Consider the following 57,671-nt stretch of genomic DNA (forward strand, 5'->3'; position numbering starts at 1 on the left):
AGGGCGTCGCGGGTGGGGTTGCGCACGCGGGCGTAGTCGAAGCCCTTGTTCTGGCCCAGGCCCTCCTGCACGTAAGTGCTGGTGAAGAAGACCGGCGTCATGATGGCGCCGCTGGTGGGATCCGGGCTCTGGCCGGCGTGGATGCAGCGGGTGTCGAAACGGCCTTGGGGATTCATGGGACCATCCTTCCTGGTCCACCAGTGTGAAGGTGAGCGTCCATGAGGAAAAGCATCGCTTTGGTTTCTATGCTGGCGATCCTCCTGGCTTGTCGATCCGACAAGCCCGAGGACCGGATCCGGAAGGCCTTCGAATCCTGCCGCGCCGCCCTGGAGGACGGGGACGCGGCGGCGGCCGTGGGGCCCCTGGACGCGGCCTTTCGCGGACCCGAAGGCATGGACAAGGGCGGCGCCCGGCTGTTCCTCCTGGGCCTCCTGAGGCAGGACAAGGTGGGGGTGACCGTGCTGCGCAACGACCTCACCGTTCGGGGGAACGAGGCCTTCCAGGAGGTGGACCTCCTCATCACGGGCCGCCAAGGCGGCCTCCTGCCCCGGGACGCCACGCGCCGCTCCTTCGGCCTGCGCTGGCGGAAGGCCGGCGACGACTGGCGGATCCTGGAGATCCAGGAGCGCTAGGGACGTCAGGAGCGCTAGGAACGTCAAGAACGCTGGGAGCGCTAATCCCCCAGGTAGGCCATGAACTCCTGATGCAGCTCCAGGGGGAGGTGGCAGGTGGCGGCCTCCTCATCCACGAGCTGGGCGCAGCGGGGGACCGCCTTCAGGAGCGGGGCCGGGATGCCGCCATCCCGGGCGTGGCGCAGGCTCTGCATCATCGCCTCCCCCCAGCCCAGGCGATAGAGCGTGACCAGCAGCATCGCGTGGGCCTTCGCGTTGCCCGGGTCGATGGCGAGGGCCTGGAGCAGTTGGCGCCGCGTGGTTTCCAGGACGTCCTTCCGGACTTCCGCCTGGCCCGCGGGACGCTTCTCGCGTGGAACCTCCTCCTCGTGGTCCGGAGCCGGCGCGGTCCCTCCGGCCCCGGCGGCCCGCCGGGGCCCCGAAGCCGGGGACGGGAGCCTCGCGGAGGGCGTGTCCCGGGGGCGCCCAGGGCTGGCGGGTGAGGCGGCGGCGGAGGCGGGGAGCTCCCTCGGCGCCGTGGCCTCCTGGGCTTTCACGGGCCGAGGCCCGGGAGCCGCTGGGAACGGGGCCGGAGCCACTCGGGGAGGCAGGGGACCGGCGTGGAGGTATTCCGGGCTCCAGCGCCAGTTCGGATCCTTGGCGGCTCTCAGGGCCGCCGCCAGGGCCTCGGCGCTCTGGAACCGGTGCGCCGGGTCCTTGGCCAAGGCGCCGCTCAGGAGGTTCTGGACGTCGCGGCTGATGCCGTGGGAGGCCGTGGGCAGCAGCGGGGGCGGAGGCTCGTGCAGCAGGCGGTAGATCACGGCGCCGGGATTGGGCCCGTCGAAGGGCGGGATGCCCGTCAGCGTCTCGTAGAGGACCACCCCCACGGCGAACAGGTCGCTGCGGGCGTCCGGGCGGCCACCCTGGAGGTACTCCGGGGCCATGTAGGTGACGGTGCCGAAGACGATGCCCTCATCCGTGGTGTCGGTGTTGAAGATCTTGGCCACCCCGAAATCCAGGACCTTGGCCTGGAGGGCCTTCCCGTCCCACACCACCCGGATGTTGGACGGCTTGATGTCCCGGTGCAGCACCTGGTGCTGGTGGGCCACCGCCAGGCCATCGCATACCTGGGCCAGCACCTCGAGGGTGTCCCGCGGCGAGAGGGTGCCCGCCCGGATGAGCGTGGCCAGGTCCTCGCCCTTCACCAGCTCCATGGCGAGGTAGAGCACCCCCTGCTCCTCCCCCATCTCATGGATGGTCACAATGTTCGGATGGTTCAGCGCCCCGGCGGCCCGGGCCTCCCGGGCGAACCGCTCGCGCGCCTCGGGCCCCGCGGCCGCCGAGGCCTGGATGACCTTGATGGCCACCTCCCGGCCGATGATGGGATCGCGGCCCACGTAGACATCGCCCATGCTTCCTTGAGCCAGCAGGCGGAGGATGTCGAACTTGCCGAGGCGCGTGAGCACGGAGCTTTCCAGGTGCAGGCCTAGATCATGGGATGGGGCCGGATCACCCGTCCAGGGCTTTGTCGGCCCCCTGCCCCAGCAGCCAGCCCTCGTCCCGCACGGGAATGCCCAGGGCCTCGGCCTTGGCCAGCTTGGAGCCGGCCTTCTCCCCGGCCACCAGCACCGTGGTCTTGGCGCTGACGCTGCCCGTGACCTTCGCGCCCAGGCGCTTCAGCAGCGCCTCGGCCTCCTCCCGGGAGAGCGTGGGCAGGGTGCCGGTGACCACGGCCACCTCTCCTGCGAGGGGCAGGCCGCTCCGGTCGCGGGCCTCCGGCGGGGCGGGATGGATGCCCAGGGCGGACAGCCGCGCGGGCAGGTCCGGATGCAGGGCAGCGAAGGCGCGTAGGGCGGCGGCCACCTTGGGGCCCACCTCCTCAACGGCCTGGAGGCGCGCCTCCTCGGCCCCCCACAGCGCCTCCAGCGAGTGATAGGCCTCGGCCAGCAGCTCCGCGGTGCGGGCGCCCACCATGGGAATGCCCAGGGCGTGGAGCCACCGGGACAGGGGCTTCGTGCGGACCGCCGCCAGGGCGTCCATGAGGTTCTGGGCGGATTTCTCCGCCATGCGCTCCAGGTTCGAGAGGTAGGCCAGGCCCTGCATGGGCTCGCCCAGCAGGGTGAAGATCTCCCAGGGCTGCTCGAAGCGGCCCGAGGTTACCAGTTGTTCCACCAGGGCCTCGCCCAGCCCCTCGATGTCCAGGGCGGCGCGCCCGCCGAAGTGGAGCATCCGGGCCACCAGCTTGGCGGGGCACTCGGGGTTGAGGCAGCGGATGGCCACCTCCGCGTCGTCGGCCTTTCCTACCTCGCCGCCGCACACGGGGCAGACGGAAGGGATCTCCGGCGCAGGCAGGTCGCGGTCCTCCTCGCCGGGCACCAGGGCCACCACCTTGGGGATGACCTCCCCGCCCTTCTCGATGAACACATGGTGGCCCACGCGCAGGCCCAGGCGGGCCAGCTCGTCGGCGTTGTGGAGCGTGGCCCGGCGCACGGTGGAGCCCGCCACCTCCACGGCCTCCAGCTCGGCGACAGGGGTGAGCTTGCCCGTGCGGCCCACCTGCCAGGTAATGCCCAGCACCGTGGTGGTCACCTGCGTGGCGGGGTACTTGAAGGCGATGGCCCAGCGCGGTACGCGATCTGTGGCCCCCAGCCGCTGCTGGAGATCCACATCGAGCACCTTGATCACCACCCCATCCGTGTCGAACGGCAGCTTCAGGCGGGCCTCGGCCTGGGTGGAGATGAAGGCCAGCATGGCCTCCAGGTCCCCGGTGGCGTGGGCGGGCATGACCCCGAAGCCCCAGGCTCCGAGGTGGACCATGGACCGGGCGTGGTCTTCCGCCGGGCCGCCATCCCATAGCGCCTGCCAAGGCAGGAAGGACAGCCCGCGACCGGCCACTTCCCGGCTGTCCAGCAGCTTCATGGTGCCGCTGGCGGCGTTGCGGGGGTTGGCGAAGCGGGCCTCGCCCCGGGCGTCCCGCTGGCGGTTCAGCTCCTCCCAGCGTTTGCGCGACAGGAACACCTCGCCGCGTACGGTGAGCGTGTCCGGAGCGTCCTCGGGCAGCCGCATGGGGATGTCGGCGATGGTCCGCGCGTTCTCCGTCACCAGCTCGCCGGTCTCGCCATCGCCGCGGGTGAGGGCCTCCACCAGCTCGCGGCGCTCGTAGCGCAGGGAGAGCGACAGACCATCCACCTTCAGTTCCGCGGCGTAGCGGGGCTCGGCCTCCGGGGCGAGCCTCCGCCACTTGGCCTCCCACTCCCGCAGCTCCGCCTCGGAATACGCATTGTCCAGGCTCAGCATGGGCACGGCGTGGCGGCGCTTCTGGAAGGCGTCGATGGGCGGCGCCCCCACGCGCAGGGTGGGGCTGTTGGGATCGGCCAGCTCCGGGTGGGCCGCCTCCAGGCCGCGCAGCTCCCGCTCCAGGGCGTCGTACTCCGCGTCGGAGACGGTGGGCTGATCCAGCACGTAGTACCGGTGGCGGTGCAGGCGCACCTGGTCGGCCAGCTGCTTCATGCGGGTCCGGAGATCCATCACTTCACCTTCGACCGGTACAGGATGCCCATGATGAGCCCCAGGGCGAGGAAGAAGCTGAGAGTGCTGCTGCCCCCAGCGCTGAAGAAGGGCAATACCATGCCCTTGTTCGGCAGGGCCCCCGCCACCATGCCCACGTTCACCAGCAGGTGCAGGGCGAAGATGCCCGCCGCCCCGGCGCAGAAGTAGGCCTCGGCCGTGGTGTGGGCCGCCTTGGCGGCGTCGAGGATCCGGCTGAGCAGGAGGCCGAAGAGGCCCAGGGCCAGCAGCACGCCGAGGAAGCCCCGCTCCTCCGCCCACACGCTGAAGGCGAAGTCCGTGGTCTTCACGGGGAGGAAGTTCAGCTGGGTCTGGGATCCGCTGGTGAAGCCCTTCCCGATGAGGCCGCCCGCGCCGATGGCGATGCGGCTCTGGTTCACCTGGTAGCCCTTGCCCTGGAGGTCGCTGGAGGGATCCAGGAAGATCATCACCCGCTGCTTCTGGTAGGGCTTGAGGGCGAACTTCCAGGCGCCGAAGCCGCCCACAGTGACGAGCAGGAGCAGCGCCACCACCCATCGCGCCCGGAGGCCCTTCATCAGGGGGATGATCAGTAGGATGGGCAGGAAGCTCAAGGCCATGCCGAGGTCGGGCTGGCGCTGGACGAGCAGCATGGGGAAGGCCACGAGACCCACGGCCCCCAGCACCTCCCAGCGTCCGACGTTGCCGGCGGGTCGGGTTCCCAGGCGCTGGGACACGTAGAGCAGGGTCACCCACTTCATGAGCTCCGAGGGCTGGAAGGTCTGGCCGGCCACCACGAACCAGCGGGTGGCCCCGCCGATCTTTTTGCCCACCACCAGCACCGCCATCAGGGCCGCGAGGCCCAGCAGGTAGGCGGGGAAGCTGTAGCGGAGGACGCGGCGGGGATTCGTGTTCGCCAGCAGGAGCATCAGCGCCAGCCCCATGAGGTTCCAGACGGTCTGCTTGAGCCAGATGGTGGCCTGGGGGGTGTTCCGGCCCGCGGAATAGAGGGTCAGCGTGCCCAGGGCCATGAGGGCGAGGATGACCCACAGCAGCCGGGAATCCAGGGCGCGGACGCGATCCTTCATTCCGCCGCCTCCGCCGGAGGCGCGAAGGGATCCACCATGCGGCCCCTGGGCGGCGGAATGGGGTTCTTCACGCGGTCCACGAACCAGTACTTCACGAGCTTGGCCGCGATGGGCGCGGCGGCGGTGGAGCCGAAGCCCGCGTTCTCCACCACCACGGCGAAGGCGATCTGCGGCTTGTCGTGGGGCGCGTAGCCCGCGAAGAGGGCATGGTCCTTCAGGTGCTTGGCCTGGCGGGCGTAGTGGCTCTTGTCCACGAAGGTGGCCACCTGGGCCGTGCCGGTCTTGCCGACGAAGGGGGCTTCCCGCGCCATCTCCCGGATGAAGGGGTTGGCCGCGGCCGTTCCGCTTTGGACCACCTCGTACAGGCCCTCGTCCAGCACCGCCCATAGCTTCGGATCGAGGGGCGTCTCCTTGGTACCCGGAGGGGGCGCGGGCTCCAGCTGATTGGTCTGGTCGCTGCGGAAGCCGTAGAACAGGTGGGGCGTGAGCACCTTCCCCCGCGTGGCCAGCGTGGCGTAGAACCGCGCCAGGCCGATGGGCGTGACGCCCACGGCCCCCTGGCCGATGCCCACGCTGATGGTCTCGCCCGCGTACCACTTGGGATCCTTGGGCACGGCCTTGCGCTTCCAGGCCCGGCTGGGGATGCGGGTGCGCTTCTCCCGGGGCAGGTCGATGCCCGTGCGCTCGGTCAGGCCGTACTTCTCGGCCGTGGCGTAGATGTCGTCCACATCCAGCCGGGAGGCCACCTCGTAGAAGTAGACGTCGCAGCTCTGGGCGATGGCCTGCACCAGGTTCAGGCCCCCGTGGCCCGTGGGCTTGTCGCAGCGGAAGTCGCGGCCGTAGAAGTTCTTCTTCCCGGCGCAGTAGATGACGGTCTGGGGGGTGATGACGCCCTTCTCCAGGCCCGCCAGAGCCACCAGCAGCTTGAAGGTGGAGCCCGGCGCGTAGATGCCCTGGATGGCCCGATTGATCATGGGGCGCGCGGGGTTGTTCAGGTAGCGGTCCACCATCTCCTGGCTGAGGCGGTTGAGGAAGAGGTTCGGATCGTACGAGGGGCTGGAGTACATGGCCAGGATGCCGCCGTCGCGGAGGTCGAGCACCACGGCCGCGCCGGCCTCCTCGCCGTAGGCGTCCTGCATGACCTTCTGGAGACCCGCGTCCAGGGTGAGGTAGAGGCTGCGGCCCGCGATGGCGTCGGTCTGGCCGAAGTGGGCGACTTCCGTGCCGAGCTGGTCCACGAGGATGCGCCGCTGGCCGTCCACCCCCTTGAGCTTGTCGTTGCCGCTGGCCTCGAAGCCCTCCTTGCCGATGGTCTCGCCCAGCCGGAAGACATCGGGATTGGCCTTCATCATCGGCTCGTCCACCTCGCCCACATAGCCCAGCACGTGACCCGCCAGCTCGTCGCCGAGATACACGCGCCGCGGCGCCACGTCCACACTGAGGAAGGGGAAGCGGGCCCGAACCCGCTCCGCCTGGGCGATGCCCGCATCGTCCAGGTTCTCCTTCAGCACCAGGGGGCGGCCCTTCCCGGCCAGGCGGTAGCTCTGGATCTTCCGCATCAGCCCCGCCGGATCCAGCTCCAGGGCCTGGGCCAGGCTCTGCACCACCTCCGCACGCGCGGGGAGATCCTCCCGCTGGATGACGAGATGCAGCGCGCGGCGGTTGTCCACGAGTCGGTAGCCGTTGCGGTCCAGCACCAGGCCCCGCGGCGCGGCGATGGGGCGGATCTTCACGGCCTGCTGCATGGCCAGCTGCTTGAACTCACCGTGCCGGACGATCTGGAGCCACGCGTAGATCAGCACCAGCAGGGCCACCAGGCTCCAGGCCAGGCCCTTGAACACCCCGAGGCGGCGGTGGAGGAGGGGGCGCTGCCGGGGATCCATCAGCCCAGCCGGGGAGAAGGCCCGGAGTACAGCAGGCGCCAGGTCGCCCAGCCCCAGAGGGGCAGGCTGAGCAGGGCCCAGAACCACCCGGGACCCCAGGCGTGCGGGCCCGCGGCCAGGCGGACGGCCGCGTGGACCAGCAGGGTGTGCGCGACGACCAGGCACGCCAGCCGCGCCAGCCAGCCCTTCAGGCCCTCCAGCGGCCAGCGGCCCGCCATCCAACCGGCCGCCAGGGTCAGGGTCATGTCCGCCCAGGCCGTCCCGCCCAGGTGCGGATAGAGCCGCAGGGACCCCTCGAAGGCCCAGCCGGCGGCCGCGGCCCAGAGCACGCCCGTCAGCGGAGAGCCCGCCCGGGGCGCTAGGGCCAGCACCAGCAGGACATGCACCACGGCCTGGAGCCGCGGGAAGGGGGCGCAGAGGAACACCAGGCCCAGGGCGGCCGCGCACAGGAGGTTCTGCCGCATGGCGGAGGGAGCCGGGATCCTCATGGCGTCCCCCGCTTGCGCTGCGGCTTCTGTTCCGGCGCCACGAAGGGCGGCTGCACTTCCAGCGGCGGCTGGGCGGGCAGCAGCAGCACCGTGGAAATCCGGTCCAGGGGCGCCGACAGGTTCACCTGCACCTTCAGCTCCAGGTCGCCGGGCGCCACCTCGGCCACGTAGCCCACCAGGAGGCCCCGGGGGAACACGCGGTCCAGGCCCGACGTGAGAACGGCTTCGCCCACCTGCACCACCTCCTGGTTGCTGATGTAGCGGATCAGGGCGCGCCCGGAGCCCAGGCCCTGGAGCACCCCGGTCGCACGACTGCGCATGAGCATGACGGCCACGGAGGCGTTCGGCGCGTCCGCCGGCAGGATCTTCGACTGGGTGGGCCCCACGGACCAGAGGCGGCCCACGATGCCTTCGGGCACCAGCACGCCCTGGTCGGGCACCAGCCCGAGATCCTGGCCACGGTCGAGAATGAGGCCTCCGAAGGCGGCAGGCCGCGTGCTGAAGATCACCCGCGCACCCTTCAGATCCAGGGGAACCTGCCGCTTCAGCCCCAGGAGCCGCACGGCTTCGTCCGCTTCCATCAGCCGGGGCGCTTCCTGCGCCGACTGGGTCCGCAGCTGCGCGAGTTCGGCGCGCAATCGTTCGTTCTCGACCTGGGTCTCCGCGAAGCTGCGGGCCGACACTCGCCGGGCCGCCCGCCACAGCGCCCACCGGGACGCCAGGCCCTGGCCGGGCTTCGAGAGGACATCGGCCGCGCGCGCCCAGTGCCGGCCGGGACGGGGGCCGAGCAGGACCCAGGTTCCGTGGCCCAGCCACAGGAGGAGGACGAGCAGGCGCTGCCAGCCCGCGCGACTCCATCCCCACTTGGCTGCGCGGAGGGCCATCTGTCGAACCTCCCGCCAGCTAGTCGAGGATCTGGATGCGGCGCAGGAGCGGGATGTTCTCCAGCAGGAGCGCGGTTCCCCGCACCACGGCGGTCTGGGGATCCTCGGCGCGGAAGACCGGCAGGTGGGTCTCCTTGCGCAGCCGCTCGTCCAGGCCCTGGATCAGCGAGCCGCCGCCCGTGAGGCAGATGCCGCGGTCGATGAGGTCCGCCGCCAGCTGGGGCGGGGTCTCGTTGAGGGCCTTGCGGACCAGGTCGATGATGGCGTTGATGGGCTCGGCCAGCGCCTCGCGGATCTCCGCGTCGTTGAGCGTCAGGGTCTTGGGCAGGCCCTCGAACTGGTCCCGGCCGCTCACCTCCATGGTCCGCGTCAACTCCGAGGGGAAGGCCGAACCCAGCGTCCACTTCACTTCCTCGGCCGAGGCCTCGGAGATGAGCACGTTGTATTTCTCGCGGATGTACTTGATCACCGCCTCGTCCATCTCGTCGCCGGCGATGAGGATGGAATCCGAGAACACCTTGCCGTTGTAGCTGATGACGGCCACGTCCGTGGTGCCGCCGCCGATGTCCACGATCATGCAGCCGCGCTTCTCGTTGATGGCCAGGCCCGCGCCGATGGCGGCCACCATGGTCTGGTCCACGATGAAGACCTCGCCGGCCTTGGCGTCGTAGCAGACCTGCTTCACGGCCCGGCGGGCCACCTGGTGGGCCCGGGGCGGCACGCTCACCACGATGCGGGTGCGGGCGATGCCACGGTTGGGCCGGGCCTTGGAGATGAACTGGGCCAGCATCTTCTCGGCGGCATCCACCTCGAAGATCATGCCGTCCTTCATGGGTCGGATGGTCCGGACGCCCTGGGGGGCGCGGCCCAGCAGCTGCTTGGCCTCGTCGCCCACGGCCTCCACGTCATGGGTGACCGTGTTCACGGCCACGATGGAGGGTTCGTAGATGACGATGCGGCCCGCCTGCTTCGTATGGATCAGGGTCGACGCCGTGCCAAGGTCGATGGCGAGGTCCGAATTGAAGATGTTGGACCAGAACTGGCTGGAAAAAATGCTGGCCACTGGCGGCTCCCGGAGAACCTCCTAGAGTGCCACGAACCACCCCCCCCAGGCCAGGGAACAGAGCAGCCCTTGCCCGGATGGATCCAGGCAGGCCCGCGGCATGGCGCTACTTCCCCGCCGCCAACAGCTCCGCCACCAGCAGATCCCCGTCCAGCCGCTGAGGCAATTCCTTGTGATAGCCCCGGACCCGCGAACCGGATGCGGGTCGCGAGCGGACAGGCTCCACTGCCTGTCCCGAGCGGGGCTCCGCACCGGTGAGCATCAAGCGCGTGTCCGGGGCGGCTTACTTCCCCGCCGCCAGCAGCTCCGTCACCAGCAGATCCCCGTCCAGCCGCTGAGGCAGCTCCTTGTGGTAGCCCCGGACCCAGCGCTCCCCGTTCACCAGCACGAACGGGATGGCCCGTTTCCCGGTTTCCGTCTCGAGTTTTTCTGCCGCACCTGGGACGGTCTCGATGTCCACCTTCCGGTGGGCCACACCCTGGCCCGTCAGCCAGGTCTCCAGGCGACGACAATCCGGGCACCATGTGGCGCTGTAGACCGCCAGATCTAGGCCCTTCAGGTCATCAATTCGGCTCATGCGATCCTCCCGGACCTGTCATTCTGGATGCTTTGATGCCTTTGTTGGGGGTTCCATGTCCAAGATGACCCATCGAGCCGGCCTGATCGCGATGCCGGCCCTTTTCCTTGCCCTCGCCCTGGGCTGCGGCAAGGCCGCCAAGCCGGATTCCAGCCGTGTCATCGCCAACATCGGCGGGAGCAAGCTCACCGAAGCCGAGTTCCAGGACATCGTGAAGAGCCTGTCCCCGGATCCCAAGGAGGCCCAGGCCTTCCTGACGGACGCTGCCGCCCGCAACGACCGGGCCCAGCTCGCCCAGCGCATCGCCATGTCGCGGGCCATCACCACCTATGCGGCGCAGACCGGGCTCGATCAGGATCCCTCCGTGAAGCGCCAGCTGGAGCAGCAGCAGGCCAACGTCTACTTCCAGGCCCTGATGAAGAAGCGCATGGCGGGCATGAACCCCACCGACGAGCAGCTCCAGGCCTTCTACAAGGAGCGCGTCGAAGCTCTCAAGGCCCAGGGCCGCGCCCAGGGCATCCCCCCCTTCGAGACCGTCAAGTCCCAGCTGCCCGAACTCTGGCGACAGCAGCACATGCAGACCCTCAGCGACCAGATCCAGAACGAGGTCAAGCAGAAGGTCCCCGTCACCCTGGCCGACGACTACCGGCCGGCGGGGGCGGAATAGGAACCTTTCGCGCGTTCACGAACCAAGGCCCCCGGTTTGGGGGCCTTGGTTTTGGTGCCTGGAGACGGAATCCTCCGGGGCCGCGCTCGCGCGCGTCCCCTCCGCCGCACGCAGTCTAGGGGCGCCTCTGGCCTCCAGACGCTGCGCGTCCTTCGGCCTCCGAAACGCGCCCCAAGACTGCTGTGACTTCGATTCCGTCTCGCCAGAAATCTAAGGCCCCCATTCGGGGGCCTTAGATTTCTGGTGCCTGGAGACGGAATCGAACCGCCGACACATGGATTTTCAATCCATTGCTCTACCAACTGAGCTACCCAGGCAGGAAGAGCCAGCATATCAGGCAGCGGCGCATTTTCAAGTGCCGGAACCGAGGGGATTGGTGCATCCTCAATGGTTTGAGTGCTGCTCCATCTGAGAGGTCCGCCATGGCCCGTCCCACCAAAAACCGCGAGATCCAGGTCCAGAAGCCGGCGCAGAGCCTGGCCCACTTCCAGACCAAGCTGGGCAAGAGCGAGGACGAGGACGGTGCGCTCCTGAAGCCCATCCTCATCGGCATCGGGGCCCTGGTGCTGGCGGGGCTCATCTACGGCGGCTGGAGCGCCTATCAGACCCAGGCCGTGGAAAAGCACGAGGCCGCCCTTTCGGCTCTGGAGATGGAGGTCGAGGGTGATGGCGTGACGCCCGTCCCCCCTGCCGAGGTGGAGAAGCGCATGCGGGAGCGCCTGGGTCGCCTGGAGGCCCTGGTGAACCAGGCGCCTTCGTCGCGGAAGGCCGCCACCGCCGGATTGCTTAGCAGCTGGCGCCTGGCCCTGGACGGGAAGGAACAGGCCCCGGCCAAGGCCGAGGACCCCTGGGGCAAGATCCGCCTCGCCCAGCGGGCCCTGGCCCTGGGGCAGGCCGATGCCGCGCGGGCCCAGCTGGACGGCCTGCGGGCCAAGGCCACCCCCGGCGAGCCCTGGGCCGAGGCCTTCTGGGCCAGCCAGATGGATGCCGACCGCCTGGCCGGTGATCGCGCCCAGGCCATGAAGGACCTGGCCGAATACAAGGCCCGCTTCAAGGGCCGCAGCGACGCCGGGGCCTTCGAGAGCCTGGTCCAGAGCATCTGAGGGCCTTCAGCCGAGGAGTCATCCCATGCGGATGTACGACCTGATCTACACCAAGAAGCTGGGCGGCGCCCTGTCGCCTGAGCAGATCGCCTTCTGGGTGAAGGGCGCGGCCGACGGCAGCGTTCCTGACGAGCAGAGCGCCTCGCTGCTGATGGCCATCTGCTGGCGCGGCATGACCACCGAGGAGACCCTGGCCCTCACCCTGGCCATGCGCGACTCCGGCAAGCGCATGGACCTCTCCGCCGTGCCTGGCACCAAGGTCGACAAGCACAGCACCGGCGGCGTGGGCGACAAGACCACCCTCATCCTCGGACCCATCGTGGCGGCCTGCGGCGTGCCCTGTCCCATGTTCAGCGGGCGCGGCCTGGGCCATACCGGCGGCACCGTGGACAAGTTCGCCGCCATCCCCGGCCTCAAGGTGGAACTCACGGACGCGGAGTTCGTCCGCAGCCTGAAGGAGACCCGTTTCGCCAACTCCGCGCCCACGGGAAACATCGCCCCCGCGGACAAGAAGCTCTACGCCCTGCGCGACACCACCGCCACCGTCGAGAGCATCCCCCTCATCACCGCCAGCATCATGTCCAAGAAGCTGGCGGGCGGGGCTGACGCCCTGGTGCTGGACGTGAAGTGCGGGCCCACGGCCTTCATGAAGACCCTGGAGGACGCCCGCACTCTCGCCCAGAGCATGGTGGACGTGGGTACCGCCCACGGCATGCAGATCCGCGCCCTCATCACCCGCATGGACGCCCCCCTGGGCTGGGCCATCGGCAACGCCCTGGAGGTCATGGAGTCCGTGGAGATCCTGCGCGGCGAGCACGGCGATTCCGAGCTGGCCCAGATGAGCTTCCGCCTGGCCGCGGAGATGCTGATCATGGGCGGCGCCGCCAAGGCGCTGCCGGAGGCCCGGGCCCTGGTCGAGGCCAGCATCCAGGACGGCTCCGCCCTGGAGACCCTGCGGCGCTTCGTGGCCCTCAACGGCGGGGATGCGAAGGCCCTGGACGACTTCAGCCGCCTGCCCCAGGCCGGCCAGACCGTGGACATCCGGGCCGACCGGGCCGGCTACGTGGCCGCCATCGATGGCCGCGCCCTGGGCCTCCTCGCCATGGAGCTGGGTGCCGGGCGGAAGGATCAGAAGGATGTGCTGGATCTCGGCGTGGGGATCCGGGTTCGCGTCACCGTCGGCCAACGGATCGAACCGGGGGACGTGGTCTTCACGGCCCATGCCAAGGCCGGCTACTCGCTGAAGCCGGACGCCTACCTGGCCACCCTGGAACTCGCGGCAGCGCGGCCCGCGGAAGCCCCCTGGCTGCTGGACAGCATCGGCTGTTGAGTCTCAATAAGCCGCAGAAGTGCGCCCTTGCCGACAAGGGTTCCCAGAAATGTATAAAAAAAGACGATTGACTTGGGTCCTGCCGTTATAATGCGACCAAACAAGAATCGATCTTTTCCACGATGAAGTCCCAGACGTCAAGCCTGGGGGCCCGAGCGGGCCCTTGATCGACGACGTCTGGCGGAGGACCCGCGTTCACCCTCGGGACCTGCGATGCATGGCCCCGATTTCCATGGAGGCTGTATGCATGGACGTTTCTCCCACTTCGGCCGTCTGACGGCCCTCCTCGCCCTCGGCGGGGTGATCCTGTGCGCGCAGGACGCCACGACGGGCGCCATCTCGGGGACGGTGACGGCCCCGAACGGGGCCCCGGTCGCCGGCGCGAAGGTCGTCCTTGATGGCGGCCGCGGACAGGTTGTCCGCGTGACCGACGCCAATGGCGCCTTCAAGGCGTCCGCCTTGATTCCCGGCCAGTACCACCTCACGGTGACGGCGGCCGGCTACGAGACGGCGACGAAGCTCATCGCCACCGCCTCCATCAACACCCTGACGCCCGTCCGGGTCACCATGACCCGGGCAGCCGGCGCCGTGGTCGAGGTGATCGCCACCACCCAGGCCCTGGACACCACCACGGTGACCAGCGGCACGTCCTTCAGCACGGACGAGTTCAGCACCATGCCCCTGGGCCGTTCCTTCACCGCCATTGCCTCCATGGCTCCCGGCGTGGTGGATGGTGGCGGCACGGGCGCCAACAACCCCTCGATCTCCGGTGGTTCCGGCCTCGAGAACCAGTACGTGATCGACGGCGCCAACACCACCAACACCGGTTTCGGTGGCAGCGGCTCCTTCTCCATCATCTATGGCTCCCTCGGCACGGGCATCAACTCGGACTTCATCCAGGAAGTCCAGGTCAAGAGCTTCGCCATGGAGGCCGAGTACGGCCAGAGCACGGGCGGCATCATCAACGCCGTCACCAAATCGGGATCCAACTCATTCCAGGGCAGCGTGTTCGCCTTCCTGGACATCGATGGGCTCCAGGCCGCGGACCGGCAGGTCTACCGCACGGATGGCACGGAGCAACCCACCTGGAAGTCGTACGACCGCCTGGAGCTTGGGTTCTTCGTCTCGGGCCCCATCATTAAGGACAAGCTCTTCTACTTCGTTGGTTACAACCCTGTTTCGGAATCCCAGAAGCGGGTCGCGCCGTATCACATCGTCACGGCTGCCTCGGCCACCGCCACCACTCCCGAGGGCATCTATCCGTGGCCGAGGAGCGGCCAGACCCTTGAGAACAAGAACAAGACCGACTCCTACTACGGCAAGCTGCAGTGGGTGGTGGCCACCGATCAGATCCTGGAATTCAGTGCGTTCGGCGATCCCGGCAAGCGGGATCTGGGTCCCCAGCTCTTCTCTTCCTTCCGGGGCACCGAAGGCAAGGACACCGAATTGAAGTTCGGCAGCCAGACCCTGACGTTGAAGTACAACGCCACCTTCGCCAATGAGTACTTCCTGGAGGCCCGCGTCACCTCCAGTGAGAACACCTTCGAGACCGCGATTTCAGGCCTTGGCAACAGCGAATGGTCAGTGGTCGACACCCGGGGCGGCGCCACCATCTCCCCCAATTCGGCCGGCCTCTATGAGCAGAAGCTGAAGGGCCAAAACAAGCAGTACGACGTCAAGCTGTCCCGGACCTGGGGCAGGTTCGACTTCAAGATCGGCTACCTGCACGAGGACGTGGACTACAAGTCCAACCTGCAGCGTTCAGGCCCGCTGGGTTTCGTGGACCCGCACTCCGGGGCGGTCTTCTCCCAGGGGCTCTCCATCCAGAAGCGGTACGGGTCCATCAATGGCGGCCCCGCCGGCACGCCCTATTACCGCATCGTCCGGGGTGACATTTCGAATCCCCAGATCAAGACGGAGACGAAGTACGACGCCTATTTCCTGCAGACTGCCATCAAGCTGGACCGGTTCAATTTCAAGCTGGGCCTCCGCATGGAAGGCCAGAAGATGATCGGGCAGGATCAGACCTACAAGTTCAAGGCCAGCGACAACCTCGCACCGCGCCTCGGCGTCACCTACGACATGAGCGGCGACGGCAAGTCGAAGCTCTACGCCTTCTGGGGCCGCTACTTCGAGAAGGTCCCCAACGACATCTGCGTCCGCGCCTTCTCCAATGAGAAGGGCGTGAACCGGTCGGACTTCCTGACCCTGGCTCCCGGGTTCAATGGGCTCTCCAATCCCATCCTGACCGGCACCCCCGTGATCGATGACGGCACCACGACCGTCACCACGACCCACTACCGCACCACCGGCGACCAGACGACCCTCGTCATTCCGGGCACGAAGTCCATGTATCAGGACGAGTCGATCTTCGGCTTCGATGTCGAGCTCCCGAACGGCGTGGCCCTCAGCAACCGCTTCATCTACCGCAAGCTCGGCCGGATCCTGGAAGACATGTCCCTGGATGGCGACAGCTACTTCATCGCGAACCCCGGCGAGAACAACGGGGCCATCGCCGCCCTCACGGGATTCACCGGTACCGCCACCTTCCCTTCCCCGACGCGCAACTACTACGCGTTCGAATTCGAGATGAGGAAGAATACGGTCAAATACAACGCCTTCATGAACCTGCGCCTCTCCAAGCTGGAAGGCAACTACGAGGGCCTGTTCCGCAACGACAACGGGCAGTCCGACCCCAACATCTCGAGCCTCTATGACCTCCCCGTGGAACTCCTGGCGGATCCCGCCCGCGGCCTCACGGGCATGGAGCAGTTCCTGATCGGCGCCCTGCCCTCGGATCGCACCCTCGTGGTCAATTCCGGCGGCAGCTACAACTTCGACATGGGGCTGACCGTGGGCTTCACTGCCCGCTACCTGACCGGCACCCCCATCACCTCGTACCTGGCCCACCCCGTGTATGAGAACGCGGGCGAAATTCCGGTCTATGGCCGTGGCGTGGAGGGGCGCCTGCCTTCCCGCTTCCTCCTGGACCTGGCCGGCCAGTACAGCATCAAGCTGGGCGGATCCAAGCGCCTGGTCTTCATCGCGAACATGTTCAACGTCTTCAACCAGCAGAAGGTCACCGCGCTGGACACCAACGTGGATCTGGGCATCAACACCGTCAATCCGAACTACATGCGACCCACCGGCGTAGTGGGCGGAACCCCCGCCTACGATGCCGGACGCCGGGTCCGCCTTGGCGTGAAGTTCAGCTTCTGAACCCAGCCATCACATCCCTGAAACGGGCCCCTTCGGGGGCCCGTCTTACGTACGGCAAACCCGGTCAAACCTGCAGGCTCAACTTGAACTACTTGGTCTTCTAAGCGGTCCAGAGAAAATACCGTCACTCCCACTCAGGCGACCTTTTGACATTGCGATAACCTCGCAACTCGAGGCATACCTTCAAAGCTAAAGTGAGATGCCGATTCCGCCGAATCGGTTCCCAACTTTGTGGCCGGATTAACAAAAATTAATATCCATCGCAATACAATGGCCGCATCATCGTGCTCTGATCTTTCTCCCCTTTAATGCCTTCTGCCATCCCCGATGCCTGGGCAATTCCCCGGGCGCCCTCGGAGATCGCGGATGTTTTTTCAACGCAGAGCCGCCCTGTCCGGCTCTGGTCTTCCGGAGGATGCAATGCATCTCTTGAACAACCGCCTGGGCCGTCTCACGGCCCTCATCGCCCTGGGCGGGGCAGCGCTGTACTCGCAGGGCACCCAGACTGCGAACGTCACCGGCACGGTGGTCGACGCCGCTGGCGCCCCCGTGGCTGGCGTCACCGTCCGCCTCACCTCTCCCGCGCTCCAGGGCGTCCGCACCTACGTCACGGATGCGACGGGCAAGTTCATCGCCCGCCTGCTGCCTCCCGGCCTCTACACCATCCAGTACACCAAGGACGGCCTCGAGACCCGGAAGATCACCGAGCAGCTCGGCATCGACCAGACCTTCAGCCCCAAGGTCACCCTGAGCAAGGCCGGTGGCGCCGTGGTCGAAGTGGTCGCCGCCGCTCCCGCCGTGGACAAGACTGACGTCAAGACCGCCAGCAACTACCGCAACGACACCGTCGATCTCCTGCCCAACGCCCGCACGATGGAAGGCGTCGCCCTCCTCACCCCCGGCGTCACGGCTGGCGTGGGCGGTCGCGTGCAGATCCGCGGCGCCATGACCTCCGGCAACCTCTACCTGCTGGACGGCCAGAACATCGCCGACAACGCCTACAACAACCGCGGCGTCCGCACCATCGATGACTCCATCGAAGAGACCCAGGTCATCACCGGCGCCATGTCCGCCGAGTACGGCGACGTGGACGGCGGCGTCATCAACTCCATCACCCGCTCGGGCGGCAACGAGTTCTCCGGCTCCCTCCGCTGGGAACTGAGCAATGCCGCGTGGAACGCCACGGCCCCCCTGCAGGACCGCAACAAGATCAACAACGTGCTCAACGAAGAGAAGACCCTCTTCCTGAGCGGCCCCATCCTCAAGGACCGCCTGTGGTTCGCCGCCTCCTTCTTCAAGACGGACCAGGCCACCGCTGGCGCCATCACCTACAACCAGAAGGATGTCTACGGCCTCTGGCCCGCCGGCACCAACCTGAACGGTCCCGAAGGCCTGAACGCCGGCTACACCGCGACCTCCAAGGAAATCCGCAGGCAGGCGAAGCTGACCTGGTCCGTCAACCAGGACCACACGGTCATCGCGTCGTTCATGAACTCCAGCACCAACCAGATCAACCGCAACTACTCCGCGGCTGAACTGCGCTCCCTGGTGCCCCAGATCAACACCAGCGAGTTCTGGAAGCTGTCCTGGCGCGCTGCCTGGGCCACCAACTTCACCACGGAACTGAACGTCGGCAACAAGAAGCAGAACCTCTCCGCCGGCGGCTCGCCCAACGGCGAGAGCCCCTTCTACACCTACGGCATCGGCGGCTACAGCAACAACGGCATCTTCAACAGCGCCGACGGCGGTGACGAGCGCGACAACCGCACCTACAACGTCAAGGCCAGTCTCTTCTGGGATGCCGCCGGCAGCCACCAGACCGATTTCGGCATCGACTACTACGAGGGCAAGCGCCAGGCCAAGAACGAGCAGACGCCCACCGGCTTCATCTTCGGCGTCTATGGCCTGAACCTGGCCACCCGCCAGGCCTACGGCGCTGACGTCTGGACCTACCAGAGCGGTTCCGGCTCCGCCAAGAACTACTCCTACGGCCTCTACGTCAACGACAAGTGGAGCCTCAACCAGCACTGGAACTTCCAGCTCGGCCTGCGCTTCGACAAGTACAAGGCCAAGAACGAGGGCGGCACCGAGACCGCCGGCGCCGACGGCCTGTCCCCGCGCCTGGGCCTGAAGTACGACCTCTTCGGCGACAGCAAGCACATCTTCGGTGTGAGCTACGCCCGCTACAACGCCAAGGTGCTGGAGGGCATCACCAACTCCGTCACCAGCCAGGGCAACCCCACCGAGATCGACTACGCCTACATCGGGCCCTTCCAGCCCATGAGCCTGACGGCCCTGCAGAACCTGGCCCTCTACGACATCGGCGGCACCCCCACCTACTACAACGACCCCAAGCTGAACGTCCGCCTGAGCAACGACCTCAAGGCCCCCACCGTGGATGAAGTGCAGGGCAGCTACGCCTACTCCTTCAACTACGGCCCCATGGGCGACGGCTACGTCAAGGTCACCGGCGTCTACAAGAAGTGGAAGAACCTCATCGACTACAGCGTTGGCAACCTGGGCACCGTGTCCGATCCCACGGGCAACCCCATCTACATCCGCGTGTGGAACAACAACCCGGATGCCCAGCGCAAGTACAAGGGCCTGGAACTCGAGGGCAGCTACAACCGCAACGAGTGGAGCTTCCTGGGCAACATCACCTGGAGCGAGCTGAAGGGCAACTACGAGGGCGAGAGCACCAACTCCCCCGGCCGCGGCGAGGGTCTGAACAACTTCAACGTCCAGGATGGCGTGGCCCTCTACGACCGCAACTGGACCACCCCCGAGGGCTACCTCTTCGGCCACGTGCCCATCCGCATGCGCGTCACCGGCAACCGCACCTACCTGAACTCGTTCGGCAAGACCTCCCTCGGCCTGGTCTACCGCTTTGATTCCGGTTCCCACTACAGCAACACCCGCAACATCACCCCGCGGGCCCTGGGTGGCACGAGCACGGTTGCGGATCCGAACTACGATCCCACCCGCGCGATCACTGACACCAACAACCCGTACCTGACGAACCTCAGCAGCCAGTTCGGCACCACCGCCACCCAGTACATGGACCAGCAGCGTGGCGCCGGCGTCTACAACGCCGCCTCCTACCTGGACCTGGCCATCACCCACGACTTCCCCCTGTTCAAGGTGGCGGGCAAGGACGTGACGGCCTTCGGCAAGCTGATCATCGGCAACGTGTTCAACCACCAGCAGCTCGTCACCTTCAACACGGCCTGGAATTCCGCTCCCCAGGCCGTGCGCGGCGGCAGCGTGAATTCCCCCTGGGTGGCCGCCGCTGGCTTCGGTCAGCCCAGCAGCTACCTCAGCTACGGCACGGCCCGTACGATCACCGCATCCGCCGGCTTCCGCTTCTAATCGGGAACGCCGCTTCAGGAAAGAGGCCCGCAAGGGCCTCTTTCCTTATGTACTAAGGAAAACCTGTCGAAAGGTCTAGATCAGAATACATCGCGTAACGATGTCTGTATTCCAAGACTCAGGGTCAAATTTATTTGTAAAGTTCTTGGAACCTGACCTATCCTTTCGACACTCGTCCCCGCTCTTTGGCAGTCCCCCGAATTCGGAACCGCCCCCGCCGCAGACCCTGCGGCGGACTTGTTTACCTCCATTCGACCTGGGGTTCCCCCGCTTTTTACCTGCACCATGCGGCATTGCCGCCTTCCCCCCAAAGGAGTTTCTATGAATCGTGTCTTAACCCGGCTGGGCTTCACAGCCGCCGCCATCGTCGCCGGGAGCGGCATCGTCGCGCACGCGCAGACGGCCACCACCGGCGCCGTCAGCGGCGCGGTGACGGATGGCAAGGGCGCCCCGATCGCTGGTGCGACGGTCCGCCTGACCTCCGCCCAGACCACCCGCCAGGCGGTGACGGGCGCCGACGGCTCCTTCCGCCTCGGCCTCCTGAACCCCGGCGCCTGGACCATCGAAGTCACCAAGTCCGGCCTCCAGAAGTTCACCCAGAACCTCACCGTCCTGGTGAACCAGACCCAGCCCGTCAACATCAAGATGGCCTCCGAGGCGGCCACCGTGGTCGAGGTGCTCGGCACCACCGCCACCGTGGACACCACCACCACCCAGACGGGTCTGGTGACCTCCATGGACAACCTGTCCGCCATCCCCAAGGGCCGCGACATGAGCACCGTCGCCCTGCTGGCTCCCGGCGTGGTCGCCGGCGGCACGTTCGGAACCGGCCTCAACCAGCACAACGACCCCTCCATCGGCGGCGGTTCGGGCGCTGAGAACAGCTACGTCGTGGACGGCCTCTCCACCACCAACACGGCCCGCGGCTTCCAGGGCGCCCAGCTGGTGACCGACTTCATCGACCAGGTGGAAGTCCAGACCGGCGGCTTCAAGCCCGAGTTCAGCGCCCTTGGCGGCGTGATCAACGCCATCACCAAGTCCGGCACCAACGCCTTCAAGGGTTCCGCCTGGGCCACCTGGGACGCCATCGGCATCCAGGCCGTCCCCAAGAGGAACGACTACTTCAAGCAGGATCCCCCCACCAGCCGCTATGACCTCGGCGGCGAGGTGAGCGGTCCCATCATCAAGGACAAGCTCTTCTTCTTCATCGGCGTGGACGGCAGCAAGACCGAGTCCCCCCAGAGCAACAACCTGCCCAATCGCAGCGGCCTCCGCAACGGCGACGAGACGGTCGACGCCTACCAGGTCATCGGCAAGATCAACTGGTACCTGACCCAGGACCAGCAGCTCACCTTCTCGGCCAACGTGAACAGCACGAAGGACGATTTCCCCAACCAGTACCCCGGCACCCTGGGCAACGCGCAGCTCGGCTACAACGCCAAGCTCGACGTCCAGAACTTCGTGCTGAACTACGACTGGAACATCAGCCCCAGCCTGTTCCTCAGCGCCAAGCTGGGCACCACCCAGTACAAGACCACCAACAATCCCACGGACACCACGACTGTCCGTGTGACTGACTACCTCTGGGAAGAGACTGGCCCCGGCTCCACCAATGGCGATCCCAATGCCGGCAGCGGTCTCGCCTATGCCCACGGCGGCGCGGGCTACTACGTGGGCGAGGACAAGACTCAGACCACCCAGGCCCGCGTGGACCTGAGCTGGTTCCTGGGCAACCACAACATGAAGTTCGGCCTGTCCCAGCTCACCTCCAAGTACACGGAGATCGCCGCCACCTCCGGTGGGGAGCGCGTCCAGATCAACGTGACGTCCTCGCCCACCCAGACGCAGATCATCCGGCAGTTCCTCCACACCAACGCCACCGTGAAGGCCATCATCAACGCCTTCTACGCGCAGGACACGTGGGATGTGGGCGCCGGCGTCAAGCTGATGTATGGCTTCCGCTTCGAGACCCAGGATCAGCGGGACTTCCACGACAAGTCCTTCATGAAGTTCGACAACTTCAAGGACTACGTGCAGCCTCGCCTGGGCTTCACCTGGGACGTGAACCAGGACGGCAAGACCAAGGTCAGCGGCAACTACGCCAAGTACTTCGAGCAGATCCCCCAGCGCATGGCCATCCGCGTCTACGCGAACGAGACCTACCTGCGCTACAACTACCGCCCCACCAACTCCACTTACAACACCGCCACCGGCGCCTACACCTACGGGGCCACGCCGAACTCCATCACCGACTACGGCACGCCCTTCAGCTACGACCCCATCGCCGAAGGGACCAAGCTCCCCGAGCGCAATGAGTACATCCTGGGCGTGGACCACACCTTCGCCAGCGGCTGGACCGCGGGCGTCCACGCCAAGTACCGCGAGCTGAAGAACCCCATGGAAGACATGGTGTTCACGGATTCGTACGGCAACCCCTACGATGAGGGTCCGGCCATCTCCACCACCGCCTCCGGCACTCCCCGCTACGGCGCGGGCGCGGCCGTCATCGGCAACCCCGGCGCCTTCCAGCAGTGGCGTCCGAATGCCAAGAGCATGACCAACGTGATCCTGGCGGGCGGGCCCGGCAGCTCCACGTACTTCGGCTATCCCTACCCCTACAACAGCTACGGCATCAACATCCTGGACTACTACAACCCGGCCACGGGTCTCTTCACCGTCCAGAACACCGGGTATGAGAAGGCCGGGAACCGCTACCAGAGCGTGGACTTCACCCTGGACAAGAAGACTGACCGCGACACCTTCAGCTTCAGCTACACCTGGAGCCGCCTGGAAGGCAACTACGAGGGCGTGGTGTCCAGCTCCAACGGCCAGGCGGACGGCAACATCACCGCCAGCTTCGACTACTTCCCCTATGTGGGCTGGGGCCTGCTGCCCAACGACCGCACCCACGTGGTCAAGCTCTTCGCCAGCCACCGCTTCGACTTCTTCGGCGGCGACCTGAACGTGGGCGTCAACTGGACCTACCAGAGCGGCACCCCCAACAGCGCCTGGGATGACGGCTCCCTGACCCACGGCAGGGCCCCGGGCTACGACACCGCCCACCTGGGTTACCTCGATTACGACAACAACACCACCCTGAGCGGCAACCCCATCGTCGTCTCCTCCGAGGCCGCCTACAACAATGTCAACAACTGGGCCACTGGCGCTGGTTATGGCATCGGCACCCAGTGGATCGGCCCCATGTCCGACACCTACAAGTTCCTGGACATCGGCTTCTACGGCGACGCCGTGGCCACCCGCGGAGTCCAGGGCGACGCCGGCCGTACGCCCGCCATCAACAACGTGGACCTGCACCTCGACTGGGCCTACAAGATCGGCAAGAAGTACAAGCTGGTCCCCAGCGTGGACGTGTTCAACCTGTTCAACACCCGCTACGCCACCGGCCAGCTCCAGCAGGCCACCGACCAGGGCGGCGCTCCGGATCCCCGCTACGGCGCTGCCAACAGCTGGCAGGTCGGCCGCCGCTATCGGTTCGGCGTGAAGTTCCAGTTCTAATCGGAACCCACGACCGCAATGAAAACGGGCCCTTCGGGGCCCGTTTTCATTGGACATCCATCCATTATTGATGATGAATCAATCGTCTATTCTTTAACCAAGATGGCTTCAATCTCCTTCTATTTCCCAGGCTTCCAGTCGATCAACCCATTAATATCGCGTTGCGATGTAGCGCATCAAAAGGTTAAGAAAAACAGGAAAGGATCCGAGAACTTGTCCTATCCTTATCGCACTCTCCGCTCTTTCGACATCGACGTCCCGTTACTCCCCGGGCCCGTCGCCCCACCTCCATGAATCCTGGATGGAGGTCGGCCGCGGTCTAGGCGAAGGCAGGCTCGATGTCTCGACAACCTTCACCTGTGCGGCCTTCCGCACCCACCAGGAGTTCTGCATGCATCTCTCCCCCCGCCGAATGGCCCGCACCACGGCCCTTCTTGTGGCCGCTGGCGCCACGGCCTTCGCTGCCGGTGACGGCAACTTGTACGTCAAGGTGCTGGATTCCCAGGGCAAACCTGTCGCAGGCGCGACGGTCATCGTCACCAGCCCCACCCAGATCGGCGGCGCCCGCACCGTGCCTTCCGACAAGGAGGGCAATGCCCGGTTCATCCGCCTGAGCCCCGGTGACTTCAAGGTCCAGGTGTCCAAGGAGGGATTCCAGACCGCCACCCTCTCCGCCATCGATGTCAAAGTGGACCAGACCTCCTCGGCCAACCTCAAGCTCCAGCCCCTGGGGGCCGCCACTGTCGAAGTGGTGTCCAATGTGGCCGCGGTGGATGCCACCACCGTCACCACCGGCACCCAGATCACCTCCGCTGAGTTGGAAACCCTTCCTGTCGGCCGCACCCAGCTCTCCACGCTGAATCTGGCTCCCGGGGTGATCGCCACCCTCGGCAACACCAACGGCAATCCCACCCTGGCCACAGGCCTCAACCGCGACAACTTCGGATCCGGCGGCGGCCGCAACAATACCTACCTCGTGGACGGCGTGGATGTGACCAGCCCTGAGGCCGGCACGCTGCGCACGACCATCGCCCCCGAGTTGATCCAGGTTCAGGACGTGAAAACCGGCGCCATCACGGCGGAATACACCGCCCGCGCCGGCCTGTTCTCCAGCGTGACGACCAAGGTGGGTGGTAACGAGTACTCAGGCGGCCTGACCGTCGACTACCAGAGCCCTTCGCTCCAGAACAAGGTCGGCTACGGGAAGTACGACGTGGGTGAGCGCAGCGTCCGAGACTACAGCGCCTTCTTCATGGGCCCCATCATCAAGGACAAGCTCTGGTTCGTCGGGAGCATCCAATCCGTCAAGGACGAGCTGACCGTCAAGCTCCCCAGCGGCGAGTCGCGCACGGGCCTGAACGAGGATGGCAAGCGCTTCTTCGGCAAGTTGACCTGGCAGATCACCCCCGAGGATCTGTTCAGCTTCACCTACAACACCAACCCCTACGACTTTGACAACCTGACCAGTCCCGGCGTTGTCACGCGCCGAGCGGCCAAGACCGAGTGGGGCGGCAACCGCTGGATCGCGGCCTACTCCCACCAGTTCGCCAACCTCTTCGTGGACGTGCATTACTCCCACCACCAGGAGGACAACAAGGTCACCGGCCTCTACACGGATGCCGGACCGCAGAACACCATCGTCTCCCTCTCTGCGCTCACGCCCGACCAGGCGCAGCAGGGCAACAGCTCCGCGATGGACCTGCGCGTCTACAAGAAGGATCTCCTCCGCGCGGACCTGACCTGGCTCTTCAGCGCCCTGGGCAACCACACCGTCAAGTTCGGCGGCCAGAGCGGCGAAGACTCCCTCACCCGCACCTCCGGCATCAGCCAGGGCGCAGCCTATGAGAGCTTCGACCTCGGCACCTATACCTGGGGGGCCCTGCCCGGCGGCCAGGTGAGGTCGCAGCGTGCCCGTGTCCTGGGCGCCATCAACAACACGCCCTCCCTCAAGGCCGCGGCCATCGCCGCCGGCTACACGCCGACCGGTACCGGCGGCGTGTTCCAGTCCTCGGACTTCAACAGCTACACGTTCAACGAAGCGAATCCCATCGGCGGCTACTACGGCTACCGGAATAATTTCGTGTCCTCGGCCAGCTCCACGCCCAAGCAGCTCACCCAGGGGTTTTACATCCAGGATCAGTGGCAGGTCGGCCGGTTCACGCTGAGCCCCGGTTTCCGGTTCGACAAGTACGAGTACAAGGCGGACAACGGCCAGTCCCTCTTCAAAACGGACTACAACTTCGCCCCCCGCATTGGCGCGACCTACGATGTGAAGGGTGACGGCCATTCCAAGATCTACGCCTATTGGGGCCGCTACATCGATCCCATCCGCCTGGACATGGTGCGGTTCACCGGCAGCCTCCAGGCTTCGGCCACCACCGAAGACGTGCGGATGTTCAACACCTGGATCACCGCCATCAACCGCGGCACCAAGGGCTCTGTGGACGCGGTCTTCGTCGACAAGTTCAAGCTCCCCAAGACCGATGAGTTCCGCCTCGGCTACGCCACCGATTTCGCCAGGATCTACTCCTTTGAAGTCGTCGGAACCCTGCGCCGCGACTTCGACATCGTGGAGGACTGGGACATCGGGCTCTACACCAGCGCCGACAACCTCGAAGGCGAGGCCCGGGCGTTGTGGGGCATGGGCAGCGCCGCCACGGCGCCGTACGCCTCCCTTACCGCCCAGCAGAAACGCGTGGTGGACTACTTCCGAGGACTCGCCATGCCGGTTGAATATTTCGCCGGTGGTGGGTTCACCGGGGCCCAGAACCTGGCTCGTGCCAACGCGGGCCAGCTCAACTTCGCCCTGGCCAACCTGCCGGGCGGCGTCCGCAAGTACAAGACCCTCGATGTCACCGTCAGCCGGCGGGAATCCAATAACTGGGGCGGCTTCGCTTCGGTCAGCCTGGTGGATGGACAGGGCAACAGCTTCAGCCTCGGCAACGCCGACTACCAGGGCGATCTGGCGCAGTATGACCCCCGCCTGCCTTACATGAACGGCAAGCTGGATGGCTCCGTGGACTGGATGGCGAAGTTCAACGCCTTCTACCACTGGGACATGGGCTTGCAGGTGGCCATGAACTTCAATGCGAACTCCGGCTACCACTACAGCGCCAGCGACAAGGTCGGCACCCGCGTGCTGAACAGCGCTCCCAAGGACATCAACGATGTGTTCACCGAGCAGGCCGGGAAGTTCCGGACCCCCAATTTCTGGCAGAGTGACATCCGCGTTCAGTACGCCTGGAAGTGGAACCAGAAGCTCCGCTCCGAGGTCTATCTGGACATCATCAATCTGACGAACCGCCAGGAGGTCACCGGGGTTTCCGAAGGCCTGAATGTCCGCTCCGGAACGACGACGATCTACAATGCGGCCGTAGCAGGCCAGCCTTACGCCTTCCAGGCGCCACGGCGCTACCAGATGGGCTTCCGCCTGAAGTTCTAGCGGAACCACATGCACCATGGAGAAGGGGGCCATCCGGCCCCCTTCTCCTTTGCCACGGGCGCTGATGCCGTGGGGCGCCCACCCCGCGCTCCTCGAGCGGTGACGCGAGATTTCGTCAGGCGCGCTTCGACATCACATCAGTCCTTGGGCACCCACTGGATATCGGCCACGCCGGCAGTGGCGTTCTCGGCGCGGGCGAGGGCGAAGAGCCAGTCGCTGAGGCGGTTCAGGTAGGCCAGGACGGCGGGGTTCAGCGGCTCCTCGTGGGTGAGGGCCACCACCTCGCGCTCGGCCCGGCGGCAGACCGTGCGAGCCAGGTGGGCGTGAGCCGAGGCGGACGTGCCCCCGGGCAGCACGAAGGCCGTCATGGGCGGCGCCAGGGCCGTCAGGCGGTCGATGTCCGCCTCCATGTCCGCCAGGGTCCAGGTGGGGGCGCTCATGCGAGCGCCCAGCAGCTCCTGGCGATTGGCCGGCGTGGCGAGGATGGCCCCTAGCACGAAGAGGTCATGCTGGACGCGCTGCAGGGCCTCCTGTGTGGCGCAGGGAGCCGTGGCGTGGAGCAGCAGCAGGCCCATGACGCTGTTCAGCTCGTCCAGAGTGCCATAGGCCACCAGGCGCAGGTGGGACTTGCTGACCCGCTCCCCCCCGAAAAGCCCCGAGGAGCCGTCATCGCCGGTGCGCGTATAGAGCTTCATGACTGGACCTCAAAAAAACAGGACAGGATGAACAGGATTCTGAAGGATGAACAGGATTCAAAAACAAAAGACAAAAGCGAAACGAGAACTCTTTATTCTTCTTTAATCCCGTTAATCCATCTTTTCATCCTGTTAATCCTGTCCAAGCCTTTCGCCGGGATGGGTCGACGCCTACGCCCCGCCGCGGGCGCGGCTCCAGGCCACGGTATCGGTACGCCAGTCCGCCAGGGCGGCCAGGCCGGCGGCATCCAGGATGCCGCGGTGCTCGGCCTCCTCGGAGAGCACCTGGAAGGAGCCGAGCACCTCGAATGGAATGTGCGCCGAGGCGAAGGCCTGCTCCGCCTGGGGCAGGCCGTAGCTGAAGAGGGCCAGCACCGCCGGCACCTCGGCGCCCTCGGCCCGGAGGGCGTCCGCGCACTTGAGGCTGGACATCCCCGTGGAGATCAGGTCCTCGATGAGCACGGCGCGGTGCCCCTTGGCCAGGGGGCCCTCCACCTGGCGGCCCATGCCGTGGTTCTTGGGCGTGGGGCGCACGTAGGCCATGGGCAGGCCCAGGCGGTCCGCCACCATGGCCGCCCAGGGCACGCCCGCCGTGGCGGCGCCGGCCACGAGCGTGGGGGCGAAGCTGGCGGCCCGCTCCGCCAGGGCCGCCACGATCTGGCCGCGGGCCTCGGGGAAGCCCAGGAGCTGGCGGTTGTCGCAGTAGATGGGCGCCTTCAGGCCGCTGGCCCAGGTGAAGGGGTCCAGGGGCTGGAGGCGCACGGCGCCGGCATCCAGGAGGCAGGCGACGAGGTCCCGGGGCGAGAGCGGCATCAGAGCTCCAGGTCGGCCACGGGCTGCTTGGACATGTAGCGCTCGGCCCCGTCGGGGAAGAGCGTCACCACCCGGGAACCGGCGGGCAGGGTCTTCGCGAACTCGCGAGCGGCCCAGGCATTGGCCCCCGCGGAGGCGCCCACCAGGCAGCCCTCGGTGGCGATGAGCTCCCGGGCCGTAGCCAGGCTGTCAGCGTCCGCCACGTCGATGATGCGATCCGCCAGGGAGAGGTCGAGGCTGGCGGGGATGAAGCCGTTGCCCACGCCCTCCACCACCCACTCGCCCACGGGGGCGCCGCAGTAGACGGAGCCCACGGGCTGCACCACCACGGCCTTGAGGGCGGGGTTCTTCTCCTTGAGGTAGCGGGCGATGCCCGTGAAGGTGCCGCCGCTGCCGGCGCCCAGCACCACGGCGTCCACGCGGCCCTCCATCTGCTGCCAGATCTCGGGGCCCGTGGTGGCGTAGTGGCTGTCGGGGTTGCTCGGGTTGTCGAACTGCTGGGGCACGAAGGCGTGGGGGATGCTCGCCGCCAGCTCCTGGCACTTGGCGATGGCGCCCTTCATGCCCTGCTCCTTGGGGATGAGCACCAGCTCGGCCCCCAGGGCCTTCATGAGCATCATCTTCTCCCGGCTGTACTTCGTCGGCACGCAGAGGATGCAGCGGTAGCCCAGGGCCTTGGCGGCGATGGCGAGGCCCACGCCCGTGTTGCCGGCCGTGGGCTCGATGATGGTGCTCACGCCGGGCTTGATCTGGCCGAGCGCCTCCGCAGCCTTGATCATTCCCACGCCGATGCGGTCCTTCACGCTGCCGCCGGGGTTCAGGTACTCGAGCTTGGAGAAGAGCTGGAGGCCCGGCGCGAAACGGGTGAGGCGCAGCAGGGGAGTATTCCCCACCAGGTCCAGGACGGTATCGACGACGGAAGGGAGTGATTTCAAGGCGACAGGCATGGGATCTCCGAACCCATGATTCTACTGTCCCGGGTCCATCTCTCCCACCCGGAGGCACGTTCTCCGGTGGAACGCGGTCCTTCCGGGGATACCTACTCTCCGAATGGCGCGGTCCAGCGGAGGATCGCGTAGCCATCCGTGATGATCAGGTCACCTTCGGGCGTCACCACCAGGTCGGTCGGGTCGGTGAAACTGACCTGGGACGACCCCAGCCGCACCCCCGACCGAACCGGGGAACCTCCCAGGGTCGCCAGCGAACCGTCGCTGGCCAGGGTCCGGATGGCCCGGTTTCCGCGGTCGCAGATCAGGATCCGGCCCGAGGGATGGGGTGCGATGGCGCGCGGTTCGCGCATCCGCCCCAGCCCGAAGGGGCCATCGGTGGATCCCGGGGATAGGTCCACTCCGGCCAACCGGGTGGAAGCTCCCGTCGGAGAAAGGCTCCAGACGACTTGTGACAAGGGATCGGCCGCAAAAAGCCTGCCCGAGGCGTCGACCGTCAGCCCCGCGATGGAACGAACGCCCGCCGACACATCCGCCACGATGGACAACTGACCGGTGGGAGTCAGTTTGCGGACTCGGGCCTGGGCGACCATCCCGGTCCCCTCGCCGAAGAAGATGTTGCCGCTGGCATCCTTGCAGAGGCCCGTGATTCCTCCGGTGCCGCCGGTCAGGAAGCTCGAGAGATCCCCCGTCTGGGTCACGGCGCCGATGGCATTCCCGCTGGAATAGAGCACCCGGCCATCGGCAAGCGGCAGCAGATGGGTATCGTCTCCCGATCCACTCAAGTAACCCCAGCCGACCTGCTTGCGGAGGGTGGATACGATTCCATCCGGCATCACCTTTCGGATCACGCCCGCAAACGCGCCACTGGCATCCTGGTCGGCGACGTAGATCTCCCCCTGGCTTCCCAGAGCGAGGCTCCGGGGACGGGCAAAGCGGGCGGCGGCCCCCGGGCCATCCTCCTGGAAGACCCCTCCGGCGCTCCAGCCCGCCAGGGATGCCGGCCGGCCACCGGGGAGCAGGGTGGCGATCTCTCCTCCGTAATTCGCCACACCCAGGGCGAGGCGGTCTCCCATCCAGGCGAGCCCGAAGGGGAACCCGCCTCCGAGGAACCGGCCCTCCTTCCATCCGGTCACCGTGTGGACCAGACCAGCGGCATCCCGGTACAGGAGCCCGAACCGAGACGTCGACAGGTAGATTCCGCCACTGGGGTCCGACGCCACCGCCTGGATGCTCGAGATGTACCCGCTCTGGACGTCCGCCAGATCAAAGGTCAAGGGGACAGAGGATCTTGCGCCATTGGCATCCACGGACCAGAGCGTGCCGTCAAACGTCTCGATGACCAGCAATGAGCCGTTGGGAAGGACGGTCAGACCCCCAGGATAGGTGAACCCGGTCGAGAACTGGGTGGCCACGCCGGAAGGCGTGATGCGCTGGATCTCTCCCTTGAAATAGGCAGACACATACAGGTTTCCAGAAGCGTCCAGCGCTGGGTTGTATTGGAAGGCGCCGGAACCTCCCTGCGCGAAGCTCACGAACGTGCTTACGGTTCCATCGGGGGCGATCTTCCGGATCTTCTGGTTCCCGAAATCAATGACGAGAATGGTTCCATCCGGAGCCACCGTCAGGCCGGCGATCTGGCCGAACCTGGCGGAACCTGCGGGTCCGTCCACGTACCCAGCCTCGGCCGGGTTCCCAGCCAGGGTGGTGACCACCCCTGCGGGCGTCACCCGGCGCACGCTGTACCAGAAGTTGGGATCAGCGACGATCAGGTTTCCCTGCGGGTCAGAGGCCATCAGCCAGGGCCAGGAAAACCGGGCCTCCCGGCCGATGCCGTCCAGGCAGCCGCTCCCACCCAGGTCTCCGGCGACGAGGTCCAGCCCCTGCGCCGCGACCTTGACCACCCGGGTTTCCGTGCGCTTGCCGTCCGTGGCCACCAGAGTGTAGGACTGCCTGAATCTGGGCGCGACGGTCGTGCTCCCCGACGTCCCGGACAGGGCCTGGCCGTCGAGCGAGACGGCGGTTACGGAAGCGTCCAGAGTCCAGGTGAGGGCCGTGGACGAACCCATGGGCACCACCGCCTGGGCAGCCGTGAAGGTCGAGATCAGGGGCGACGCGGGAGGCGGAGGTGGAGGCGGAGGAGGCGGGGTGGGCTGGGTGCCCCCTCCACCCCCACCACAGGCAACCAAGAACCCCAGGACGCATAGAGCCATCGGGAAGATGTGGCGACGCAAGGAGGGCGCGGGATTCATTGATGACCTCAGGGCAGAAAAAAAGAGTCTACCCTCTCACCACGATGCTCACGAGCTTGCCGCCCGGAGGAAGGACCACTTTCACGATCTCCTTGCCCGCCAGGTGGGGCTGGGCTTCGGCGCAGGCCAGGGCGGCCTCGCGGCGCTGCGCCTCGCCGGCGTGGGCCGGCACGGTGATGCGGCCGCGCACCTTGCCGTTCACCTGCACCACCACCAGCACCTCGTCGGCCTCCAGATACTGCGCGTCCGCCTCGGGCCAGGCGGCCTGCATGCAGAGGCCGGCCTTGCCGAGCTGGCTCCAAAGCTGCTCGGCCAGGTGGGGCGCCACGGGCGACATCATGCGCACGAAGGCGTCGAGCGCGTGCTGCATCGCGGCCCCGCGGTGCGGCGCGTCCGCGGGCAGGTCGGAGAGCGCGTTGGACAGCTCCATGAGGCCCGAGACCACGGTGTTGAACTGGTAGCGGCGCTCCAGGTCGTCCGTGAGCCGGGCGATGGTCTGGTTGAGCTTGATGAGGAGGGTCTTCTCCGCGGCGGCGAGCTGGTCCTTGGTCGGCAGGGCGTCGCCCGTCACCGCGTGGTCCTCCACCATACGGGTGACGCGCTTGAGGAAGCGGCTGGCGCCCTCGATGCCCTCGAAACCGGTCCAGTCGATCTCCTTCTCGATGGGGGCGGCGAAGATCATGAAGAGCCGCAGGGCGTCCGCCCCGTACTTCGAAATCACCTCGTCGGGATCGACGATGTTGCCCTTGGACTTGCTCATCTTCGAGCCGTCCTTCAGCACCATGCCCTGGCAGATGAGCTTCTGGAAGGGCTCGGGGCCCGAAGCCAGGCCGAGATCGCGCAGCACCTTGTAGAAGAACCGCGCGTAGATGAGGTGCATGGTGGCGTGCTCGATGCCACCCACGTAGAGATCCACGGGCATCCAGGCATCGCTCTCGGCCTTGGCAAAGGGCAGCTCCGTGTTCTTCGGGTCCAGGTAGCGCAGCCAGTACCAGCTCGAGTCCACGAAGGTGTCCATGGTGTCGGTCTCGCGCTTGGCCGGCTTGCCACAGCTTGGACACATCGTGTCCAAGAAGGAGGAAGACGTCGTCAGCGGCGAGGGGCCGTGGCCGGTGAAGGCCACATCCTCGGGCAGGCGCACGGGCAGGTTCTCGGGCTTCTCGGGGACGACGCCGCAGGCATCACAATGCACCGTCGGGATGGGCGTGCCCCAGTAGCGCTGGCGGCTGAGGCCCCAGTCCTTGAGCTTGTAGGTGGTCGTCTTCTCGGCGCGGGCGCCGAGCTTGGCGATCATGGCCGTGACGGCATCCTCGCTCTTCATCCCCGTGAAGTCGCCGCTGTTGACCAGGGTGCCGAGGTCCCATTCGCTTTCCGATTCGATGACCTTTGGAATGGGCAGGCCGTACTTCTTCGCGAATTCGTGGTCGCGCTCGTCATGGGCGGGCACGCCCATGACGGCCCCGGTGCCGTAGTCCATGAGCACGTAGTTGGCAGCGAAGACCGGCACCTTCTCGCCCGTGAAGGGGTGGATCACGGAGAGGGCCGTGCGGTGGCCCAGCTTCACGTCGCTGGTGAGTCGCTCCTCGCGGCTCACGGCAGCCACCTGGTCGCAGAAGGCCTTCAGCGCGGGATCGGTCTCGGCGGCCTTCTCGATGGCGGGATGCTCGGTGCTGAGGGCCATGAACGTGACGCCGAAGAGCGTGTCCAGGCGCGTGGTGAACACCTCCACCTGGCGGATGCCCGCTAGGATCCGGCTGTCGCCTTCCAGGTCGAAGGCCAGACGCGCGCCCTCGGAGCGGCCGATCCAGTTGCGCTGCATGGTCTTCACGTTCTCGGGCCAGTCGAGGCCATCCAGGCACTCGAGCAGCTCGTCCGCGTACTTCGTCGTCTTGAAGAAGTACTGCTCCAGGGGCTTCTGCACGACGGGGAAGCCCGTGCGCTCGTCCTTGCCGTCCACCACCTGCTCGTTGGCCAGCACGGTTCCCAGCGCCTCGCACCAGTTCACGGTGCGCATGGCGCGGAACACGTCCCCCGCCTCCCACATCTTCAGGAAGAGCCACTGGTTCCAACGGTAGTAGTCGTCCTGGAAGCTGGCGATCTCGCGGTCCCAGTCGTAGCTGATGCCCATCTTCTGGATCTGGCCCTTCATCTCCTCGATGTTCTTGCGGGTCCAGATGGCGGGGTGGATGCCGTGCTTGATGGCGGCGTTCTCTGCCGGGAGGCCGAAGCTGTCCCAGCCGAGGGGGTGCATGACTTCGTAGCCCCGCATCCGGCGGAAGCGGGCCGTGACATCGCCCAGGGTGTAGTTCCGCACGTGGCCCATGTGGATGCGCCCGCTGGGGTAGGGCAGCATCACCAACATGTAGAAGGTCTTGGAATCCGGCAGCAGCTCCCCCGACCGCTTGGCGCGGAAAGCGCCGGACTCGAGCCAGCGGCGCTGGATCTCGGGTTCCTGGGTCAGGGGCTGGAAGGGCATGGCGAAACTCCGGTAGAACCCTTGATTCTACAAGGAAATCCCTCCGCCATCAGCCTGGGTCGCCCCCGGGGGACCCGGCGCGACCCCTGGAATTCCCCACCCGGGCCTGGAATCGGAGCAAGATATCTGCCCACGGAGGGCATATGGACCCGCTGGCCAAGCTGCTCGATCCCCACCTGGACGCGCTCCTGCCGGAGCTGGAGACGATCTACCAGGACCTCCACCGCCACCCGGAGCTGTCCATGCAGGAGGTGCGCACCGCGAAGCTGGCGGCCGAGCACCTGGCCAAGCACGGCTTCGAGGTGACCGCCGGGGTGGGTGGCACAGGGGTGGTGGGACTCCTGCGCAACGGGCCTGGGCCTACGGTGATGCTGCGGGCGGACATGGACGCCCTGCCCGTCACGGAGGCCACGGGCCTGCCCTACGCGAGCGCGGTCCGGGCCACGAACGACGAGGGCGCGGACGTGGGCGTGTCCCACGCCTGCGGCCACGACCTGCACGTGACCTGGCTCATGGGCGCGGCCCAGGCGCTCAGCCAGCACCGGGATCTGTGGAAGGGAACCCTCCTGGCCGTGTTCCAGCCGGGCGAAGAGGTCGCCCGAGGCGCCCGGGCCATGGTGGATGACGGCATGACCACGCGCTTCCCTCGCCCCGACGTCATCCTGGGCCAGCACGTCATGGTGGGAGCAGCCGGCACCGTGGGCACGCGCAGCGGCACCATCCTCTCCGCCGGCGACAGCCTCAAAGTCCGGCTCTTCGGGCGGGGCTCCCACGGCTCCCAGCCCCAGACCTCCATCGACCCGGTGGTGATGGCGGCCTCCACGGTCCTGCGCCTCCAGACCATCGTATCCCGCGAGGTGGGGCCGCTGGACAGCGCGGTGCTGACCATCGGCTCGCTCCAGGCCGGCACCAAGGAGAACATCATCCCCGAGGACGCCACCCTCAAGCTGAACATCCGCACCTACGACGAGGGCGTCCGCGACCATGTCCTTTCCGCGGTGAAGCGGATCTGCTGCGCGGAGTGCGCGGCCTCGAACGCCCCGAGAGACCCCGAGTTCACCCCCCTGAACAGCTATCCCATGACGGTGAACGACGCCATCGCCACGGCCCGGGTGACGAAGGCCTTCCAGGCCCAGTTCGGCGAGCGGGCCTACGAGACGGCGCCCGCCGCGGCCAGCGAGGACTTCAGCCTCTTCGGCCGGGCCTGGAAGACGCCCTACGTGTTCTGGATTGTGGGCGGCACCGATCCTGAGGTCTACGCCAAGGCGAAAGCCGAGGGGCAGATCAACCGCATCCCCAGCAACCACTCGTCGCGGTACGCGCCCGTGCTGCATCCCACCCTGAAAACGGGCCTCCAGGCCATGCTGGCGGCGGCCGGGGCCTGGCTCTGCGATGGGGAGTCCACCCCCCATGCCTGAGCGCGCGATCTTCGAGTTCCTCGACCTGGCGGGCATCTTCGTCTTCGCCATCAGCGGCGCCGCGGCGGCCCGGCAGCGGGACCTGGACCTGTTCGGCATCGTGGCCCTGGCCTTCGTCACGGCCTGCGGCGGCGGCATCGTGCGCGACCTCTGCCTGGGCGCCCTGCCCCCTGTGGGCCTGGCGGACTGGCGCTACCTGGCCTGCGCCACCCTGGGCGCCCTGGCCACCATCGGCGCCTACGGCTGGGTGCGGCGCCTGCGCTACCCGGTGCTCCTCTTCGACGCGCTGGGCATGGCCATGTTCGCCGTGGCCGGCACCCAGAAGGCGCTGGGGATGGGTCGCAATGCCGAGACCGCTGTCCTCCTGGGGATGATGACCGCCGTGGGCGGTGGCATCCTCCGCGACATGCTGCTCAGCCGGGTGGCGGTGGTGCTGGAGCGGGAAATCTACGCCTCCGCCGCCCTGCTGGGGTCGCTGCTGGTGGTGCTGGCGCACCACTTCCACGCGAGTCCGGCCTGGGCCACCTGGCCCGGCCTCCTGGCCTGCTTCGGATTGCGCTACCTGTCGCTGCGCTTCGGCTGGAACATGCCCCGCTTCGGGCGGCGAACTGCCTGAACGGGGCTACCCCCGGGCCCTGCCCATGAGGTTCAGGGCCGAGCCGGCCTTAAACCAGGCGATCTGGCCTTCGTTGAAGGTGTGGTTCAGCATGATCCGGTCCTCGCGGCCATCCGCATGCGTGGCCACCAGGGTGAGGGGCTTGCCGGGCGCGAAGGTGGTCAGCCCTTGGATGGAGAGGCGGTCGTCCTCCAGGAGCTTGTCGTAGTCCTTGCTGTCCGCAAAGGTCAGTGGAAGCATGCCCTGCTTCTTGAGGTTCGTCTCGTGGATGCGGGCGAAGCTCTTCACGATGATGGCGCGGCCGCCCAGGTGCCGGGGCTCCATGGCCGCATGCTCGCGGCTGGAGCCTTCGCCGTAGTTCTCGTCGCCGATGACCACCCAGCCGATGCCGGCGGCCTTGTAGGCCCGGGCCACCTTGGGCACTTCGTCCGTGGCGCCGGTGAGCTGGTTCTTCACCCGGTTGACGGAGCCGCTGAAGGCGTTGGTGGCGCCGATGAGGAGGTTGTTGCTGATGTTGTCCAGGTGCCCCCGGAACCGCAGCCAGGGCCCGGCGGCAGAGATGTGGTCGGTAGTGCACTTGCCCTGGGCCTTGATGAGGATGCGCAGGTCCGCCAGGTCCTTCCCTTCCCAGGCCTGGAAGGGCTCCAGCTTCTGGAGGCGCTGGCTGGCGGGATCGATCTTCACCTCGATGCGGTGCCGGTCCGAGGGCGGCGCCTGGTACGTGGCCTGGCCGGGGTTGTAGCCCTTCTTCGGGAGGCTGTCGCCGCTGGGCGGCTGGAGCTTGAAGGGCTTGCCGTCCGCTCCGGTGAGGGTGTCCGTCTCGGGGTTGAAGGTGAGGCGGCCCGCCAGGGCGAAGGCGGTGACGATCTCCGGCGAGGCCACGAAGGCGCAAGTCTCGGGGTTGGCGTCGTTCCGAGCCGCGAAGTTGCGGTTGAAGCTCGTGATGATGGAATTCCGTTCGCCCTTCTGGATGTCGTGGCGCTTCCACTGGCCGATGCAGGGCCCGCAGGCGTTGGCCAGCACCGTGCCGCCCACCTGCGTGAAGATCGCCATCTGCCCATCGCGCGCGATGGTGGCGCGGATCTGCTCGCTGCCCGGCGTGATGGTGAAGGTGGACTTGGCCTTCACGCCGTGGTCCAGGGCCTGCTTCGCCACATTGGCGGCCCGCTCCATGTCCTCGTAGCTGGAGTTGGTGCAGCTGCCGATGAGGCCCACCTTCAGCTCTTCCGGATAACCCTTCTCCTTCACGGCGGCGGCGAACTTCGACAGGGGCCAGGCCAGGTCCGGCGTGAAGGGGCCGTTGATGTGAGGTTCCAGCGTGCTGAGGTCGATCTCCACCACCTGGTCGTAGGCGCAGCCTTCGTCGGCTTTCAGATGGTCTGCGAAGCCCTCGGCCAGCGCCGCGATCTCGCCACGGCCCGTGGCCCGAAGGTAGTCCGCCATGCGGTGGTTGAAGGGGAAGAGGCTGGTGGTGGCGCCGATCTCGGCACCCATGTTGCAGATGGTGCCCATGCCCGTGCAGGAGATGGCGTCCACGCCGGGGCCGAAGTACTCCACGATGGCGCCGGTGCCGCCCTTCACCGTGAGGATGCCCGCCAGCTTGAGGATGACGTCCTTGGGGGAGGTCCAGCCGCGGAAAGCGCCCGTGAGCTTCACGCCGACGAGCTTGGGGGCCTTCAGCTCCCAGGGCAGGCCCGCCATGACATCCACGGCGTCCGCCCCGCCCACGCCGATGGCCACCATGCCCAATCCGCCCGCGTTGGGCGTGTGCGAGTCCGTGCCGATCATGAGGCCGCCGGGGAAGGCGTAGTTCTCCAGCACGACCTGGTGGATGATGCCGCTGCCCGGGCGCCAGAAGCCCAGGCCGTACTTGTCGCACACCGACGAGAGGAAGTCATAGACCTCCTGGTTCTCCGTGTTGGCCCGGGCCAAGTCCGGCCCGGAGCCCACCTCGGCCTGGATGAGGTGGTCGCAGTGGACCGTGGAGGGCACGGCCACCTCGGGCAGCCCCGAGGTCATGAACTGGAGGAGGGCCATCTGGGCGGTGGCGTCCTGCATGGCCACGCGGTCCGGGCGCAGCTCCAGGTAGCTCTTCCCCCGGATGATCTCGGCCGCCTCCGGAGCATCGAGGTGGCCATAGACGATCTTCTCGGCCAGGGAGAGGGGCCGGTTCAGACGCTGGCGCACCGCCTTCAGGTTGGCGGCCATGCGGTCGTAGACGGCCTTCACGAACGCGGGAGTGGATTCGATCTGCGCCATGGCGGAATCCTCCAGGGCCAGTAGTGTAGTCCTTCCACCGATGAGGTCACGCGGTTTCGAGCGGGCCTCCCGGTGCCTCGGCCGATGGCTGAAGGAAGCTGAACGCATACGCGAGTCCCACCACCGCCACGCAGCCGACCACGTTGTACCAGAGGAAGGAGATGGAGGTGAACGCGAAGCAGAGCAGGACGGCGGCCTCGGCCGCCAGGGCCGCGTAGAACGCCGTGCCGCCGTGGGCCCGCTTCACGTAGAAGGCCGTGATGAAGATGCCGAGGATGGTGCCGTAGAACAGCGACCCGAGGATGTTCACCGCCTCGATGAGGGAGCCCAGGCGGGCGGCGTACTCGGCGAAGGCCATGCCGAAGCAGCCCCAGCCGAAGGTGGCGGCGCGGCCCACCCAAACCTCGCGCGTGCCGCGGCTACCGCCGATGAGGCGGCGCCAGAAGTCCACCACCGTGGTCGCGCCCAGAGCGCTGATCTCGCCGGACATGGAGGACATGGAACCGGAGAACACAGCGGCGAGCACCAGACCCACCAGCCCGGCGGGCAGGCTGCTCAGCACGTAGGCGAGGAAGATGTAGTTGACGTCGCTGGGATGGGTGCCCGGATTGGCCTTCTCGATGAGGGCCAGCCCCTTCTGCCGCACCGACTCGCTGCCCGCCTGCGCCTGCTGGAGCTGCCGCTTGGCGTCAGCGATCGTCCCCGCGTCCCCGGCGTGCCGGGCGGCCACGAAAGCCTCGGCCCGCTGGCGCTGGATGTCGCGGGCGCGGGCGTAGTCCGCCTCCAGGGCGCGGTAGGCCGGGGCGTCCGGACCCGCCAGGACCTGCTTCACGGGGCCCGGGTTGAAGAAGAGCGGCGGCGCGTGGAACTGGTAGAACGCGAAGACCATCACGCCCAGCAGCAGGATGAGGAACTGCAGCGGCACCTTGACCATGCCGTTCAGCAGGAGGCCGAGGCGCCCCTGGGTGAGCGAGCTGCCCGCGAGGTAGCGCTGCACCTGGGACTGGTCCGTACCGAAGTAGGAGAGCATGAGGAAGAAGCCCCCGATGAGGCCCGACCACAGGTTGTAGCGGTTGTTCAGGTCGAAGCGCAGGTCGACGGCGTTCAGCCGCCCGAGCCCTCCCGCCACATGCAGGGCATCGCCGAGACTCACGTGGGCGGGCAGGCGGTGGACGGTCATCACGCCCGCCAGGATCATCCCGAAGGCGATGATCACCATCTGCGAGCTGTGCGCCCAGGCCACGGCCCGGGTGCCGCCCACCACCGTGTAGGTCATGACCAGCACGCCCACCAGCAGGATATTGGCGTGGATGCTCCAGCCCAGCAGCACCGAGAGGACCAGGGCCGGCGCGAAGATCGTGATGCCCACCGAGAGGCTGCGCTGGATCAGGAAGAGGCCGGCGGCGAGGAGCCGGGTCTTCAGGTCGAAGCGGGCCTCCAGGATCTCGTAGGCGGTGGAGACCTTCAGGCGGTGGTAGAGGGGAAGGGCCGTCATCGAGAGCACGATGGCGGCCAGCGGCAGGCCGAAGTAGAACTGCACGAAGCGCATGCCGTCCACGTAGGCCAAGCCCGGCGTGGAGAGGAAGGTGATGGCGCTCATCTGCGTCGCGATGATGGAGAGGCCGATGAGCCACCAGCGATGGTCGCGCCCGCCGCCGATGTAGGCTTCGCCCGAGGTGGCGCCGCGGCCCTTGTAGAGGCCCCAGCACACGACAGCCAGCAGGGCGCCGCCGAGAACGAGCCAGTCGAGCCGGCTCATGAGAAGGCCCAGGCGAGGAGGCGAAGGCCCAGGATGCAGAGCAGCAGCTCGCCGAGAACCATCAGGTAGAGGCGCTTCCAGGTGCCCAGGAGGGGCGGGGCGTCAGTCATGGGCGTGCCCCAGGGCCAGCAGGTTGGCGAAGAGTCGGGTGGCGCCAGGCACCCCGTCCGGCAGCTGGCGGAAGAAGGAGAGCCCCGTGTACACGTAGTGCCCCTTCCCGTGCCGCGCCACGATCAGGGCCCCGGCGTCCTCGGTCTCGCCGGGATCCGCCATGCCCAGCAGGGGCATGTAGCGGGCATCCCAGCCTTCGGCATGGTAGAGGCTGCGCTCCTGCACCCAGCCGTCGAAGTCCGCCGCCGTGATCTCATTGGGCCAGTGGAACACAGGATGGTCGGGCTTCAGGAGGTGGACCGGCACCGTCTCCACGGTGACGCGCTTCCGGCCCACCTTGAAGGGATAGGGACCGATGGCCTCCGTGACCATGGCGGCGTTGATCCCCGGGATGCCCGTGTTCACGGTGTAGAGCACCAGCTCGGTGCCACCCGCGGCCACATAGGCGTGGAGCCGCTCCTTGAGGGTCTGGAGGGCCGGGCGGGTGTTGAACGCGCGGACGCCCAGCACGAGGGCGTCGAAGCGCCCGAGGTCCTCCCGGGCCAGGGCCTCGTCCGTGAGGAGCTCCACCTCGTAGCCGATGCGCCGCAGGGCGCGGGGGATCTCGTCCCCCGCGCCCATCACGTAGCCGATGCGGCGGCCGTCGTGCTTCAGGTCGAAGCGCTCCAGGCGCACGCGCGCCTCGGGGAGCAGGGTCTGCAGGGGGATGTGCGGGTGGTCCACCACCACGAGGCTGCGGGCGCCCGTGAAGCCAGCGCCCAGGTCCACCTCGGCGCGGAGCTCGCCGGACGCGGCCGAGGCCGGCGGCGTGACGTGGAAGCTCAGCTCCTTCTTCTCGCCGGCCTGGGCCAGGGCGAAGGCCTGCTCAGACGGATCCACCGCCCAGCCCGCGGGCACCCGGAGGCGCACGCGTCCGGAGGCGGCCGCACCGCCGGCCAGCACCTGGAGGCGCACCTCCTTCGCAGCCGGCGTCTCAAAGGCCAGGACGGAGTCGGCGAAGCTCACGAGCGCGGCCGGCACCACCGCCAGCGGCTGGTACCGCTCGCCCAGGACCGGATCCCTGAACCGGTACTGCACGGGCACCGTGACCTCGAAGGGGCCGTCGGAAGTCTTCAGTCGGGCCCGGAGGCGGAAGGGCGCCGGGGATTCCGGCAGGCCCGCCCAGGCCTCCGCGCCCGGCCCTCCCAGCCAGTGCGGCTGGCTAAGGGGCGTATCCGCCGGCACGGTGAAAGAGAAGGCGACCTTCCGGGGCGCATTGTCGAGCAGGACCGCTCCCTCCTTCCGGGAGTCCAGGACGCGGCTTCCCTCCGGCCGGACCGATTCCAGCGCGAGGGCGTCGAGGGTCAGGGAAGCGCCGCCGCGCGCCAGCAGGGCGGCATGCACCGTGAGCCGGTCGCCGGGCGCCAGACGTTGGCGGTCGGCGATGGCTTCCACCCAGAGCCCGGCCGCCGCGCGGATCGCGTCCTCCAGCTCCGCGGCCTTGGCCTGAATCAGGGGCTCAGACAAAGTCTCGGCCGGCAACGCGCGAAGGGCCTGCCGGGCGCGGATCAGCGGCGGCAGGACGCTGGCGGGGTGCTCCGGCCGGAAGCCCTCGCGGGCCTCGCGCAGGAGGGCGGCGACGTCGCGGGTCCCCCGGAAGCGGGACCAGGTGAGGTCGATTCCCTCGAAGAGGTCCGCCGTCGCGGGTCGGCCCTCCAGCCGCTCGAAGGTTTCCAGCCGCCGGCCCCGCTGGGCCAGCACGCCGAAGCCCTGGCTGCGGTGCTGGCTGCGGCTCTCGGCGGCCAGTTCGCCGTACGATCGCCCCAGCAGGGGATCGTAGGCGCCGACATCCAGGGTCAGGCCTCCGAGCGGCGGCGCAGGGGCCTCATCGGTGAAGAGGTAGTGGTTCCACAGCAGCCGCGTGGCCTGCCAGGGGCGGAGGCCGGCCGCGATCTGTTCCGGGAAGCGGGCCGGCTCCGCCGCAGCCTTGAAGGCCTCGATGGCCAGCAGGGCCGAGGCGGCGTGGTGGCCGTGCCCTGCCCGCGCATCGGGCGGAAACCGCGTGAGGATGACATCCGGCCGGAAAGCGCGGACGGTCCGCACCACCTCGGCGAGGACCCGCTCGTGGCCCCACATCCGCATGCTCTCCTCCGCCGTCTTGGAGAACCCGAAGTCCACCGCCGAGGTGAAGTACTGCTCGGCCCCGTCGATGCGCCGCGCGGCCAGCAGCTCCTGGGTGCGGATGGCCGCGAGGCCGTCGCCCAGTTCCGGGCCGATGAGGTTCTGTCCGCCCCCGCCCCGGGTGATGGCCAGGTAGGCCGTGCGGAGGTTGCGCCCCTTGGACAGGGTGGCCAGCACGGCGGTGTTCTCGTCATCCGGGTGGGCTGCGATGTAGAGGACGCTGCCCACGGTCTGGAGGCGATCCAGCTGCTTCCGGAGGTCCGCGGCATCGCGGACAGGCACTTGGGCCCGGAGTCCGGCCCCCAGCACCAGGCCCAGCGCCAGGAGGAGGATGCGGCCCAGGGCCGAGGGCGCGTTCCGCCATGCGGCGCCGGAGACAGGAGGGGTCGGGCGCAGGGCGGCAGGAAGCGGCATGGGGCTCCTCGATCGGGACGGCCAGCATACCGCCGGGCCCCGGATGGGCGAGGGCCCAGGAAATGGAGAGACGGTTTTTCAGCCGGGGACTAAACCAAGTACGACAATCTTCGTTGACTACTACGAAACTTGTCGTATCTTTTCCGCATCCCCCTTCCGGAGCCCCTTCCCATGACCTCTGCCCCCAGGCCCACCGACGCCGAGCTCGCCATCCTCCGGGTGCTCTGGGAGCGGGGGCCCAGCACGGTGCGGCAGGTCTTCGAGGTGCTGTCCTCGGAGCGGGAGCTGGGCTACACCACCGTGCTGAAGATGCTCCAGATCATGGATGAGAAGGGCCTGGTGGCGCGGGACGTCACGGACCGGACCCATGTCTTCTCCGCCCGCGAGACCCAGGTCCAGACCCAGCGGCACCTGCTGGACGACCTGCTAGACAAGGCCTTCGGGGGCTCCTCCTTGAGCCTCGTCATGCAGGCCCTGGCCACCCGCCGGGCCAGCCGCGAGGAGCTGGCGGAGATCCGGAAACTGCTCGACCAGGCCGAAGGAGGGAAGCGATGAATCCCCTGCTCTCTGTCGTCCGCGAGCCCTGGGCCCAGGCCCTGGGCTGGAGCCTGCTCCATTTCCTGTGGCAGGGCGTCGCCCTGGGCCTGCTGGCCTGGTTGGCCCTGGCCCTGCTGCGGGGCGCCAGCGCCCGGGCCCGCTATGGCGTGGCCTGCGCCGCCCTCCTCCTCATGGCCGCGGCGCCGGTGGCCACCTTCCTGTTCCTCCAGCGCCAGGCCGCCCTGGCGGAGCCCTTGCGCCTGGGAGCCGAAGCCTCCGGGATCCTGATCCCGGACGCGCCGCTGCCCCTGCGGCTGAAGATGGCCCTGGATCCCGCCCTGCCCTGGCTGCTGGGCGCCTGGGCCCTGGGCGTGGTCCTGCTCTCCGCCCGCTTCCTCGGTGGCTGGGCCCGCGTGCAGCGCTTGCGCCAGCAGGGGACCACCCCGGCCCCCGCGGAGTGGCACCTGGTGCTGTCCCGGCTCTGCCGGGAGCTGAAGCTCTCCCGAACCGTGCGCCTGCTCCGGTCCGCCGCGGTGGAGGTGCCCACGGCCCTGGGCTGGCTGCGCCCCGTCATCCTGCTGCCCGCCTGCGCTCTGGCAGGTCTCGCGCCCCAGCAGCTGGAGGCCATCCTCGCCCACGAGCTGGCCCACATCCGCCGGGGCGACTTCCTGGTGAACCTGCTCCAGTCCCTGGTGGAGGTCGCCCTCTTCTACCACCCCGCCGTGTGGTGGCTGTCGGCCCGCATCCGGCACGAGCGCGAGCTCTGCTGCGACGACGTGGCCGCCGCCCTCTGCGGTGATCCCCTGCTCCTGGCCCGCGCCCTCACCGATCTGGAGGCCCTGCGCGAGGCCGCGTCCCCTGCCCCCCACCTGGCCCTGGCCGCCAACGGAGGTTCCCTCATGCACCGCGTCCGCCACTTGCTCCAGCCCTCTCTGCCCGCCTCCAACGCCGCCCGGGCCGCGGCCCTGACCCTCCTGGCCGCCTCCCTCCTGGGCGCCGGTGTGGTCCTCCAGAACCAGGGAAAGGAATCCACCCCCAAGGCCGAGCCGGCCACCCGCATGAAGGTCATCGACGGCGACCGCAAGCTGGACCTCCAGATGAAGGGCGACGTGCAGCTCGATGCCGCCGCCAAGGAGCCCGTGACCGTCCCCGGCGACGGCAGCTTCCGCGTGGAGGAGAAGAAGGCCGGGAAGACCCGCGCCTACAGCGCCTCCAAGGGTCAGCGCACCTACACAGTGGACGGAAAGGCGCAGCCCCTGGACGCCGAAGGCGAGGCCTGGCTGCGCGAGGCCGTGAAGGACGCCGCCAAGGCCCAGAAGGCCGGCGACAAGGCCCGCCGCATCGAGATCCGCACCCGGCACCTGGATACCCAGACCCGCGAACTCGATACCCATCTGAAGAACCTCGACGCGCACCTGAAGGACCTGGATCGCCTCCCGGAGCTGAGCCCCGAAGAGCGCGCCAAGGTCCGCGCCGACATCGACAAGGCGCGAGCTGACATCGAGAAGGCCCGGGCCGAGCGCCGGAAGGTGCGGATGGAGGTGATCCGGAAGAAGGGCGAAGCCGGGAAGGATGTGGAGATCCTCACCGAGGACGTGGGCCCCGGCACCGTCGTGATCCGCAAGCGGGTGGACGGCAAGGAGGTCATCGAGAAGCGCGTGAAGGTGCGTGGCGCGAAGAAGGGCGAGGGTGGTACCTGGACCTTCGTGGGCCCCGATGAGGAGGACATGCTCGTGGAGGTCCCCGGGGACATCGACATCCCGCCCATCCACATCCCCGAGATCCACATCGACCACCCGGGCGTCGAAGCCGATCCCCAGGCGGAGATCCGCGCCCTCCAGTCCGCCATGACGTCCATGCAGAAGCGCCTGGACCAGCTCCAGAAGCAGGTGGCCACCCCGCCGAAGCCACCCAAGGCCCCCAGGGCCCCGAAGCCCCCCGAGCCTGCACCCCTTCCCCCGCCGCCGCCCCCAGTGCCGGACGCGCCTCCGGCGCCGCCCGCGCCACCCGCGGAACTCGGGAACTGAACAAGTCTGTCTCTACCTGTGAATCGGGCCCGAATGTGGGCCCGATTCACAGCAGGCGCAGGAAGGCCTCCACCCGCTCCCAGTCCCGGGTCACCGGGAAGGGCGGCAGGGCCGCGCGGACCTGGGCGGCGTAGCGCTTCCCCAGGCGGTCCTCGCTGGGCAGCATGAGGCGCGGATCCAGTACGGCCACCACGCCGCGGTCGCCGCGGGTGCGGATGAGGCGGCCGATGCCCTGCTTGAGCTTCAGCGTCATCTGGGGCACCTGGATGCCGATGAAGCCGAGACCGTCGCGCTGGGCATCCGCCTCGCGGATGCGCGCCTGGAGCACGGGATCGTCCGGGGGCGCGAAGGGCAGCGCGGACACCACCACGAGGCTGAGCGCATCGCCCGGCAGGTCCACGCCCTGCCAGAAGCTGGCGAGGCCCAGCAGCACGGCCGACGGCGTGGCGCGGAAACGGTCCAGGAGTTGGGTGCGGGAGAGGCCGTCGCCCTGCACGAAGAAGGTGAACTCCGGCAGCGCGTCCTCCAGCCGCGGGCGGAAGGCCGCCAGCATCTTGCGGCTGGTGAAGAGCAGCAGCGCTCGGCCCCGGCTGGCCCGCAGCATGCGCTCCATGGCGGAGAGCGAAGCCTCGATCCAGGCGGGATCGCCCACGCCGCCCCCGGAGGCCCGGCGTTCCGGCAGGTCCGGCGGGACGAAGAGCAGGCCCTGGGCCTCGAAGTCGAAGGGACTCTCCACGTGCTCGGCGGCCTCCACCTCGGGCCGGGTGAGGCCCAGGCGCAGGCCCAGGCCGTTGAAGCCCCGGCCGTCCCGCAGGGTGGCGCTGGTCAGCACCACACTCTCGAAGCCGCGACGCACGTGCTGGTGGAAGAAGGGACGCACGTCCACGGGATTGGACTTGAAGTGGACGAGGTGCGAACCCTCCCGGTTCACCGTGGACACCCAGCCCTCGGGCTGGGCGAAGATCTGCTCCATGCGCGAGAACGCCGTGCCCACGCGCTCCGCCAGGCGCATCCACAGCGGGTTCTCGGGATCGGCCCCCGCCAGGCGCCGCGCCTCCATCCACAGCGGATGGCCCGCCTCCACCCAGGCGCCCACGGCATCCGCCAGGGCCTTCATCTCCGGGCCCGGCGACAGGAGCGGCAGCACGCCGCTCTCCAGGGGCACCCAGGTGAGGATGTCCGCCCAGGCGCGCTCCCAGGGCTCCAGCAGGGCCAGAAGGCCCGCGCCCGAACCCTTGGCCGCGTCGCGCAGGTCCGTGAAGAGCAGCTGCATGGCGCGGCTGGACCAGGCCTCGGCGCAGCTCTCCGTGAGCTGCTCCTCCAGGTCGTGGGCCTCATCGAGGATGAGCACCGGCGCGTCCGGCAGGACCTGACCGAAGGCGGATTCCCGCAGCACCCGGTCCGCCAGCAGCAGCGCATGGTTGACGATGATGAGGTCCGCCTCGGCCACCTCCGCCCGCAGTTTCGTGAGGTAGCAGTCCTCGAAGCGGGGGCACTGGCGGCCCGTGCAGCGCTCGGCCCGGGCGTTGATCTTGTCCCACAGGGGCGACTCGCCCTCCCCGAAGCGGCCCAGGCCCTCCCGGTCGCCGTCCTGGGTCTCGCGGGTCCAGCGCTGGAGGGCCAGCCAGAGCTGCTGGTCGGCGCGGGTGAACTCCAGGTGCGGATCCGTGGAGACGGCTTCCCAGGCCGTGCGGCAGAGGTAGTTGGCGCGACCCTTGGCCAGCACGGCCTTGATGGGCCGGCCCAGGATGCCCGCGGCACGGGGCACGTCCTCCTCCAGCAGCTGCCGCTGGAGCTGCTTGGTGCGGGTGGCCACCAGGATGGGATGGCGCCCCGCGGCCAGGGCCGGCACCAGGTAACCCAGGCTCTTGCCCGTGCCCGTGCCGGCCTCCACCGCCTGGATGACGGCCTCGGGCCGGTCCTCGGACTCCCCGCCCCGGTCCCGCCAGGCCTGGAAGCGGGCACCGCCCTCCACCACCGCGTTGTGGACCAGCTCCGCCATGCGCCGCTGGCCGGGCCGGTCCTCCGCGCCGGGGAAGCACGCGAAGATCCGTCCCTCCGGCGGGGCGAAGTAGCGGTCCATGGGATGCGCCATCGGACCAGTGTCCCTCAAAGGCGGAAAAAGGGCGAATGTCGACAAGGGAAGACCCACCGTCAAGGATGCCGAGAAAAGCGCTGGTCACGGAAGCCACGGAAGAAAGCCGGAAGGCATGGGCTCCATCCTGGGGCGGGCCCATGCGACGACAGCCACGGCCCATTCCGTGTTTTCCGTGGAATTCCGTGTCTTCCGTGTCTTCCGTGACAAGCAACAGCCTTTGAAGGCATGGTGGTTCAGTTCACTTGTGATAATCCTTGCCCCGCAGGATCGTGAACGCCCGGTAGAGCTGCTCCAGGAGCATCACCCGGCTCAGCTCGTGGGGGAAGGTCAGGGGCGAGAGGCTGAGCTGCTCCTTCACCTCGGCCTTGAACCCAGGGTCGAAGCCGTGGCTGCTGCCGATCACGAAGGCCAGGCTCTCACCCCGGTCCATGCGCTCACCCAGCCACTTGGCCAGGCCCTCGCTGTCCCGGAGTTTTCCTTCCGGCGTGAGCAGGACCGGGCAGGCCACCGCCTTCAGCTTCGGCCGCAGGCGCTCCGCCTCCTCCCGGAGCTGCCGCGCCGGATCGCCCTTCCCTTCGGCCAGCTCCGTCAGCTCCAGCCGGGCGTAGGGGCGCAGCATGTCCAGGTAGTGCCGCTCCAGCCCCCGGCAGGGTTCCAGGCGCAGGCGGCCGAAGGCAATGACTCCAACGGGATACATGATCCCATTGTGATGAATTTCCCTTGGCAGCGTAGTGGGAAGACTGCATCCTCACAATCATCCAGACCAACCCGTCCCGGAGGCCTATCGATGCGACGTACCCTGATGCTGCCCCTTGCCAGCCTGCTCCTCGTGCCTGCGTTCATAAGCTGCGGCGGCGACGAGATCCCCACCACGCCCCCGCCCGCCGCCACCGAGCCCGCCGACATCCTCTACCACCTGCAGTACCTGGCCGTGCGGAAGGACTACAAGCACGTGACGCTGATCGCGCCCATCACGCCGGACGTGGTGTTCCCCTCCGCGCGGCAGATGCACATGGACGCCAAGGCCCTGGGCCTCACCCTGACCCCCGAGGAGCTGAAGGGCCTGGGCATCGACGAGAAGCTGGCCGCCAAGCTCGATGCCCTGCCCGGCGGCCCCGATGCCGTCAACTTCCCCGACTACACCGTCAAGGAAGCCCGCCTGGCCTACAACGCCGGCATCTACCGCCTGACCAAGGGCCTCACCGCCAAGTCCTGGGGCAAGATGCGGCACATGGGCATCGTGGACAACACGGCCGCCCGCCAGTTCGGTGCCCAGACCATCGTGAAGGACATGTCCCTGGGCTTCGACGGCAACAAGATCCTCTCCGTCAGCTGCCTCAAGAAGCCCGATGGCACCTACGGCGTCTCCTTCATGCGCTACCTGGTCTCCCTCCAGGGCCTGAAGCAGTAGCGGCGTTCTTTCCCCCGACGCGGCCCCGGGCGACCGGGGCCGTGCTATGCGCGCTATGCTAGGCGCCGATGGGGGTTCCCATGACCGGAGCCATGAACCTCTTCGAGAACGTGAACCGGCAGTTTGACGAGGCCGCGGACATCCTCCAGCTCTCCCAGGAGCTGCGGGAGCTGCTCAAGACGCCCTACCGCGAGATCACGGTGGCCATGCCCATCCGCATGGAGGACGGGACGCTGCGCGTGTTCAAGGGCTACCGCGTGCAGCACAACGGCGTGCGCGGCCCCCAGAAGGGCGGCATCCGCTTCCACCCGGATCTGGCCCTGGACGATGTGCGGGCCCTGGCCAGCCTCAACACCTGGAAGACCGCGGTGGTGAACATCCCCTTCGGCGGCGCCAAGGGGGGCATCCAGTGCGATCCCTCGAGGCTGTCCCTGCACGAGCTGGAGATGCTCACGCGCCGCTACATCTCCAAGATCTCCATGGTGCTGGGCCCCACCCGGGACATCATCTCCCCCGACCTGAACACCAACGCCCAGATCATGGCCTGGGTCATGGACGAATACGGCCGGAAGAACGGTCACCAACCCGCCTGCGTGACCGGCAAGCCCCTGGAGCTGGGCGGCAGCCAGGGCCGCGAAGCCGCCACCGGCCGGGGAGTGGCCATCTGCGCGCGGGAGGCCTGGACCCGCGTGCTGGGCCGCGACCTGAAGGGCGCCCGGGTGATCCTCCAGGGCTTCGGCAACGTGGGCGGCCACAGCGCCCGGTTCCTCGCCGATATGGGCGCCCGCGTGGTGGCCGTGGCCGATCTGGGCGGCGCGGTCCGGCGCCAGGAGGGCCTGGACGTGACGGCCCTCCTGGCCCACGCGCGCCAGAATCGGGGCACCGTGGCCGGCTTCCCGGGCGGCGAGCCTTTCGATCGCGCTGAAATCTGGGCCCAGGAGGGCGACATCCTCATCCCCGCGGCCCTCGGGGGCGTGCTCACCGAAGCCACCGCTCCGACCGTGAAGGTCAGCCTCATCGTCGAGGGCGCCAACGCCCCCACCACCCCCGAGGCCGACCGGATCTTCCGGGAACGGGGCATCCTGGTGATGCCCGACATCCTGGCCAACGCCGGGGGCGTCACCGTGTCCTACTTCGAGTGGGTGCAGAACCTCCAGCACCTCTTCTGGGAGGAGGCCGAGATCTTCGAGAAGGAGGAGAAGGTCCTGCTCCAGGCCTTCCGCGACGTCGAGGAGCAGGTGCACCGGCACCACTGCACCTGGCGCACCGGGGCCCTGGTCCTGGCCCTGGACCGCGTGCGGAAGGCCAACGAACTGAGGGGTTGGTAGGGGCCCCCCGTCACAAGGGGTCCGCATCCGCCGTTTGCGGGTGGCTTTTCCTCCGGCCGCCTGGGAAAATCCTCAGTTGGGCCGGGGGGCGTCCCGAAAATCCGGCCAGGGAGGACCCATGTCCAAGAAGAACATCGTGCACGTGGTCGGCACGGGCACCATCGGCGAGCCGCTGATCGGCCTGCTGACCGAGTACAAGAAGGAACTGGGCATCGATGACGTGACGTTCCACAAGAACAGCGTCAGCGACCGTCCCAAGGTGAAGGCCCTGCTGCGTCGCGGCGCGAAGCTGGTGGTGGACGCCGACAATGTGGAGGGCTTCAAGTCCTGGGGCATCGAGCCCGCCATGCTCCACGACCAGGCCCTGAACGAGGCCACGGTCGTCATCGACTGCAGCCCCAAGGGCCTGGACATGAAGGAGAAGCTCTACACGCACTACGAGCACAACACCAAGGGCTTCATCGCCCAGGGCAGCGAGTTCGGCTTCGGCACCATGTACGCCCGCGGCATCAACGACGACGTGCTCAAGAAGAGCGGCCAGTACGTGCAGGTCGTGAGCTGCAACACCCACAACCTCTCCTGCATCATCGACACCCTGGCCCTGGCCGAGGGCGACGACAACCTGCTGGAAGGCAGCTTCGTCTGCATGCGCCGCGCCAACGACATCAGCCAGGTGAAGGACTTCTGCCCCGCGCCCCAGGTGGGCACCCACAAGGACGGCAAGTTCGGCACCCACCACGCCCGCGACGCCTACCACCTGTTCCAGACCAAGGGCCTGGAGCTGAACCTGTTCAGCAGCGCCATCAAGCTCTCCACCCAGTACATGCACAGCCTCTGGTTCGACCTGCGCCTCAAGCGCCCCACCACGCTGGAGAGCCTCAAGGCCCGCATCAAGGCCAACGACCGCATCGCCATCACCGAGAAGAAGGACGCCAACACCGTGTTCTCCTTCGGCCGCGACCAGGGCCACTACGGCCGCATCCTCAACCAGACCGTGATCCCCCTCAGCACCCTCACCATGCCCAGCGAGACCCGCGTGGTGGGCTTCTGCTTCACGCCCCAGGATGGCAACAGCCTGCTCTCCAGCGTGGCCGCCGCCCTGCACTTCATCCACCCGGACGACTTCGAGGAGCGCATCCAGGTGCTGAAGCCCTACTTCTTCGATGAAGTGTGAGGCAGGCTCTGATCGCTCCACGAACAGAGATAAACGGGCCCGCGCTGCGGGCCCGTTTTGATGGAATGCTTTTCTTCTACTCGGGCCCCAGGCGCGGCCCGAGCCTTCCGGAACGCCCATGCAGATCCTCGCCACCTACACCCTGACGCCCGATGAGGCCCTCCGGGGCACCCGCGCCTTCAAGCGCCTCTGGTACGCCCTCTCGGTCCTGTGCGGCGCCCTGCTGCTGATGGGGGGGCTCGGCCGAGCAGGGCTTACGCCCGGGCAGCCGGGTCCGGGCCTCTTCCTGGCCTTCAACGGCCTGCTCCTGATGGTCCTCCCCGAGGCGGTGCTGCGCTGGGGACGCCGGCGCCGTGGCGGCCAGGTCTACCCGCCCATGGAGGTGCGCCTGGACGACGAGGGCCTCTCCCTGAGCACGGAGGCCACCGAGGGCGGCCTGCCCTGGAGCGCCTTCACCCGGGTCGTCCGCCGCAGCGGGTTCTGGATCTTCCGCGTCGGCCCCTCGCAGGCGGTGCTCGTGCCCGAGCGCGCCCTCGAAGGCCCCGCCGCCGCCGAGCTGGAGGCCTTCCTCCGGGCCCGGAAGCTGCTGCGGCCATGACCCTCGAAGGGCCCGTGGACCGCGCCGCCCGTCTCCTGCTGGGCATGCGGCTGGTGCGTGAGAACGTCACCCTCCGCATCACGGAGGTGGAAGCCTACGGTGGCCCCGAGGACAGCGCCAGCCACGCCCGCCACGGGCGCACGGCCCGTAACGCGCCCATGTGGGGCCCGCCGGGCCGGGCCTACCTCTATTTCTGCTACGGCGTGCACTGGATGCTGAACGTGGTGACCGGGCCCGAGGGCGAGGCCTCCGCCGTGCTCATCCGCGGGGCGGAGGTGGTCTCCGGGCTCGAGACCGTCCTGGCGCGACGCGGTGCGGCCAAGGCCACGCCCCAGCTCTGCGCGGGCCCGGGCAAGGTGGCCCAGGCCCTGGGCCTCGACCGGGCCTTCGACGGCCACGACCTGCTGGCCCCCGGCGGACTGGAGCTGCGGCCCGGCGCGGCCCCGACGGTGATCCTCGCGGGCCCGCGCCTGGGCATCGCCTTCGCCACCGCGGCCGACCAGGCCCGGCCCTGGCGCTTCGCCGACGGGGACAGCCGGGCCGTGCTGCGGCGGGCCGCCCTCCTCCCCCGCTGAGGCGCTTATCTTGGAAACGTCCAGGAGGCCGCCATGCCCTACGTGAACATCCGCATCACCCGCGAAGGCGCCACCGCCGAGCAGAAGGCCCGGCTCATCCAGGGCGCCACCCAGCTCCTCGTGGACGTGCTGGGCAAGAACCCCCAGACCACCGTTGTCGTCATCGACGAGGTGGAGACGGACAACTGGGGCATTGGCGGCGAGACCGTGACCGCCCGGCGGAAGCAGGGGCACTGAACGCGCTCTTGTGCATCCGCCATCCCGCACCCATACTCAGGATCCGCTCGATTCGCGCCCTTGAGGGGGCCGGACGGACGGCGCCGGATGCGGGAGCAATCGCACACCCTATCTGGTGATCACCACACACGGGGGTGACCGGTTTCGACAGGTCGTGATCCGGGTGCCTGGTGCAGGCGGGGGTTGGACGGCTGGCCCCCTTATCAAGCCGCCCAAATCAAACTGCCAACGATAACTTCGAACTGGCTCTCGCTGCCTAGGGCAACCTAGGTTCCGAGCGAGTCCCCGGGATCTCTGGGTACCGGGCTCGTTAAACCTCTGAAAGGGTGGCTTCGGCCTGCCGGACGGAGGCACCAGATAGGCCGCCGCGACGCCCCCTGACAGCGGCCGAGATAAGGGGGCACACGTCCCGAGCGGCTCGTCCGTTCCCCGCCGGGAGGTTTCAAGAGCGGACCAAGCCTGTGGAAGAGCCGCCATCCGGCATGTCTTGGACGTGGGTTCAACTCCCACCACCTCCACCAAGCAAAAACCCCCGCTTTGCGGGGGTTTTTGCTTGGTGGAAACGATAAGGCGGGAGTTGAAGTCGCTGAAAGGCTGGCAGGTAGCCGTAGCCTTCGGCAGTCCGGGGGACTGCCGAAGGCGTAAAGCGGCGTGCCAGCCTTTCGCGCGGCCGGAGCGTCACCCCGCAGGGGTGATGCGGAGGGAGTCCCACCACCGGGGATGCGGCCGGGCCTCCTGCGCAGGGTTTCTTGGGTCCAGCCTCTCGACCAGACCCTCAGCTATTCACTCCCCCACCCCCTCCGCCTGTTCCCGCAGCCGCGCCACATCCTTGGTCGGCGCGCTGCCAAAGTAGCGGCCGTACTCCCGGGCGAACTGGGAGGGGCTCTGGTAGCCCACGCGGCGGCCGGCGGTGCCGGCGTCCAGGCGGGTGAGCAGCATGAGGCGCCGCGCCTCCTGAAGGCGGATGGCCTTCTGGTACTGCAGGGGACTCATGGCGGTGACGGCCTTGAAGTGCTGGTGGAAGGAGGAGGCGCTCATGTGCACCAGCGTGGCCAGGCGCTCCACGTCCAGGGGCTGGTCGAAGTGGGTGCGGACCCAGGCCACGGCCTTGGCGACGCGGTGGAGCTGGCTCTCCTCCTGGCCGATCAGCGCCACCCGCGGGCCCAGCTGGCTCCGCAGGAGCCGGATGAGGATCTCGTCGAGAACGAGGGGGGCCAGAAGCTCCGCCTCGTCGGGCCGGGAGGCCAGTTCCATCAGCCGCACCACCGCGTTGATCACCGGGACGTCCAGCTGGTCCACGCAGATGGCGCGGCCCTCGCCCCGGCGGGGCAGGCCCAGGGGGTAGACCTTGGCCGTCAGGTCGGCAATCCGCGCCGGATCCAGGTCGATCCGAAGGCCGAGGTAGGGCGCATCCAGACTGGCCTGGGTGACCTGGGCGGACACGGGGACATCCACGGAATAGACCAGCACCCGCGAGGCATCGTACTCGTAGAGCTCCTGCCCCAGCATCACCCGCTTCGCGCCCTGGGCCACCAGGCAGAGCGCCGGCCGCTGCACGGCGTGGTGGAAGTCCGCGTGGGCCCGGGAGGCCCGGGAGACATGCACCCCCGGAAGCCGCAGCTCGAAGGTGCCGTCGTAGGGGGCGAGCGCCTTCAGCAGGTCCGCGAGCCGGGCCACGTCCGGCCGGGAGGGCTCCGGTTCGAGGCTGTCGGAGGAGGGTGGCTTGGGGAGGCGGGCCATGGACCATTGTCTCCTTTCAGGCCAGTCCGGAGGCAGGCAGGACCTCATTCAGGGTCTGCAGGGCATTGAGGGTCCTCGGGTAGCCGAGGTAGGGCAGAAGCTGCGTGACGACACTCAGCAGCGTGGCCCGGTCGTTGCCGACCTGGAGGTTGCCCCGGACGTGCCCCTTCACCTGGGCTTCGCAGCCCCGCAGCGAGAGCAGCATCGAGAAGGTGAGCAGCTCCCGCAGGCGCAGGTCCAGCCCCGTCCGGGTGTAGTGGTCCCCGAAGCAGTTGGCGGACAGGTGGTCCTGGATGTGGCGCTGGTCGGCCGGCGCAGCCTCGCGCATCTGGTCGATCGCCTCGCCGAAGATCGCCTTCTGGAGCGCCAGCCCCCGCGCCATCCGCGTCTCGCGCGTGGTCGTGGACTGGCCTTCCAGCGGCAGCTTCACCCCGGCGCCCGCCAGGATCTCGTTGGTGGCGTGGAGGAAGTCGAAGACCACGGCGATGCCGCAGTACGGCACCGCCTGGTAGACGATCTCCTTCACCTCGACCGGCGTCACCCCCGCGGTCAGGGCGGCCCGGAGCATGACCTGGTATTCCCCGAGCGCCTGCCCCGCGATCAAGGCCGCGAGGATGACCATCAGGCGGGTCCGGTCGTCCAGGTGGACCTGGGCATCCACCTCGCCGAAGGCGAAGGTGTCGAACAGCTCGATGAACTCCGGGTCGGTGACCTTCAGGGTGGACGTGTGGCCCGGAAACCAGCGCTCATGGTTCCGCTCGGCGGTTTCTGAAAAGGTCATCACATCCTCCTTGCCTGCATGGGTGCCGGTCGTGGGCCGGTCAGCGGCCCACCAGCTTCTGCAGGTGCTCGGGGTACCGGGCACCCTGGAGCTCGACCTGGGAGGCGGCGGCCTCGATGGCCTTCAGGTCTTCGGCGCTGAGCTCGAGGGCGGCGCCCCCCAGGTTCTCTTCGAGGCGATGAAGCTTGGTCGTGCCGGGAATCGGGACGATCCAGGGCTTCTGGGCCAGCAGCCAGGCGAGGGCGAGCTGGGCCGGGGTCACTCCCTTCGCGGCCGCCAGGGCCTTCAACACCTCCACCAGGGCGAGGTTGGCCTTGCGGGCCTCGGGCGTGAAGCGGGGCACGACGTTGCGGAAGTCGTTGGGATCGAAGGTCGTAGTCTCGTCGATCTTGCCCGTGAGGAAGCCCTTGCCGAGGGGGCTGAAGGGCACGAAACCGATGCCCAGCTCTTCCAGCGTAGGGATGATCTCCACTTCCGGCTCCCGCCAGAACAGCGAGTACTCGCTCTGGAGGGCGGCCACGGGCTGCACGGCGTGGGCCTTGCGGATGGTGGCCGCGCCGGCTTCCGAGAGGCCGAAGTGCCGAACCTTGCCTTCCTGGATGAGCTGCTTGACCGTGCCGGCCACGTCCTCGATGGGCACCTCGGGATCCACGCGATGCTGGTAGAAGAGATCGATGGCGTCGACGCGCAGGCGCTTCAGGGAGGCCTCGGCCACGGCCCGGATGCGCTCGGGCCGGCTGTTCAGGCCGCCCGGGTTCTGCCCAGAGACCTGGTCGATGGCGAAGCCGAACTTGGTGGCGATGGCCACCCGGCCCTTGAAGGGGGCCAGGGCCTCCCCCACCAGCTCCTCGTTGATCCAGGGTCCGTAGACCTCGGCGGTGTCGAAGAAGGTGACGCCCTTCTCCACGGCGGCCCGGATGAGGGCGATGCCTTCCTGCTTGTCGACGGCGGGGCCGAGCCCGAAACTCAGGCCCATGCAGCCCAGACCGAGGGCGGAGACTTCGAGGCCTTTGGTTCCAAGTATTCGTTTCTGCATGACGATCTCCTTGTGGATCAGGTTCAGTTCTTCGTCTTCAGCGAGGCCATGTCGATGACGAAGCGGTACTTCACGTCGCTCTTCAGCAGGCGCTCGTAGGCACCGTTGATGTCCTGCATGCGGATCACCTCCACGTCCGAGGTGATGCCGTGCTCGCCGCAGAAGTCCAGCAGCTCCTGGGTCTCGGGGATGCCGCCGATGAGGGAGCCGGCCACGGACTTCCGGCCGAGGACCATGGGCACGGTGTTGAGCATGGGCTCCAGGCCGCCCAGGTAGCCCACCAGCACGAGGGTGCCGTTCGTGGCGAGGGTCGGGACGTAGGGGTTCAGGTCGTGGACGTAGGGCACGGTGTCGACGATGAGGTCGAAGCGGCCCGCGACCTCGGTCATCTGAGCGGGGTCCGTGGACAGCACCACGCGGTCCGCGCCCAGGCGCCGGGCATCGGCCTCCTTGCCTTTGGATCGCGTGAAGAGGGTCACCTCGGCGCCCAGGGCCTTGGCCAGCTTCAGGCCCATGTGGCCCAGGCCGCCCAGGCCCACCACGGCCACCTGGCTGCCCTTCCCGACCTTCCAGTGCCGCAGGGGCGACCAGGTGGTGATGCCGGCGCAGAGGAGCGGCGCCGCGCCGCGGAGGTCCAGGCTCTCCGGCACCTTCAGCACGAAGCGATCGGAGACCACGATCTGGTCGGAGTAGCCGCCTTGGGTGGGCCGGCCATCGTGGCGATCCGTGCCGCCGTAGGTGCCGGTGAAGCCATTCTGGCAGTACTGCTCCTCACCGTGCTCGCAGGGCTTGCAGTGGCGGCAGGAGTCCACCAGGCAGCCCACGCCGACGGCGTCGCCGACCTTGAAACGGGTGACGGCGGCGCCCACCTCGCGGACGCGGCCGATGATCTCGTGGCCGGGAACGATGGGGTACGTGGTCCAGCCCCAGTCGTTGCGGGCCGTGTGCAGGTCCGAGTGGCAGACGCCGCAGTAGAGGATGTCGATCACCACATCGTCGGGCCGGGGGTCGCGGCGCTCGAAGGGGAAGGGGGCCAGGTCCGAGGTGGGGGACTGGGCGGCGTAGCCGAGCACGTTCAGAGTCATGCATTCCTCCATGTCAGGGGCGAGGGTCGTCCACCCTGCCCGCGGACTTTCTTATGCGGGGCCGCTTGGTTCACGGAGCGGCATGGGGAAGTGTAGGAAGCAGGCGGCCGGTCGGCTTGCCTGATGCTCCGAACTTCTAGCCCAATCCTCCAGAAGGAGTTCCGGGGTGGCCTGGCGCCCTCCAAATGTCGAACCCGAGGCTCAACCCTTCCCCCCGACGGACGATCGAATCCTGCGTCATCCACCTGCCGCGCTCCCGGGAGCGCGGCAGATCTTTCATAACCCGTGGCCGCCCTTCGGCGGCCCGATCCATCAAGGAGGTCCTATGCGTCGCTCGTCATCTGCGCTTGGAGCCCTGG

General features: G+C 67.9%; 42 protein-coding genes, 1 tRNA gene and 1 other RNA gene (2 of these 44 running past the window's edge). 20 read left to right on the forward strand and 24 right to left on the reverse strand.

Annotated features, from left to right (window positions below; translation table 11 throughout):
• On the reverse strand, positions 1-176 hold the 5' portion of the coding sequence (locus MLE64_RS11540) for a trans-sulfuration enzyme family protein (RefSeq protein WP_243317872.1). 979 nt of this gene lie to the left of the window's left edge; only the first 176 of its 1,155 coding nucleotides appear in the window; the start codon lies at positions 174-176; the stop codon falls past the left edge of the window.
• 69 nt (positions 177-245) lie between these two features.
• Between MLE64_RS11540 and MLE64_RS11545 the strand changes: the two genes are divergently transcribed.
• Positions 246-632 (forward strand): hypothetical protein, encoded by a 387-nt coding sequence (locus MLE64_RS11545; RefSeq protein ID WP_243317873.1) that lies wholly within the window; start codon positions 246-248, stop codon positions 630-632.
• A 41-nt stretch (positions 633-673) separates the two neighbouring features.
• On the opposite strand, the gene MLE64_RS11550 is transcribed toward MLE64_RS11545, so the two are convergent.
• The 8 genes from MLE64_RS11550 to MLE64_RS11585 form a co-directional block, all read right to left on the reverse strand.
• The gene (locus MLE64_RS11550) at positions 674-2,077 is read right to left on the reverse strand and encodes a serine/threonine-protein kinase (RefSeq protein ID WP_243317874.1); all 1,404 of its coding nucleotides are present in this window, start codon (positions 2,075-2,077) and stop codon (positions 674-676) included.
• A gap of 43 nt (positions 2,078-2,120) precedes the next feature.
• Entirely contained in the window at positions 2,121-4,139 is a 2,019-nt protein-coding gene (ligA, locus tag MLE64_RS11555) for an NAD-dependent DNA ligase LigA (protein ID WP_243317875.1), read from the reverse strand.
• Positions 4,139-5,224 carry a rod shape-determining protein RodA gene (gene rodA, locus MLE64_RS11560; protein WP_243317876.1) on the reverse strand — a complete coding sequence of 362 codons (1,086 nt, stop codon included), beginning with the start codon at positions 5,222-5,224 and terminating at the stop codon, positions 4,139-4,141. Before rodA ends, ligA begins: the two co-directional genes overlap by 1 nt.
• Positions 5,221-7,107 carry a penicillin-binding protein 2 gene (gene mrdA / locus MLE64_RS11565; protein ID WP_243317877.1) on the reverse strand — a complete coding sequence of 629 codons (1,887 nt, stop codon included), beginning with the start codon at positions 7,105-7,107 and terminating at the stop codon, positions 5,221-5,223. The genes rodA and mrdA overlap by 4 nt, the downstream gene beginning before the upstream one ends.
• Positions 7,107-7,595, reverse strand: coding sequence for a hypothetical protein (locus MLE64_RS11570; protein WP_243317878.1), 489 nt, complete (start codon positions 7,593-7,595; stop codon positions 7,107-7,109). The genes mrdA and MLE64_RS11570 overlap by 1 nt, the downstream gene beginning before the upstream one ends.
• Positions 7,592-8,479 carry a rod shape-determining protein MreC gene (mreC, locus tag MLE64_RS11575; RefSeq protein WP_243317879.1) on the reverse strand — a complete coding sequence of 296 codons (888 nt, stop codon included), beginning with the start codon at positions 8,477-8,479 and terminating at the stop codon, positions 7,592-7,594. Before mreC ends, MLE64_RS11570 begins: the two co-directional genes overlap by 4 nt.
• Positions 8,480-8,498: 19 nt before the next feature.
• Positions 8,499-9,542 (reverse strand): rod shape-determining protein, encoded by a 1,044-nt coding sequence (gene mreB, locus MLE64_RS11580; RefSeq protein ID WP_338028450.1) that lies wholly within the window; start codon positions 9,540-9,542, stop codon positions 8,499-8,501.
• A 283-nt stretch (positions 9,543-9,825) separates the two neighbouring features.
• Entirely contained in the window at positions 9,826-10,119 is a 294-nt protein-coding gene (locus MLE64_RS11585) for a glutaredoxin family protein (RefSeq protein ID WP_243317880.1), read from the reverse strand.
• A gap of 55 nt (positions 10,120-10,174) precedes the next feature.
• On the opposite strand from MLE64_RS11585, the gene MLE64_RS11590 reads away from it, so the two are divergent.
• Entirely contained in the window at positions 10,175-10,786 is a 612-nt protein-coding gene (locus MLE64_RS11590; RefSeq protein ID WP_243317881.1) for a hypothetical protein, read from the forward strand.
• A gap of 241 nt (positions 10,787-11,027) precedes the next feature.
• Here MLE64_RS11590 and MLE64_RS11595 read toward each other — a convergent pair.
• A tRNA-Phe gene (locus MLE64_RS11595) sits at positions 11,028-11,103 on the reverse strand.
• A 105-nt stretch (positions 11,104-11,208) separates the two neighbouring features.
• Between MLE64_RS11595 and MLE64_RS11600 the strand changes: the two genes are divergently transcribed.
• The 6 genes from MLE64_RS11600 (at position 11,209) to MLE64_RS11625 (ending at position 26,765) form a co-directional block, all read left to right on the forward strand.
• Complete coding sequence (locus tag MLE64_RS11600) at positions 11,209-11,889, forward strand: YfgM family protein (protein WP_243317882.1); 681 nt, start codon at positions 11,209-11,211, stop codon at positions 11,887-11,889.
• Between the two features lie 25 nt (positions 11,890-11,914).
• Entirely contained in the window at positions 11,915-13,219 is a 1,305-nt protein-coding gene (locus MLE64_RS11605; protein ID WP_243317883.1) for a thymidine phosphorylase, read from the forward strand.
• Positions 13,220-13,462: 243 nt separating this feature from the next.
• Positions 13,463-16,438 (forward strand): TonB-dependent receptor, encoded by a 2,976-nt coding sequence (locus tag MLE64_RS11610; RefSeq protein WP_243317884.1) that lies wholly within the window; start codon positions 13,463-13,465, stop codon positions 16,436-16,438.
• 420 nt (positions 16,439-16,858) lie between these two features.
• Entirely contained in the window at positions 16,859-19,807 is a 2,949-nt protein-coding gene (locus tag MLE64_RS11615) for a TonB-dependent receptor (RefSeq protein ID WP_243317885.1), read from the forward strand.
• A 321-nt stretch (positions 19,808-20,128) separates the two neighbouring features.
• On the forward strand, positions 20,129-23,323 hold the full coding sequence (locus MLE64_RS11620; RefSeq protein ID WP_243317886.1) for a TonB-dependent receptor: 3,195 nt from the start codon (positions 20,129-20,131) through the stop codon (positions 23,321-23,323).
• Between the two features lie 391 nt (positions 23,324-23,714).
• Positions 23,715-26,765 carry a TonB-dependent receptor gene (locus MLE64_RS11625; RefSeq protein WP_243317887.1) on the forward strand — a complete coding sequence of 1,017 codons (3,051 nt, stop codon included), beginning with the start codon at positions 23,715-23,717 and terminating at the stop codon, positions 26,763-26,765.
• A 137-nt stretch (positions 26,766-26,902) separates the two neighbouring features.
• On the opposite strand, the gene MLE64_RS11630 is transcribed toward MLE64_RS11625, so the two are convergent.
• The 5 genes from MLE64_RS11630 to leuS form a co-directional block, all read right to left on the reverse strand.
• Positions 26,903-27,460, reverse strand: a complete 558-nt coding sequence (locus MLE64_RS11630; protein WP_243317888.1) for a cob(I)yrinic acid a,c-diamide adenosyltransferase — start codon at positions 27,458-27,460, stop codon at positions 26,903-26,905.
• Between the two features lie 171 nt (positions 27,461-27,631).
• Positions 27,632-28,273, reverse strand: a complete 642-nt coding sequence (pyrE, locus tag MLE64_RS11635; protein WP_243317889.1) for an orotate phosphoribosyltransferase — start codon at positions 28,271-28,273, stop codon at positions 27,632-27,634.
• On the reverse strand, positions 28,273-29,220 hold the full coding sequence (locus MLE64_RS11640) for a PLP-dependent cysteine synthase family protein (RefSeq protein ID WP_243317890.1): 948 nt from the start codon (positions 29,218-29,220) through the stop codon (positions 28,273-28,275). The genes pyrE and MLE64_RS11640 overlap by 1 nt, the downstream gene beginning before the upstream one ends.
• A gap of 92 nt (positions 29,221-29,312) precedes the next feature.
• Positions 29,313-31,289, reverse strand: coding sequence for an NHL repeat-containing protein (locus MLE64_RS11645; RefSeq protein WP_243317891.1), 1,977 nt, complete (start codon positions 31,287-31,289; stop codon positions 29,313-29,315).
• Between the two features lie 211 nt (positions 31,290-31,500).
• Complete coding sequence (gene leuS / locus MLE64_RS11650; protein WP_243317892.1) at positions 31,501-33,948, reverse strand: leucine--tRNA ligase; 2,448 nt, start codon at positions 33,946-33,948, stop codon at positions 31,501-31,503.
• Between the two features lie 143 nt (positions 33,949-34,091).
• Here leuS and MLE64_RS11655 point away from each other — a divergent pair, with 143 nt between their 5' ends.
• Entirely contained in the window at positions 34,092-35,366 is a 1,275-nt protein-coding gene (locus MLE64_RS11655) for a M20 family metallopeptidase (RefSeq protein WP_243317893.1), read from the forward strand.
• Entirely contained in the window at positions 35,359-35,982 is a 624-nt protein-coding gene (locus MLE64_RS11660; protein WP_243317894.1) for a trimeric intracellular cation channel family protein, read from the forward strand. The genes MLE64_RS11655 and MLE64_RS11660 overlap by 8 nt, the downstream gene beginning before the upstream one ends.
• A gap of 6 nt (positions 35,983-35,988) precedes the next feature.
• Here MLE64_RS11660 and MLE64_RS11665 read toward each other — a convergent pair whose 3' ends face one another.
• From MLE64_RS11665 to MLE64_RS11675, 3 genes are all read right to left on the reverse strand, one after another.
• Complete coding sequence (locus MLE64_RS11665) at positions 35,989-38,241, reverse strand: aconitate hydratase (protein ID WP_279343066.1); 2,253 nt, start codon at positions 38,239-38,241, stop codon at positions 35,989-35,991.
• A 46-nt stretch (positions 38,242-38,287) separates the two neighbouring features.
• On the reverse strand, positions 38,288-40,000 hold the full coding sequence (locus tag MLE64_RS11670; RefSeq protein ID WP_243317895.1) for a sodium:solute symporter family protein: 1,713 nt from the start codon (positions 39,998-40,000) through the stop codon (positions 38,288-38,290).
• Positions 40,001-40,102: 102 nt separating this feature from the next.
• Positions 40,103-42,685, reverse strand: a complete 2,583-nt coding sequence (locus tag MLE64_RS11675; protein WP_243317896.1) for a PIG-L family deacetylase — start codon at positions 42,683-42,685, stop codon at positions 40,103-40,105.
• Between the two features lie 171 nt (positions 42,686-42,856).
• Between MLE64_RS11675 and MLE64_RS11680 the strand changes: the two genes are divergently transcribed.
• Positions 42,857-43,240 (forward strand): BlaI/MecI/CopY family transcriptional regulator, encoded by a 384-nt coding sequence (locus tag MLE64_RS11680; protein WP_243295119.1) that lies wholly within the window; start codon positions 42,857-42,859, stop codon positions 43,238-43,240.
• The gene (locus tag MLE64_RS11685) at positions 43,237-45,249 is read left to right on the forward strand and encodes a M56 family metallopeptidase (protein ID WP_243317897.1); all 2,013 of its coding nucleotides are present in this window, start codon (positions 43,237-43,239) and stop codon (positions 45,247-45,249) included. The genes MLE64_RS11680 and MLE64_RS11685 overlap by 4 nt, the downstream gene beginning before the upstream one ends.
• A gap of 46 nt (positions 45,250-45,295) precedes the next feature.
• On the opposite strand, the gene MLE64_RS15825 is transcribed toward MLE64_RS11685, so the two are convergent.
• Together MLE64_RS15825 and MLE64_RS11700 are read right to left on the reverse strand one after the other, a co-directional pair.
• Positions 45,296-47,344, reverse strand: coding sequence for an ATP-dependent DNA helicase (locus MLE64_RS15825; protein WP_279343067.1), 2,049 nt, complete (start codon positions 47,342-47,344; stop codon positions 45,296-45,298).
• A gap of 241 nt (positions 47,345-47,585) precedes the next feature.
• Positions 47,586-48,044 carry a 23S rRNA (pseudouridine(1915)-N(3))-methyltransferase RlmH gene (locus MLE64_RS11700; protein ID WP_243317898.1) on the reverse strand — a complete coding sequence of 153 codons (459 nt, stop codon included), beginning with the start codon at positions 48,042-48,044 and terminating at the stop codon, positions 47,586-47,588.
• A 90-nt stretch (positions 48,045-48,134) separates the two neighbouring features.
• On the opposite strand from MLE64_RS11700, the gene MLE64_RS11705 reads away from it, so the two are divergent.
• From MLE64_RS11705 to ssrA, 7 genes are all read left to right on the forward strand, one after another.
• Complete coding sequence (locus tag MLE64_RS11705; protein ID WP_243317899.1) at positions 48,135-48,758, forward strand: hypothetical protein; 624 nt, start codon at positions 48,135-48,137, stop codon at positions 48,756-48,758.
• A 92-nt stretch (positions 48,759-48,850) separates the two neighbouring features.
• Positions 48,851-50,086, forward strand: coding sequence for a Glu/Leu/Phe/Val family dehydrogenase (locus MLE64_RS11710; RefSeq protein WP_423748257.1), 1,236 nt, complete (start codon positions 48,851-48,853; stop codon positions 50,084-50,086).
• Between the two features lie 118 nt (positions 50,087-50,204).
• Entirely contained in the window at positions 50,205-51,260 is a 1,056-nt protein-coding gene (locus MLE64_RS11715; RefSeq protein WP_243295129.1) for a hypothetical protein, read from the forward strand.
• A 118-nt stretch (positions 51,261-51,378) separates the two neighbouring features.
• Positions 51,379-51,858, forward strand: a complete 480-nt coding sequence (locus MLE64_RS11720) for a YcxB family protein (protein WP_243317901.1) — start codon at positions 51,379-51,381, stop codon at positions 51,856-51,858.
• Positions 51,855-52,433 carry a DNA-3-methyladenine glycosylase gene (locus tag MLE64_RS11725; protein WP_243317902.1) on the forward strand — a complete coding sequence of 193 codons (579 nt, stop codon included), beginning with the start codon at positions 51,855-51,857 and terminating at the stop codon, positions 52,431-52,433. The genes MLE64_RS11720 and MLE64_RS11725 overlap by 4 nt, the downstream gene beginning before the upstream one ends.
• Positions 52,434-52,466: 33 nt before the next feature.
• Entirely contained in the window at positions 52,467-52,670 is a 204-nt protein-coding gene (locus tag MLE64_RS11730; RefSeq protein ID WP_243295132.1) for a tautomerase family protein, read from the forward strand.
• 130 nt (positions 52,671-52,800) lie between these two features.
• Positions 52,801-53,191: a transfer-messenger RNA gene (gene ssrA / locus MLE64_RS11735) on the forward strand.
• 262 nt (positions 53,192-53,453) lie between these two features.
• Here the strand turns inward: ssrA and MLE64_RS11740 are convergent.
• The 4 genes from MLE64_RS11740 to MLE64_RS11755 are packed head-to-tail and all read right to left on the reverse strand — an operon-like array spanning position 53,454 to position 57,312.
• On the reverse strand, positions 53,454-54,410 hold the full coding sequence (locus tag MLE64_RS11740) for an AraC family transcriptional regulator (RefSeq protein ID WP_243317903.1): 957 nt from the start codon (positions 54,408-54,410) through the stop codon (positions 53,454-53,456).
• A 16-nt stretch (positions 54,411-54,426) separates the two neighbouring features.
• Complete coding sequence (locus tag MLE64_RS11745; RefSeq protein WP_243317904.1) at positions 54,427-55,191, reverse strand: carboxymuconolactone decarboxylase family protein; 765 nt, start codon at positions 55,189-55,191, stop codon at positions 54,427-54,429.
• A gap of 40 nt (positions 55,192-55,231) precedes the next feature.
• Complete coding sequence (locus tag MLE64_RS11750; RefSeq protein WP_243317905.1) at positions 55,232-56,227, reverse strand: aldo/keto reductase; 996 nt, start codon at positions 56,225-56,227, stop codon at positions 55,232-55,234.
• A gap of 23 nt (positions 56,228-56,250) precedes the next feature.
• Positions 56,251-57,312 (reverse strand): NAD(P)-dependent alcohol dehydrogenase, encoded by a 1,062-nt coding sequence (locus tag MLE64_RS11755; protein WP_243317906.1) that lies wholly within the window; start codon positions 57,310-57,312, stop codon positions 56,251-56,253.
• A 325-nt stretch (positions 57,313-57,637) separates the two neighbouring features.
• On the opposite strand from MLE64_RS11755, the gene MLE64_RS11760 reads away from it, so the two are divergent.
• Positions 57,638-57,671, forward strand: partial view of a type 1 periplasmic-binding domain-containing protein gene (locus tag MLE64_RS11760; protein ID WP_243317907.1) — the 5' end (the start) only. It continues 488 nt past the right edge of the window; only the first 34 of its 522 coding nucleotides appear in the window; it begins with the start codon at positions 57,638-57,640; the stop codon falls past the right edge of the window.

Source organism: Geothrix paludis (genome assembly GCF_022808815.1).
Taxonomy (GTDB): domain Bacteria; phylum Acidobacteriota; class Holophagae; order Holophagales; family Holophagaceae; genus Geothrix; species Geothrix paludis.

Bases quoted from the DNA above. Each gene is read 5' to 3' on its own strand.
- MLE64_RS11545 (WP_243317873.1), top strand. From the start codon at position 246: ATGCTGGCGATCCTCCTGGCTTGTCGATCCGACAAGCCCGAGGACCGG.
- ligA (WP_243317875.1), bottom strand. From the start codon at position 4,139: ATGGATCTCCGGACCCGCATGAAGCAGCTGGCCGACCAGGTGCGCCTG.
- rodA (WP_243317876.1), bottom strand. From the start codon at position 5,224: ATGAAGGATCGCGTCCGCGCCCTGGATTCCCGGCTGCTGTGGGTCATC.
- mrdA (WP_243317877.1), bottom strand. From the start codon at position 7,107: ATGGATCCCCGGCAGCGCCCCCTCCTCCACCGCCGCCTCGGGGTGTTC.
- MLE64_RS11570 (WP_243317878.1), bottom strand. From the start codon at position 7,595: ATGAGGATCCCGGCTCCCTCCGCCATGCGGCAGAACCTCCTGTGCGCG.
- mreC (WP_243317879.1), bottom strand. From the start codon at position 8,479: ATGGCCCTCCGCGCAGCCAAGTGGGGATGGAGTCGCGCGGGCTGGCAG.
- MLE64_RS11585 (WP_243317880.1), bottom strand. From the start codon at position 10,119: ATGAGCCGAATTGATGACCTGAAGGGCCTAGATCTGGCGGTCTACAGC.
- MLE64_RS11590 (WP_243317881.1), top strand. From the start codon at position 10,175: ATGTCCAAGATGACCCATCGAGCCGGCCTGATCGCGATGCCGGCCCTT.
- MLE64_RS11600 (WP_243317882.1), top strand. From the start codon at position 11,209: ATGGCCCGTCCCACCAAAAACCGCGAGATCCAGGTCCAGAAGCCGGCG.
- MLE64_RS11605 (WP_243317883.1), top strand. From the start codon at position 11,915: ATGCGGATGTACGACCTGATCTACACCAAGAAGCTGGGCGGCGCCCTG.
- MLE64_RS11610 (WP_243317884.1), top strand. From the start codon at position 13,463: ATGCATGGACGTTTCTCCCACTTCGGCCGTCTGACGGCCCTCCTCGCC.
- MLE64_RS11615 (WP_243317885.1), top strand. From the start codon at position 16,859: ATGCATCTCTTGAACAACCGCCTGGGCCGTCTCACGGCCCTCATCGCC.
- MLE64_RS11620 (WP_243317886.1), top strand. From the start codon at position 20,129: ATGAATCGTGTCTTAACCCGGCTGGGCTTCACAGCCGCCGCCATCGTC.
- MLE64_RS11625 (WP_243317887.1), top strand. From the start codon at position 23,715: ATGCATCTCTCCCCCCGCCGAATGGCCCGCACCACGGCCCTTCTTGTG.
- MLE64_RS11630 (WP_243317888.1), bottom strand. From the start codon at position 27,460: ATGAAGCTCTATACGCGCACCGGCGATGACGGCTCCTCGGGGCTTTTC.
- pyrE (WP_243317889.1), bottom strand. From the start codon at position 28,273: ATGCCGCTCTCGCCCCGGGACCTCGTCGCCTGCCTCCTGGATGCCGGC.
- MLE64_RS11640 (WP_243317890.1), bottom strand. From the start codon at position 29,220: ATGCCTGTCGCCTTGAAATCACTCCCTTCCGTCGTCGATACCGTCCTG.
- MLE64_RS11645 (WP_243317891.1), bottom strand. From the start codon at position 31,289: ATGGGTTCGTCCACGGCCCTCACCTGGACTCTGGACGCTTCCGTAACC.
- leuS (WP_243317892.1), bottom strand. From the start codon at position 33,948: ATGCCCTTCCAGCCCCTGACCCAGGAACCCGAGATCCAGCGCCGCTGG.
- MLE64_RS11655 (WP_243317893.1), top strand. From the start codon at position 34,092: ATGGACCCGCTGGCCAAGCTGCTCGATCCCCACCTGGACGCGCTCCTG.
- MLE64_RS11660 (WP_243317894.1), top strand. From the start codon at position 35,359: ATGCCTGAGCGCGCGATCTTCGAGTTCCTCGACCTGGCGGGCATCTTC.
- MLE64_RS11665 (WP_279343066.1), bottom strand. From the start codon at position 38,241: ATGGCGCAGATCGAATCCACTCCCGCGTTCGTGAAGGCCGTCTACGAC.
- MLE64_RS11670 (WP_243317895.1), bottom strand. From the start codon at position 40,000: ATGAGCCGGCTCGACTGGCTCGTTCTCGGCGGCGCCCTGCTGGCTGTC.
- MLE64_RS11675 (WP_243317896.1), bottom strand. From the start codon at position 42,685: ATGCCGCTTCCTGCCGCCCTGCGCCCGACCCCTCCTGTCTCCGGCGCC.
- MLE64_RS11680 (WP_243295119.1), top strand. From the start codon at position 42,857: ATGACCTCTGCCCCCAGGCCCACCGACGCCGAGCTCGCCATCCTCCGG.
- MLE64_RS11685 (WP_243317897.1), top strand. From the start codon at position 43,237: ATGAATCCCCTGCTCTCTGTCGTCCGCGAGCCCTGGGCCCAGGCCCTG.
- MLE64_RS15825 (WP_279343067.1), bottom strand. From the start codon at position 47,344: ATGGCGCATCCCATGGACCGCTACTTCGCCCCGCCGGAGGGACGGATC.
- MLE64_RS11700 (WP_243317898.1), bottom strand. From the start codon at position 48,044: ATGTATCCCGTTGGAGTCATTGCCTTCGGCCGCCTGCGCCTGGAACCC.
- MLE64_RS11705 (WP_243317899.1), top strand. From the start codon at position 48,135: ATGCGACGTACCCTGATGCTGCCCCTTGCCAGCCTGCTCCTCGTGCCT.
- MLE64_RS11710 (WP_423748257.1), top strand. From the start codon at position 48,851: ATGAACCTCTTCGAGAACGTGAACCGGCAGTTTGACGAGGCCGCGGAC.
- MLE64_RS11715 (WP_243295129.1), top strand. From the start codon at position 50,205: ATGTCCAAGAAGAACATCGTGCACGTGGTCGGCACGGGCACCATCGGC.
- MLE64_RS11720 (WP_243317901.1), top strand. From the start codon at position 51,379: ATGCAGATCCTCGCCACCTACACCCTGACGCCCGATGAGGCCCTCCGG.
- MLE64_RS11725 (WP_243317902.1), top strand. From the start codon at position 51,855: ATGACCCTCGAAGGGCCCGTGGACCGCGCCGCCCGTCTCCTGCTGGGC.
- MLE64_RS11730 (WP_243295132.1), top strand. From the start codon at position 52,467: ATGCCCTACGTGAACATCCGCATCACCCGCGAAGGCGCCACCGCCGAG.
- MLE64_RS11740 (WP_243317903.1), bottom strand. From the start codon at position 54,410: ATGGCCCGCCTCCCCAAGCCACCCTCCTCCGACAGCCTCGAACCGGAG.
- MLE64_RS11745 (WP_243317904.1), bottom strand. From the start codon at position 55,191: ATGACCTTTTCAGAAACCGCCGAGCGGAACCATGAGCGCTGGTTTCCG.
- MLE64_RS11750 (WP_243317905.1), bottom strand. From the start codon at position 56,227: ATGCAGAAACGAATACTTGGAACCAAAGGCCTCGAAGTCTCCGCCCTC.
- MLE64_RS11755 (WP_243317906.1), bottom strand. From the start codon at position 57,312: ATGACTCTGAACGTGCTCGGCTACGCCGCCCAGTCCCCCACCTCGGAC.